Annotated in this window: 55 protein-coding genes and 1 tRNA gene (2 of these 56 cut by a window edge); 45 read left to right on the forward strand and 11 right to left on the reverse strand. The window is 40.7% G+C overall.

Going from position 1 to position 57671, the window contains the following annotated elements; translation table 11 throughout:
* On the reverse strand, positions 1-583 hold the beginning of the coding sequence (locus BN6556_RS12665) for a M14 family metallopeptidase (RefSeq protein WP_066192004.1). Its footprint begins 608 nt before the window's first position; the window shows 583 of its 1191 coding nt (coding positions 1-583); it begins with the start codon at positions 581-583; its stop codon lies off the left edge, out of view.
* Between the two features lie 170 nt (positions 584-753).
* The gene (locus BN6556_RS12670; protein ID WP_066192006.1) at positions 754-1353 is read right to left on the reverse strand and encodes a TetR/AcrR family transcriptional regulator; all 600 of its coding nucleotides are present in this window, start codon (positions 1351-1353) and stop codon (positions 754-756) included.
* Positions 1354-1643: 290 nt separating this feature from the next.
* On the opposite strand from BN6556_RS12670, the gene BN6556_RS12675 reads away from it, so the two are divergent.
* The 9 genes from BN6556_RS12675 to zupT all read left to right on the forward strand — a co-directional run bounded on the left by BN6556_RS12675 (position 1644) and on the right by zupT (position 11499).
* A complete protein-coding gene (locus tag BN6556_RS12675) occupies positions 1644-2570 on the forward strand; it encodes an AEC family transporter (RefSeq protein WP_066192010.1) in 927 nt (308 codons plus the stop codon).
* Positions 2571-2585: 15 nt separating this feature from the next.
* Positions 2586-3857 carry a nickel pincer cofactor-dependent isomerase, group 22 gene (locus BN6556_RS12680; RefSeq protein ID WP_066192012.1) on the forward strand — a complete coding sequence of 424 codons (1272 nt, stop codon included), beginning with the start codon at positions 2586-2588 and terminating at the stop codon, positions 3855-3857.
* Positions 3858-3889: 32 nt separating this feature from the next.
* Positions 3890-4660: a glucose 1-dehydrogenase gene (locus BN6556_RS12685; RefSeq protein WP_066192015.1), complete on the forward strand. Its 771-nt coding sequence runs from the start codon at positions 3890-3892 to the stop codon at positions 4658-4660.
* Positions 4661-4679: 19 nt separating this feature from the next.
* Positions 4680-5516, forward strand: coding sequence for an ATP-dependent sacrificial sulfur transferase LarE (gene larE, locus BN6556_RS12690; protein WP_066192017.1), 837 nt, complete (start codon positions 4680-4682; stop codon positions 5514-5516).
* 72 nt (positions 5517-5588) lie between these two features.
* Positions 5589-7052: a gluconokinase gene (locus tag BN6556_RS12695; protein WP_066192019.1), complete on the forward strand. Its 1464-nt coding sequence runs from the start codon at positions 5589-5591 to the stop codon at positions 7050-7052.
* A gap of 21 nt (positions 7053-7073) precedes the next feature.
* On the forward strand, positions 7074-7814 hold the full coding sequence (gene larB, locus BN6556_RS12700; RefSeq protein ID WP_066192021.1) for a nickel pincer cofactor biosynthesis protein LarB: 741 nt from the start codon (positions 7074-7076) through the stop codon (positions 7812-7814).
* Positions 7815-8250: 436 nt separating this feature from the next.
* Positions 8251-8733: a PH domain-containing protein gene (locus BN6556_RS12705; protein ID WP_066192023.1), complete on the forward strand. Its 483-nt coding sequence runs from the start codon at positions 8251-8253 to the stop codon at positions 8731-8733.
* Positions 8723-10189, forward strand: coding sequence for a PH domain-containing protein (locus tag BN6556_RS12710; protein ID WP_078060092.1), 1467 nt, complete (start codon positions 8723-8725; stop codon positions 10187-10189). The genes BN6556_RS12705 and BN6556_RS12710 overlap by 11 nt, the downstream gene beginning before the upstream one ends.
* Positions 10190-10689: 500 nt before the next feature.
* Positions 10690-11499 (forward strand): zinc transporter ZupT, encoded by an 810-nt coding sequence (gene zupT, locus BN6556_RS12715; RefSeq protein WP_078060093.1) that lies wholly within the window; start codon positions 10690-10692, stop codon positions 11497-11499.
* 18 nt (positions 11500-11517) lie between these two features.
* Here the strand turns inward: zupT and BN6556_RS21960 are convergent, their stop codons facing one another.
* On the reverse strand, positions 11518-11652 hold the full coding sequence (locus tag BN6556_RS21960) for a lmo0937 family membrane protein (RefSeq protein WP_130859673.1): 135 nt from the start codon (positions 11650-11652) through the stop codon (positions 11518-11520).
* 146 nt (positions 11653-11798) lie between these two features.
* Here BN6556_RS21960 and BN6556_RS12720 point away from each other — a divergent pair.
* The 4 genes from BN6556_RS12720 (at position 11799) to BN6556_RS12735 (ending at position 15601) form a co-directional block, all read left to right on the forward strand.
* Positions 11799-11872 (forward strand) — tRNA-Gly (locus BN6556_RS12720).
* 190 nt (positions 11873-12062) lie between these two features.
* Positions 12063-13763: an ABC-ATPase domain-containing protein gene (locus BN6556_RS12725; protein ID WP_066192027.1), complete on the forward strand. Its 1701-nt coding sequence runs from the start codon at positions 12063-12065 to the stop codon at positions 13761-13763.
* 52 nt (positions 13764-13815) lie between these two features.
* Positions 13816-14943, forward strand: a complete 1128-nt coding sequence (gene queG, locus BN6556_RS12730) for a tRNA epoxyqueuosine(34) reductase QueG (RefSeq protein WP_066192029.1) — start codon at positions 13816-13818, stop codon at positions 14941-14943.
* Positions 14944-15076: 133 nt separating this feature from the next.
* Complete coding sequence (locus BN6556_RS12735) at positions 15077-15601, forward strand: methylated-DNA--[protein]-cysteine S-methyltransferase (protein WP_078060218.1); 525 nt, start codon at positions 15077-15079, stop codon at positions 15599-15601.
* A gap of 174 nt (positions 15602-15775) precedes the next feature.
* On the opposite strand, the gene BN6556_RS22135 is transcribed toward BN6556_RS12735, so the two are convergent.
* Positions 15776-15928: a hypothetical protein gene (locus BN6556_RS22135; RefSeq protein WP_161485705.1), complete on the reverse strand. Its 153-nt coding sequence runs from the start codon at positions 15926-15928 to the stop codon at positions 15776-15778.
* Between the two features lie 186 nt (positions 15929-16114).
* Here BN6556_RS22135 and BN6556_RS12740 point away from each other — a divergent pair, with 186 nt between their 5' ends.
* Together BN6556_RS12740 and trmL are read left to right on the forward strand one after the other, a co-directional pair.
* On the forward strand, positions 16115-16939 hold the full coding sequence (locus BN6556_RS12740) for an amidase domain-containing protein (protein ID WP_235817526.1): 825 nt from the start codon (positions 16115-16117) through the stop codon (positions 16937-16939).
* A 71-nt stretch (positions 16940-17010) separates the two neighbouring features.
* Positions 17011-17484: a tRNA (uridine(34)/cytosine(34)/5-carboxymethylaminomethyluridine(34)-2'-O)-methyltransferase TrmL gene (trmL, locus tag BN6556_RS12745; RefSeq protein WP_066192030.1), complete on the forward strand. Its 474-nt coding sequence runs from the start codon at positions 17011-17013 to the stop codon at positions 17482-17484.
* 49 nt (positions 17485-17533) lie between these two features.
* Here the strand turns inward: trmL and BN6556_RS12750 are convergent, their stop codons facing one another.
* The gene (locus tag BN6556_RS12750; protein ID WP_066192032.1) at positions 17534-18256 is read right to left on the reverse strand and encodes a metallophosphoesterase family protein; all 723 of its coding nucleotides are present in this window, start codon (positions 18254-18256) and stop codon (positions 17534-17536) included.
* Positions 18257-18374: 118 nt separating this feature from the next.
* Between BN6556_RS12750 and BN6556_RS12755 the strand changes: the two genes are divergently transcribed.
* Complete coding sequence (locus tag BN6556_RS12755) at positions 18375-18809, forward strand: DUF5392 family protein (RefSeq protein WP_066192034.1); 435 nt, start codon at positions 18375-18377, stop codon at positions 18807-18809.
* A 507-nt stretch (positions 18810-19316) separates the two neighbouring features.
* The gene (locus BN6556_RS12760; protein ID WP_066192035.1) at positions 19317-19982 is read left to right on the forward strand and encodes a response regulator; all 666 of its coding nucleotides are present in this window, start codon (positions 19317-19319) and stop codon (positions 19980-19982) included.
* Here BN6556_RS12760 and BN6556_RS12765 read toward each other — a convergent pair.
* On the reverse strand, positions 19979-20752 hold the full coding sequence (locus BN6556_RS12765; RefSeq protein WP_066192037.1) for a helix-turn-helix transcriptional regulator: 774 nt from the start codon (positions 20750-20752) through the stop codon (positions 19979-19981). The genes BN6556_RS12760 and BN6556_RS12765 overlap by 4 nt on opposite strands.
* Positions 20753-21436: 684 nt before the next feature.
* Between BN6556_RS12765 and BN6556_RS12770 the strand changes: the two genes are divergently transcribed.
* The 22 genes from BN6556_RS12770 to BN6556_RS12870 all read left to right on the forward strand — a co-directional run bounded on the left by BN6556_RS12770 (position 21437) and on the right by BN6556_RS12870 (position 42947).
* Complete coding sequence (locus BN6556_RS12770) at positions 21437-22147, forward strand: ThuA domain-containing protein (RefSeq protein ID WP_066192039.1); 711 nt, start codon at positions 21437-21439, stop codon at positions 22145-22147.
* 24 nt (positions 22148-22171) lie between these two features.
* Complete coding sequence (locus BN6556_RS12775) at positions 22172-23200, forward strand: Gfo/Idh/MocA family protein (protein WP_066192041.1); 1029 nt, start codon at positions 22172-22174, stop codon at positions 23198-23200.
* A gap of 15 nt (positions 23201-23215) precedes the next feature.
* A complete protein-coding gene (locus BN6556_RS12780) occupies positions 23216-24184 on the forward strand; it encodes a sugar phosphate isomerase/epimerase family protein (protein ID WP_066192043.1) in 969 nt (322 codons plus the stop codon).
* A gap of 19 nt (positions 24185-24203) precedes the next feature.
* The gene (locus BN6556_RS12785; protein WP_066192135.1) at positions 24204-25244 is read left to right on the forward strand and encodes a Gfo/Idh/MocA family protein; all 1041 of its coding nucleotides are present in this window, start codon (positions 24204-24206) and stop codon (positions 25242-25244) included.
* A 119-nt stretch (positions 25245-25363) separates the two neighbouring features.
* Positions 25364-26128 (forward strand): sugar phosphate isomerase/epimerase family protein, encoded by a 765-nt coding sequence (locus BN6556_RS12790; protein WP_066192138.1) that lies wholly within the window; start codon positions 25364-25366, stop codon positions 26126-26128.
* Positions 26129-26482: 354 nt separating this feature from the next.
* Positions 26483-26974, forward strand: coding sequence for a PTS sugar transporter subunit IIA (locus BN6556_RS12795; protein ID WP_066192140.1), 492 nt, complete (start codon positions 26483-26485; stop codon positions 26972-26974).
* 81 nt (positions 26975-27055) lie between these two features.
* On the forward strand, positions 27056-28060 hold the full coding sequence (locus tag BN6556_RS12800) for a zinc-dependent alcohol dehydrogenase family protein (RefSeq protein ID WP_066192142.1): 1005 nt from the start codon (positions 27056-27058) through the stop codon (positions 28058-28060).
* A gap of 12 nt (positions 28061-28072) precedes the next feature.
* Entirely contained in the window at positions 28073-28558 is a 486-nt protein-coding gene (locus BN6556_RS12805; protein ID WP_066192144.1) for a hypothetical protein, read from the forward strand.
* Positions 28559-29030: 472 nt separating this feature from the next.
* Positions 29031-30323, forward strand: coding sequence for an ABC transporter substrate-binding protein (locus BN6556_RS12810; protein WP_066192146.1), 1293 nt, complete (start codon positions 29031-29033; stop codon positions 30321-30323).
* Positions 30324-30382: 59 nt separating this feature from the next.
* Positions 30383-31315 (forward strand): carbohydrate ABC transporter permease, encoded by a 933-nt coding sequence (locus BN6556_RS12815; RefSeq protein WP_078060094.1) that lies wholly within the window; start codon positions 30383-30385, stop codon positions 31313-31315.
* 18 nt (positions 31316-31333) lie between these two features.
* On the forward strand, positions 31334-32167 hold the full coding sequence (locus tag BN6556_RS12820; protein WP_066192149.1) for a carbohydrate ABC transporter permease: 834 nt from the start codon (positions 31334-31336) through the stop codon (positions 32165-32167).
* A gap of 18 nt (positions 32168-32185) precedes the next feature.
* Entirely contained in the window at positions 32186-33064 is an 879-nt protein-coding gene (locus tag BN6556_RS12825) for a sugar phosphate isomerase/epimerase family protein (protein WP_066192151.1), read from the forward strand.
* 34 nt (positions 33065-33098) lie between these two features.
* Positions 33099-34181: a Gfo/Idh/MocA family protein gene (locus BN6556_RS12830; RefSeq protein WP_066192153.1), complete on the forward strand. Its 1083-nt coding sequence runs from the start codon at positions 33099-33101 to the stop codon at positions 34179-34181.
* 77 nt (positions 34182-34258) lie between these two features.
* A complete protein-coding gene (locus BN6556_RS12835; protein ID WP_066192155.1) occupies positions 34259-35344 on the forward strand; it encodes a Gfo/Idh/MocA family protein in 1086 nt (361 codons plus the stop codon).
* A 23-nt stretch (positions 35345-35367) separates the two neighbouring features.
* Entirely contained in the window at positions 35368-36075 is a 708-nt protein-coding gene (locus tag BN6556_RS12840) for a YesL family protein (RefSeq protein ID WP_066192157.1), read from the forward strand.
* Between the two features lie 64 nt (positions 36076-36139).
* Positions 36140-36250, forward strand: coding sequence for a type II toxin-antitoxin system prevent-host-death family antitoxin (locus tag BN6556_RS22845; RefSeq protein ID WP_078060095.1), 111 nt, complete (start codon positions 36140-36142; stop codon positions 36248-36250).
* Positions 36251-36729: 479 nt separating this feature from the next.
* A complete protein-coding gene (locus BN6556_RS12845) occupies positions 36730-37851 on the forward strand; it encodes a GntR family transcriptional regulator (RefSeq protein WP_066192159.1) in 1122 nt (373 codons plus the stop codon).
* A gap of 247 nt (positions 37852-38098) precedes the next feature.
* Positions 38099-39127 carry a substrate-binding domain-containing protein gene (locus BN6556_RS12850; protein ID WP_066192161.1) on the forward strand — a complete coding sequence of 343 codons (1029 nt, stop codon included), beginning with the start codon at positions 38099-38101 and terminating at the stop codon, positions 39125-39127.
* Between the two features lie 86 nt (positions 39128-39213).
* Complete coding sequence (locus tag BN6556_RS12855; protein WP_066192163.1) at positions 39214-40482, forward strand: extracellular solute-binding protein; 1269 nt, start codon at positions 39214-39216, stop codon at positions 40480-40482.
* Positions 40483-40539: 57 nt separating this feature from the next.
* Complete coding sequence (locus tag BN6556_RS12860) at positions 40540-41460, forward strand: carbohydrate ABC transporter permease (protein WP_235817528.1); 921 nt, start codon at positions 40540-40542, stop codon at positions 41458-41460.
* A 17-nt stretch (positions 41461-41477) separates the two neighbouring features.
* Positions 41478-42311, forward strand: a complete 834-nt coding sequence (locus BN6556_RS12865; protein WP_078060097.1) for a carbohydrate ABC transporter permease — start codon at positions 41478-41480, stop codon at positions 42309-42311.
* Between the two features lie 27 nt (positions 42312-42338).
* On the forward strand, positions 42339-42947 hold the full coding sequence (locus BN6556_RS12870) for a DUF624 domain-containing protein (RefSeq protein ID WP_161485706.1): 609 nt from the start codon (positions 42339-42341) through the stop codon (positions 42945-42947).
* Positions 42948-43945: 998 nt separating this feature from the next.
* Here BN6556_RS12870 and BN6556_RS12875 read toward each other — a convergent pair.
* The 5 genes from BN6556_RS12875 to ppc form a co-directional block, all read right to left on the reverse strand.
* On the reverse strand, positions 43946-44902 hold the full coding sequence (locus tag BN6556_RS12875; RefSeq protein WP_066192167.1) for a ribose-phosphate diphosphokinase: 957 nt from the start codon (positions 44900-44902) through the stop codon (positions 43946-43948).
* Between the two features lie 85 nt (positions 44903-44987).
* Entirely contained in the window at positions 44988-46115 is a 1128-nt protein-coding gene (locus BN6556_RS12880; RefSeq protein WP_066192168.1) for a glycerate kinase, read from the reverse strand.
* Between the two features lie 185 nt (positions 46116-46300).
* Complete coding sequence (locus BN6556_RS12885; RefSeq protein ID WP_066192169.1) at positions 46301-46579, reverse strand: spore morphogenesis/germination protein YwcE; 279 nt, start codon at positions 46577-46579, stop codon at positions 46301-46303.
* Positions 46580-47409: 830 nt separating this feature from the next.
* Positions 47410-47880, reverse strand: a complete 471-nt coding sequence (gene tnpA / locus BN6556_RS12890; RefSeq protein ID WP_036573920.1) for an IS200/IS605 family transposase — start codon at positions 47878-47880, stop codon at positions 47410-47412.
* A gap of 179 nt (positions 47881-48059) precedes the next feature.
* Entirely contained in the window at positions 48060-50810 is a 2751-nt protein-coding gene (gene ppc / locus BN6556_RS12895) for a phosphoenolpyruvate carboxylase (RefSeq protein WP_066192171.1), read from the reverse strand.
* A 475-nt stretch (positions 50811-51285) separates the two neighbouring features.
* Here ppc and BN6556_RS12900 point away from each other — a divergent pair, with 475 nt between their 5' ends.
* The 6 genes from BN6556_RS12900 to dhaL form a co-directional block, all read left to right on the forward strand.
* Positions 51286-51822, forward strand: coding sequence for a glycerol-3-phosphate responsive antiterminator (locus tag BN6556_RS12900; protein ID WP_066192173.1), 537 nt, complete (start codon positions 51286-51288; stop codon positions 51820-51822).
* Between the two features lie 203 nt (positions 51823-52025).
* Positions 52026-52832: an MIP/aquaporin family protein gene (locus BN6556_RS12905; protein WP_066192175.1), complete on the forward strand. Its 807-nt coding sequence runs from the start codon at positions 52026-52028 to the stop codon at positions 52830-52832.
* Positions 52833-52893: 61 nt separating this feature from the next.
* Positions 52894-54384 carry a glycerol kinase GlpK gene (gene glpK, locus BN6556_RS12910; RefSeq protein ID WP_066192177.1) on the forward strand — a complete coding sequence of 497 codons (1491 nt, stop codon included), beginning with the start codon at positions 52894-52896 and terminating at the stop codon, positions 54382-54384.
* A gap of 64 nt (positions 54385-54448) precedes the next feature.
* Entirely contained in the window at positions 54449-56098 is a 1650-nt protein-coding gene (locus tag BN6556_RS12915) for a glycerol-3-phosphate dehydrogenase/oxidase (RefSeq protein WP_066196369.1), read from the forward strand.
* Positions 56099-56583: 485 nt separating this feature from the next.
* Positions 56584-57573, forward strand: coding sequence for a dihydroxyacetone kinase subunit DhaK (dhaK, locus tag BN6556_RS12920; RefSeq protein ID WP_066192179.1), 990 nt, complete (start codon positions 56584-56586; stop codon positions 57571-57573).
* Between the two features lie 19 nt (positions 57574-57592).
* Positions 57593-57671 carry the 5' end (the start) of a dihydroxyacetone kinase subunit DhaL gene (dhaL, locus tag BN6556_RS12925; protein ID WP_066192182.1) on the forward strand. Its footprint extends 542 nt past the window's final position, so the window shows 79 of its 621 coding nt (coding positions 1-79); the start codon lies at positions 57593-57595; the stop codon falls past the right edge of the window.

Consider the following 57671-nt stretch of genomic DNA (forward strand, 5'->3'; position numbering starts at 1 on the left):
ATAAGTCGAGACCTTTAAGTGGTAGTCGGTTGGTTAATGCAAGCAGGTATTGGTTGATGAACTGCATGATAATAGAAGTAGTAATCCATTCATTGGCATGAAAAGAACCATTGATATGTTTTTTCTGAGATCCCCAACCAATCTGCAGTTCGATCATTTCCTTGTCTAACACACTATGACCAATAATTTTTTTTTGCAAAAAAGGATAAACGGTCAATAAACGGTCTATATCCCGTCGAAATTTTACAAAGGAGTATTGATCTGTATCCGTAATGAGCATGTGTCTTACTCTAACGGGCAGTAAAATCAATTCTCCTTGTTGTAAGGGCTGGGATATCGTCGTTTGGTTAAGCAGTAATATTTGATCAAGCGGGAGTTGGCGCTGTTGGGAAAGGGTCCAGCAAGTATCGCCAGCTTGAATGGTATAAGGGACTGTTGTGTAACCAGGGATGTGCAGTACTTGTCCGGTAGCTAGTGAATCATCGGATAGAGTAGGATTAGAGGCAGCGATTAGTGGTAAGGGCAAGTCAAATAATTGACTGTAATACGAAAACGTATCATGATGACGTACGGTAATCTCCATAACCAATAACCTCCACTTCTTTATTCATAATTAAATATATGAAGGAATGGCAGGTTTCATGAGATAAACAACTCTGGTTGTCAGATTCCCACTTCAAAAAAGATGCATGGGAGATCAACAGCCAGTAACGGGCCGCTTGGTTTAACTAACCGGAATGAAGTTGCACTTTATTATAAAGCTACGGTATGATGACCATTATTGAGCAATTGTAAATCTTGTGAAAAATTATAAACAGCAGCCTCTAATGGAAGAATTTGCGTATGGGCCTCAATAAAATTATGAATCATCGTCGCAGAAATCACCCGAAGTAAGTGCGAGAAGTAGGTTTTATTTTCAAAAGGTGCTGGTGCCACTTCTAGCTGCAAATGAAAAATGACTTCCGTATCAATAGTAAACACCGACGTGATCGCCTGATGTATGTGACCGTTTAGATTTAACAGAGCTTGTGTTAAAAGGGAGAAATGTTCTCGCTCTTTCAGCAGCCAGGAAAACAAATACTGGCTTGATTGAAAGATATCGCCTCGTTCTTCTCTTAATATTTTCATTAATTGATCAGCTACTTCGGTGATTTGCTGGTCGAACATATAAAAATAGGCATCGGCTAAATCAGAAAAATATTGATAAAAACTTCCACGAGGTATTTCGGCAGTCGCTATTATTCGAGCAATGGACGCATTAATGAGCGGATGTTGTGAAAATTCTTTATGCAATGCCTGAACTAGCTTGCGTTTTTTTTCATCAGGTAAATTAAAAAAAGTGTCTTTCGGCATGTTGTGTCACCTCTTTATTTTAGGTACTAGTAAAGGATGTTCAAATGATGTATCGAGTTTCCGCTAATGTCCTGTGGATGTGTGCAAGTCAGCACACCTGTATCTGGGAAAAAAAGATTAATTTGTTCATGTACTAGTAAGTATTATATCGGTAGAATTTATAAAGATTAAATACAATCTCCATAAAAAAATCAGCAATTTCTTTTTATTCCAGTTGAACCTTATTTCATTTGCTGGCAAAATGTGATAAACTATAATAACAACGTTGTTAAACGGAGGTGGCTAACTACTTGACAGAGTTTTTCTTTATTTTTAAAGATGTTATCTTGCCTGTTTTTATATTATTAGCTATTGGCTTTGTTTTACACATGAAATTTCAATTAGATTTAGCTACCTTGGCCAAACTAAATATTTATTTTTTGGTGCCAGGTTTTATCTTTGTCCGATTGTATGAAACATCGTTTGATGGCAAGCTATTCTTTTATGTGTTTGCTTTTTTTGTATTATTGGTGCTATTGCTTTATCTAGCTGCCTTGTTATTAGCAAAGCTTTTACATATTAGCGGAGGCAGAAAAACAACTTTTACCAACAGTGCGATTTTTTTTAATTCAGGTAACTATGGTGTGCCAGTTAATGACCTGGTTTTTCGCGGAGATCCTTATGCCATGTCTATTCAAGTGATTGTTTTAACCTTACAGAATATTTTTCTATTTTCCTATGGTATTTTCTCGTTAAGGGCAGCTCAGGATGGCAAATGGAAGGCGATTTTAGGTTATTTTCGTATGCCAGTTTTATACGCAATGCTTGCCGGCGTATTACTTAATATTGGTAATATCCCGATTCCAGCTTCCATCTGGACGTCAGCAAGTTATATTGCTGACGCAATGGTAGCGCTTGCCTTGATCACATTAGGAGCACAAGTGGCTCGATTAAAGTTTAAGAAGGTCTTGACCAGTGTTTACGTCAGTATTGGTTTGCGTCTTATCGGGGGACCGTTACTTGCCTTCGTGATTATTGCTTATGTCTTTCGGCTAGATGGAATATTAGCACAAGCCCTATTGATTGCCTCTGCTATGCCAACATCTGTAAACAGTGCCGTGATTGCAGAGGAGTACAACAGTCATCCCGATTTGGCGGCACAAACTGTGCTTTATTCTACGATTGTTAGTATGATAACAGTGACGGCAACGGTATATATTGCACAAATCATATTTTAAGAGAGGTGACAGTTCATGGGTATTTTACAGGAGTTAGTTGGGGATATCCCTATTCCACAAGTGGCAAAGGTAAAACAGTATTTTGATAATCAGCAAATAGATGATTTTACAACCGCATTATCCGATCGTTTATATGTAAAAAAGATAGAAAATCAAGTGCAACCAGGAATGGAAATTGCGGTAGCGGTAGGCAGCAGAGGGTTGGATAAACTGGTGGAAATGACAAAGCTTACGATTGATTTCCTTAAAGATCAAGGTGCGAAGCCATTCATCGTACCGTGTATGGGAAGTCACGGAGGAGCAACCGGTCCAGGACAAAAGGCGGTTTTGGAACATCTCGGTATCAGAGAAGAGGTAGTTGGTGCGGAGATCCGTTCTTCTATGGAAGTAGTAAAGATTGATGAATTGGAAAATGGCTTACCGATCTATGTGGATAAATTAGCATCTGAGGCAGATGGTATCGTTGTAATTAATCGTGTGAAACCACATACGGCTTTCCGGGGTCCATTTGAAAGCGGCATTATGAAAATGATTAGTATCGGGTTAGGAAAGCAAAAAGGAGCAGAAGCTTGTCATCAATTAGGTTTTAAGCATATGGCGGAGCATGTCCCAGCAATGGGAAAGATCATTCTGGATAAAATGCCGATCCTGTTTGCTGTTGCTACGGTGGAGAACGCTTTTGATAAGGTAGCGGTTCTGGATGTTCTCTTGCCAGAGGAGATTGAAGACAAAGAACCTGTGCTGCAAGAACAAGCGAAACAATCATTGCCACAAATCATGTTTGACAAAATCGATGTATTGATTATTGATGAAATCGGTAAAAACATTAGTGGTGATGGGATGGACCCAAATATTACTGGAAGATATCCCACTCCATATGCTTATGGCGGACCTGATGTAACGAAGATGGTGGTGCTTGATTTAACCGAAGAAACCGAAGGCAATGCCAATGGGGTAGGAACTGCCGATTTTACGACGCAACGTTTGGTAGATAAGATGGATCGTGAAGCAACTTATGCCAATGGTTTAACTTCTACTGTAGTAGGTCCTACACATATTTCAACTGCCATGCCAAACGATAAAACGGCGGTACAGGCAGCTATTAAGACATGTAATATCTTACATTTTGAAAAAGCAAGAGTCGTTCGTATTAAGAACACCTTGGAAATCGGGGAAATTGAAGTATCAGAGACCATGTTAGATGATGTAGAACAGCACCAAGGCATAGAGAAGCAAACGGATTTCTACACATGGGAATTTGATGAAAAAGGAAATTTCATAAATTAATCAGACGAAATACATTTTTGGAGGGTGATCATATGCATTCATTATTTGATTTATCAGGGAAAGTAGCAGTAATATTAGGAGGAAACAGTACCTTGGGCAGCTCCATGGCGAAAGGTCTAGCAGATCATGGTGCCAAAGTGGCCATCGTCGGCCGCAATATCAAGACAGCCGAAGAAGTGGCGACAGAAATCGCACAAAGTGGGGGAGACGCGAAGGCCTTTCAAGCCGATGTCAGCGATTTAACAACGATTGACCAAGTCATCGATGAGATTGAGACATGGTCAGGTGGTTGGGACATTTTATTAAATGCACCTGGAACAAACAGCACGACACCGTATCTCGAACTAGAAACCGAAGAATGGGATCAGATTATGGGTGTGAATCTAAAAGGGGTTGTTTTTGCCACTCAAGCCTTTGCTAAAAAAATGATCGACCAAGGGCGTCAGGGAAGTATTATTAATATTTCATCGGTTTCGTCGACCACCCCTTTATCAAAAGTTTTTACTTATTCGGCCTCCAAGGCCGCGATAAACAATGTGACACAATATCTGGCGAGGGAATTTGCTCCGCATAACATTAGAGTAAACGCGATTATCCCAGGCTTTTTCCCAGCGGAACAAAATCGCAAAATCTTAAGTGAAGAACGTATTCAGTCGATTATGGGTCATACCCCGTTGAATCGCTTCGGCAATCCAGAAGAATTACAAGGGGCTGCGGTATACCTTGCCTCCGATAAGGCAAGTGGTTATGTGACGGGCGAATTATTACGAGTAGATGGCGGATTTGGCAGCATGACAATTTAGAGGATAAAGGAGAGATAATATGCTAGAGCAAAAGTATCAATCCTTGGTTGCTATTCTCCAAGACATGAAAAAAGTGGTCGTAGCCTTCTCAGGCGGGGTAGACAGCACCTTTTTACTAAAAATGGCGGTCGATACACTTGGCAAGGAACAGGTCTTAGCAGTGACTGCTGATTCTGAGACATATCCTACTAGCGAACGGATAGAAGCTCAATCATTAGCGGAAAGAATAGGTGCTAATCATCAAGTGATTGAGACAAGTGAATTAGCCATCCCGGGTTATACCGAAAATGATAAAAACCGTTGTTATTTTTGCAAGAACAGTTTATTCGATCATTTGGTCCCCATTATGAAGGAACGAGGATTTGCCAATATTGTGTATGGTGTCATTGCCGATGATATGAGCGAATATCGCCCAGGTATGCGGGCGGCCAAAGAACAAGGAGTTCGAGGTCCGCTCCAAGAGGCAGATTTATATAAAGAAGAGATTCGCGAACTATCGAAGCAAATGGATTTACCGACATGGGATAAACCATCGTTTGCTTGTCTATCCTCTAGAATTGCTTACGGTGAAACCATTACCAAGGAAAAATTAACGAAGGTGGAAAAATCGGAAGCCTTTTTAAAGACTGTTGGGGTTAGACAAGTCAGGGTGCGTACACATGAAAATATTGCGAGAATTGAAGTAGAGCCTCAAGACATGGATAAGATCGTGAAGAATTATACTAGAATAACAGAAAAACTGCAGGAATATGGTTATCAATTTGTTACAATGGATTTAGCAGGATATAAAAGCGGCAGTATGAATAAGGAATTGTCCCATAAAAAACAAGAGGCCATTCTCACGGTGTATAACTAATGGCGAAACAACTGGAACATCCTCTTTTAAGGGGATTCCAGTTGTTGTGTGATGGGGAAGAAGGAGGATTGTATGGAAGAGCTAGTTATTGGTTTAGATATTGGTACAACAAGTGTGAAGGCCGTTGCCTTTGATTTACAAGGAAAAGTAAAGGCGGAGGCAGAGCAATTAATTGATACCTACTACCCGGCGTCTCATTTTGTTGAGCAGAACCCTCAGCAGATTGAGGCGTCTACGAGGGATGTCTTACGACAAGTTTTTCGGGATACCACATCATTCAACGTGGTATCCGTGGGGATATCATGCGCCATGCATTCCTTAATCTGTGTGGATCCATCGGGAAATCCCCTCTCTGATATGCTGATTTGGTCAGATGGCCGAAGCAGTGATCTGGTGCAATCAATGGACGCTAACTTAAAAAAAGAGTTGTATCGGAAAACAGGTACCCCGATCCATCCGATGTCTCCTTTGTTAAAGCTGATGTGGATGAAGGAACAGAGTTACCCAGCCTATCATCAGGCTGCTTATTTTATGTCGATGAAGGAATACCTTTTATTTCAATGGACGAACCAACGTGTAATTGACTACTCGATGGCCTCAGCAACAGGTCTGATGAATATAAAAACGTTAGAGTGGGATGAACAAGTCCTTACATTAGCTGGTGTGGAGAAAACACAATTGGCTGCTATTGTAGAGCCGACAACGGTGATAGAACCGCTCAAGCAAGAAGTAACGGCAGATATTGAATGGCCGGAAGGTATCCCGCTTGTGATAGGTGCGGCCGATGGGCAGTTAGCCAACTTGGGGGATGGAGCTATTCAGCCAGGTGAAGCAGCCGTAACCGTTGGAACCAGTGGTGCGATACGACAATTGATTAATGGACAACACGTCAACGAAAACGGTGAAACGTTCAGCTATGCTTTCACTAAAGATAGCTCCATTATCGGCGGGGCAACAAATAATGGTGGAATTGCTTTACAATGGCTAAAAGATATATTGGAGTTTAAGGGTAGTCATGAGGAATTTTTAGCTGGTGCAGAAACGGTGGAACCTGGCGCTGATGGGCTTTTATTCCTGCCTTATATTAATGGCGAACGTGCACCGGTATGGAATCAACAGGCACGCGGGAATTTCTATGGTTTGAATATGATACATAAACGCCCTCAACTTGTCCGAGCGGTTTTGGAAGGAATTGTATTCAATCTATACCAGATCTCGCAATCAGTGGAAGAGGTTGTGGGGCGTCCAACAGCCATATCGATTAATGGCGGCCTATCCAAATCACCATTGTGGGTGCAAATCTTTGCTGATGTTTTTGGTCAGCCTGTACAAGTGGCGGATACGCATCACGGTGCCGCATGGGGAGCTAGCTGGACGGCGCTTGTTGGAGTTGGCAAGGTGGAATCTTTTGAACAAATTAAAGAAAATATACCGGCCAAACAAACGATTGAGCCTAACCTGGACAATCATCGGGCCTATCAAGCGATTGCCTATAAGTACCGCGCACTAGCCAAGGCAATTGAGCCATTTTTTTAATATAAGGACGAGGGTGAGACGATGCTCGGAGACATTTTACAACAAGTAGCAAATGGAACGATAACGCCAGAAGAGGCAGAACAACGACTAGAGAACTTTGAGGATCTTGGGTTTGCCAAGCTTGATCATCACCGAAAAAAACGTCAAGGATTTCCGGAAGTTATCTTTGGTGAAGGGAAAACGGCTAGTCAATTAATTAATATTTCCCGGGCAATGGTGGCTAAACAGGAAAATATCTTGATTACCAGAGTGGAAGAAAAAAAGGCACAACAAGTAAATGAATCATTACCTTTGTTTGATTATGACCAAGTGAGCAGGACCCTAATCATGCGAAATGACAATAGCTTGCCAGTCACGCAAGGATATATAGCGATCGTTTGTGCTGGAACATCCGATTTGCCAGTCGCGGAAGAGGCGGCCAGGACTGCAGAGGCATTTGGAGCTGAGGTAAGGCGCTTTTATGATGTGGGAGTAGCGGGAATACATCGTTTATTTGCCCATATAGAAGAGATCCAGCAAGCTACGGTCTCCATAGTCGTTGCAGGTATGGAAGGTGCCTTACCCAGCGTGGTAGGCGGCTTGGTAGCACATCCAGTTATCGCTGTGCCGACCAGCGTTGGTTATGGGGCCAATTTTCAAGGGTTGTCTGCTTTATTAACGATGCTCAATTCGTGTGCAGCCGGCATCAGTGTTGTCAATATTGATAATGGTTTTGGCGGTGCCTATAATGCCGTCATGATACACAGAATAGCGAATCAATAGTGTCTTATTCATGAGGAATAGACACTATTTTTGTAAAAAAATGTTGCGACAGTCTAACAAAAAATACTATAGCGTATGGATTCTTATGGATTGAGAAACGAGAATCGCGCTCTCCAGTCCGCGAGCTCACTCTGATGGACCGGTATAGAAAATGCGCCTTCCAGTCCTTAAGAACAAATTCTTGTGGGCCTTGGAACAGGCATTGCTCTTTTAAGCCAATAGACAAACTTTTATATTTTAAATAAATCACTTTTCAGGAATAAGCATAGTGTCAAACATAGCCAAATGATTAAAATCGGTCCATGTATAAGAATTCTATTCCTCGCCATTTTCTTGTTGTTAATTATGGCTTGTATCTGCCATAATGTAAATGGACATGATAGTGAAACCTTTTGGTAAACAACAACGTATAAAAATGGAGAAGGAGTGAAAAGAGATGAGAGAACAACCGAACGTGAGAATCGCCAGAGATGCCATCAAGGCCTGGCAGCTTACAGCGCATTTATTTGCAGTGATCGCACTATTAATTACGATTGCGTACTTTGTCTTAGTATATTTTATAGATGATCTGCCGCTATGGATTGGTTTTGCCGTTGCAGGGGTATCTTTATTGGAATGGGTCTTGACGGCGCAGGTCATTCCTAGACTAAGATGGCGGAGATGGCGCTATCAGATTTATGATCAAGAAATCTACATACAACATGGTATATTAATCGTGACGAGGACGATCGTGCCAATGATCCGCGTACAGCATGTGGACACACAGCAGGGACCGATTTTAAAGAAATACAAATTAGCTACACTAGAAATATCGACGGCGGCAACCACGCATCAAATACCTGCTTTACTAGAATCGGAGGCCTCTGATTTACGAGATCAAATCTCCGAATTAGCAAGGGTGGAACAAGATGATGTCTGAGCCAAAACGATTACATCCAGCAGCCGTCATATTTAATATTATCCAAGCGATTAAGCAGTCCGTCCTTGGTTTATTACCATTGGCTATTGTGATTATTAGTAATGGTGCCCTAATATATCTAGTTATTGGCGCCGTCGTATTGCTAGCCCTAGGTATCTTATTCAGTGTCTTATCTTGGATGCGGTTCACGTATCGGGTCGAAGATGACCAGCTGCTGATTGAAAAAGGGATATTGATCCGTAAGAATCGGACGATATCGAAGCATCGTATCCAGTCGATTGATTTAACACAAAATATCATTCATCGCATCTTTGGCCTGACCAAGGTGCAAATAGAGACTGCTGGGAATGATCCATCCACAGATGCAGCCTTATCTGCTGTTTCGATGGAGGATGGTAAAAGAGTCCATGATCAACTAAAATATAAAAAACAAGAAGCAGAAGGGTCAGAGGACGAGGCGGACCAGGCTAGCCAAGAAGAAGTGGAGAAAGAACAACCCGTCAAAGACTATCCACAGCAGAAGATAACCTTAAAAACATTGTTAGTTGCAGGCTCAACTTCTGCTGGGTTTGGGATTGTTCTTGGTATTTTTGGTCTTGCCTTTTCTCAAGTAGAAAGCCTGATTCCTGATCATGTCTACAATGATGCCGCTAACTGGGTGATCTCCTTAGGGATGCAGTTAATGATTATTTTCGCGGTGATAACGATTTTTGTGCTCTGGTTGTTAAGTATTCTACAGACCGTGCTTAAATATTGGAACTTTACAATTACTCGTTATGACAAAGAATTATTTATTACAAGAGGGTTATTGGAGAAGAAACAGTCAACTATTCCGTTGAACAGAATCCAGGCAGTTGGCTTCAAGGAGTCTATCATTCATCAGCCACTAGGGTTTGTGACGGTCTATGTAGAGATTGCAAGTGGGGAAGCAACGCAAAATCAAGAGATGTATACCGTTATTTTTCCTTTAATTAGAAAAAGTCAGATTACGGAGTTCTTAGCCGCTTTACTGCCAGAATATCACTATTCGGATGAAAAAATGACGCGACTTCCGAAAAAAGCATTACCTTATTATTTGTTTAGATCGGCGATTATCCCATTAATTGCAACGGTAGTGGTAGGTATTTTCTTTTTGAAATTCATTTGGATTCCGGCGATATTTTTCGTTTTAGCTTGCTTATTGGGTGTCGCTATACACCGTACTTGTGGATATCACATAGATAATAGGCAGATAATGGTGCAAAACCGAACTATAGGTAAGGACACGGTTCTTATTCAGCAAAGAAGAATTCAAGCATTTCAACGAAAACAGCATATTCTGCACCGTAAACAAGCCTTGGCTACTATTGATATGGCGGTCTTGAACAAAATATCAGGCAGGCATGTGGTTGTAAAGGAAATGAATGTCGAAAATAGTAACGCAATAGCAGATTGGTACTCGTACCGCAAAGAATAAGGTCTGAAGTCACTTTTGACTCCAGACCTTTTTGGTAAGAGAGCATATAATCTTTGGTATAATAGGACTTGGGATGATTCTGACCTTGAATGAATGGTGGTACCGATAAGATAGATTATCGGCAGTTCATTAATTACTTTGAGTGCCCGGTTTTTCTTATAAGTTAAGAAAGCACAGATTCCCAGGTACAATAGGATTTGGATCCATTTTGAGCTCGAATTAATCGGAATACTGATAAGATGGATGAGGAGAAGGAGCCGTACTATCTCCTCTATGTAGTATGTATTTGGAAGCGCTCTGGAGATAGAAGGCAAATATTCTCCTCGTGTTTGCCTGTACAAAGTTGAATTATTCGAAAAGTAGCTGCCTTTATTTATTCATCAATATATTGACGTTTCATGCTCTAAAGGGTAAAATTTTGCCTAGGGTAAACTTTTGGCGCTAAGCAACATACTATAGAGAACAGAATGTAACAGTGACTAGATGAGGTGAGCAAACAAGTGGTACTCGACGGAAGTCTATTATTTGCATTTAGTTTAACATTAATGGCAGGCCTTGCAACAGGGGTTGGCAGTTTACTAGCCTTTTTCACCTCTAATACCAATACCAAATTTTTATCTTGGGCGCTTGGCTTTTCAGCAGGGGTTATGATTTATGTATCGATGATTGAAATATTTGTGAAGGCCCAGGATTCGCTTGTTGGCGAACTAGGATCTACTACAGGTCAATGGGTGACAGTAGTAAGTTTTTTTGCCGGCATGGTCGTTATTGCTCTTATTGATAAATTCATTCCCAAACAAGGTAATCCACACGAATTGAAGAAAGTAGAAGAGATGCAAAAAAACCCTAACGGAGATGGAGAATTATTGAAAATGGGTACGTTTACTGCTTTGGCGATCGCCATTCATAATTTTCCGGAGGGGATCGCTACCTTTACCGCTGCCTTACAGGATCCAGTATTAGGAATTCCCATTGCAACGGCTATAGCGATCCATAATATTCCAGAAGGCATTGCTGTATCGGTTCCCATTTATTTTTCAACCGGTGATAAAAAGAAGGCCTTTCGTTTGTCCTTTTTATCTGGGTTATCGGAGCCTGTTGGTGCTATTGTTGCCTTTCTCTTTTTAATGCCTTTTCTTAATGACATGATCTTCGGTATTATTTTTGCGGCTGTGGCAGGCATTATGGTGTTTATATCATTGGATGAATTATTACCTGCCGCCAAAAAATATGATCAAACACATACCTCTATCTATGGTTTGATGCTGGGGATGGGCGTAATGGCTCTTAGTCTATTATTGTTTATCTAAACATGTGCTTTAACTGACTCAACGGCGAATCATTTTGACAATGAATACAATTAAGGCAATAATTAATAAGATGTGAATGAACCCACCTGCAATTTTAAAGACAAAGCCGAGTAGCCAAATTAATATCAAAATTCCAATAATTGTCCAAATCAATGCATTCACCTCTTTCCTTTGTTAGCATTAAAATACCCAATATCTAAAATTTTAAACTTTTTTGACAATATCTATTGCAAGGAAGGGGGCTGCTTGTTATAATAATGGACGTGGGTTTGATAAGGAACCTCTTACATATTACATATGCGGGTGTAGTTTAGTGGTAAAACCCCAGCCTTCCAAGCTGATGTCGAGGGTTCGATTCCCTTCACCCGCTCCATACATAGGTGTGAACGTAGTGTTTTGTTTTTAATAAAGCATTACGTTTTTTTCTGTGTTTTTTAATATATTCCCTCAGCTTAAAAAAGTACAATATCTCCACTGCTTCCTCGACTATAACGCTTGCGTCAACCTCTATTAGCTTGTATCCTATGAAATGACGATACTGAAAAGAGGAGTTTTATATTATTATGAGAAAACTACAACAACTCTTACGCAATATGGACGGAAAAAGCTATAAGGCATATAAACAATTACAAGGCAGCTATTCATTTGAACGGTACGAGCTGTTTATGGACTATATTCAGGGAGACCCATTTGCTGCTCCCTCTAAAATCAGAATTCGTATTGGGGAAGCGCAACGTCCGATCAAGAAAACATGGCGCAATAACAAACAACAAAATATTTACGTAGCAGATCGCATAGCACGATCGGTTGCCAAGGCTATCCAGCAGCAGTCTAGCCAAGCAAGAGGATCTGGTAAGAGTGGCCTCGTTCAGATTGATCAACCAGGTCAGGAAATTTTGGAACGAACAGCGGTTCAGATACGCCAAGAGGAGCTAGTTATTTGTTTATCGATCGGACTGCCTGCAAATGGACGGCGCATTAACGGTAAAGAAGCAGAAAAACTGATCTTTACGATTATTCCAGCACTTTTGAAACAGTCGATATTTACGATAACCGATCAGGAATTAGAACGAAGTGCAGAACTTGCCGATCAGCATGTGGCAATCCGCGAGAAAATGGAAGCGAATGATTGGCTTGCTTTTATTGCGGACGGAGCCATCTTGCCAAGGGAAAGCGGTATTAGTAATCGGCCGATGAAGCAAGCCGTTCCCTTTCAAAGCCCGACAGAAAACCAAGTAACGATTGACCTCCCCCATCGTGAGCAGCCTCTAACAGGAATGGTCATGAAAAAAGGGATAAATGTGATTGTCGGGGGAGGCTATCATGGGAAAAGTACGTTACTGCAGGCACTGGAAAGAGGTGTGTATCATCATATTCATGGAGATGGACGTGAGTATGTCCTAACTGATCCGGCCGCTGTTAAAATCCGGGCAGAGGATGGACGTCAGGTTACTTCGGTAAATATATCTCCATTTATTAATGATCTGCCCCATGGCCAAGATACGGTGCGATTTACGACAGAAAACGCAAGTGGTAGTACCTCGCAGGCAACCAATGTCATCGAGGCAGTGGAAGCAGGTGCCCATGCCTTACTTATCGATGAGGATACAAGTGCAACCAATTTCATGATCCGTGACGCGCGCATGCAGGAGCTAGTACATCAAGAGAAAGAGCCGATCACGCCATTTATTGACCGTATTAAGCAGTTGCGTGATCAATTACGGGTATCAACAGTCTTGGTAATGGGCGGATCGGGTGACTATTTCGATGTGGCAGACGAGGTCTGGATGATGGACCAATACCGCATGGTGAATGTAACCAATAAAGCACAAGAGATTGTCGCCAATTATCCGATTTCGCGTCAGCCTATCAGTGACTCTCCGCTAACCGAAATAGGAGAGCGCGTCTTTTTAGCAGATAGTTTCCAATTGTATAAAGGGAGAAAAAAGAAAGTACAAGCAAAGGATCAATCGACTATTTTGCTTGGTACAACCACCGTGCAGCTACAAAATGTAGAACAAATCGTTGACAGTTCACAAACAAGGGCGATAGCAGAAATATTACGGTATTTAGAGGCAAAACAAATCTTAAGACAAAAACGATCATTACCTGCTTTATTAAATGAAATTGAAGAAACGATGAACAAGGAAGGACTGGCGGCGTTTAGTCCTTTTCCACAGCAACACCCAGGTGATTTGGCACGACCGAGACGATTTGAGATTGCCGCCTGTCTGAATAGGTTGCGCACAGCAAAGGTGCAATAAGTCGAGCAAGCTATCAGGAAAGTTTGTGCTAGGACAGAAAGGAGAGAGTGCCGTGGCATATCAACAATTGAAAGAAGAGCTGATCCAATACAGCAAAGAAATAGGCATCGATCAGATTGGCTTTGCTAGCGCAAGCGCCTTTTCCGAATTAAAGTCCAGGTTACAAGCACAAGAAGAGGCAGGCTACTTGTCAGGATTTGAAAAAGGTACCATCAGAGAGCGAACCGAACCAGACAGATTACTGCCCGAAGCAGAATCAATTATTGCGATTGCATTGGCTTATCCAACCAAACTAAAACATGATGTAAAAAGTGTAAAAGGGGATCGGCGCGGGATGTTTTGTCGTGCCTCATGGGGAACGGATTACCATATCGTGTTGGAAGAAAAGCTCGCTAAGCTGTCCGCTTTTTTGCAGGAAAGAGTTTCTGGTTTTGTGCAGCGATCGATGGTGGATACTGGCGAATTATCTGATCGTGCTGTAGCTGAAAGGGCAGGCATAGGCTTTAGCGCCAAGAACACTTTTATTATTTCACCGGAATTTGGCTCGTATATTTATTTGGGTGAAATGATCACCAATATCCCTTTTTCACCTGACGAGCAAATGGTCGAAGGCTGTGGTAGCTGTACCAAATGTCTAGACGCTTGTCCAACCGGCGCCTTGGTAGAGCCGGGGCGTCTCAATGCTCAGCAGTGTTTAGCTTTCTTGACGCAAACGAAAGGTTATCTGCCTGATGAACACAGGGATAAGCTGGGGAATTTTATTTATGGTTATGAAACCTGTCAAGTTGTCTGCCCTTATAACAAAGGAGTGGACTTCCATCATCACGAAGCGTTCGAACCAGATCCCGATTTGGTCAAACCACGTTTACTTGAGTTATTATCTATCTCTAATCGTCAATTCAAGGATAAATTTGGTAAAATGGCAGGTTCGTGGCGAGGTAAAAAACCGCTACAACGCAATGCTATCCTTGCTCTCGCCCATTATAAGGAAACAGAGGCGGTGCCCGAATTGATTCGCTTGATGAAAGACGATCCCAGACCAGTGATTAGAGGCACAGCGGCCTGGGCGCTTGGTAAAATAGGGGAAGTGTCCGGTGTAGAAGCAGTGAAAACAGCGATGACAATAGAAGAAGACACTGAAGTATTAGCAGAAATGAAGAAAGGTTTATCACAGCGCTAACCGCCCTACACAGATCAAGTAGGTGGTTAAACATCCTGATATGTTTCGCCAGCCATCAGTAAGGGATGAAGAAAACTCTAGCTTCACTTTAATAATGTTTCAGAAACTAAAAAAAATGAAGGCGGGGACAATTATGAGTCAGATCTATTATGCCACCTATTCGTCAACAATTGGACCATTAGTATTGCTGCGTTATCAAGGGAAGCTGATTTATGTAAAATATGGAACGATGGAAACGGTAAAAGAACGTTTGACAAAATGGTCTGAGAAGCATCAATTACCCACGACTTTCCAAGAATCAACGGCAGAACTGGAGCCGGTTATTACACAGTTGGATGAATATTTCCAGCAAAAACGTACGACTTTTTCGATCGATTATCGTTTCTATGGCACGACTTTTCAAAAAAAGGTATGGCAGGCATTAGCGTCAAGGGTTGCTTATGGTGCGACTTGTTCTTATCAGGATATCGCTGATTATATTGCTGCACCGAAAGCTGTAAGGGCAGTAGGTGGGGCGAACAACAAGAATCCGATATCGATCATTGTTCCATGCCATCGCGTCATTGGTAAAAATGGTAAGCTGGTAGGTTACGGCGGTGGACTGGATAAAAAAGAATATTTATTGGCCTTGGAACAAGCCGATACAGAAAACAGGTAGACCGTATGTGGCCTACCTGTTTTTATTTATCACTACGCTAAGTGTCCGTAAATTTTCTCGCTGTAAAAGCGCAAAATTGAAATGGTTATGGAAACCAACGGCCACTATATATCCTGATAAGTCTTGCTTTATCGCAGCGCTAACCTTTCATAACCCCACTACTTTTTTGGGTAATTAATTTTCACCTTCAGCAGGATTATCGTCTTGATCAGGGGCTTCTTCTAGGGGCGGTGGTGTTCCGTCATCTTGGTTTCGAACATCCATACAACCCGTTAAACTGCCAATGGCTATGGTAGATATACTTAACATCGCTAACCATCTTTTCATAGGATTAACCTCCTAAATTATACTCTCCTATTCCATACTCTAATCATACATGTTTTAATCACGATAAGCGAGCTAAAACCCCATCCACTTTTACTGGTTCATAACTCATCTTATCTAGTCATATTTATACGATAGTATGGAATAAATTATGGGTAGGGATAAAAAATTTTTGAAGGAGATGAGATAGTGTCGGAATGGAACTTGGTATATCAGTATTGGCAATCCATGTGGGCACACCATTTGCACACCATTTATTCACTTCAGCAACAACGACAAAAACGGTTGAAACAAGTTGATTTATTTGCAAAACAACGACAAGAAAGCAGAAAGAATGGGCAGCAGCAAATCGGCTATCAATTACATACGAAGCTGCTGATCGAAGATAAAGGAACTTATTATCATGAAGAAATCGTACAAGACCGCACCGCCTACTTAGAGAATGGTCATGTAATAGCTGAACAGCCCAATCCAATTAATAAAGGAACAGGGCAGCGGGAGATAGAGGTGACAAGCGATTTTACTCGTTTTTATTATGATCGCAGAGCGGCCGTTCAATATGCAGAACGGTGGTGGAATGGGGCGAATCCAGCCTATCCTTTTTTTGAAGAGGATGATTGTACCAATTATATATCACAATGTCTGAGAGCTGGCGGTATCCCGATGACGGGCATGCCCAATCGTTCGAAAGGATGGTGGTACCAAGATTATCAATGGAGTTACAGCTGGTCTGTTGCCCATTCTTTTCGTTGGTATCTAAGCGGGGCAGTTGCTGGGTGGAATGGAGGTGAGGTCAGTCAAGCGAGCGACCTCTGGCCAGGGGATGTCATTTGTTATGACTTTCAAGGGGATGGCAGGTGGGACCATAATACAATCGTAGTGGCAAAGGATAGCAACAATCAACCGTTAGTGAATGCGCACACCAATAACAGCAGAAATCGATATTGGACCTATGAAGATTCAGCAGCTTGGACACCAGCATGTGAGTATCGTTTTTTTCGAATTAGCGATTGACCATACGTGCAAAAGCCAGCGAGTATGATATAATATGATAGGTTAACAAGCGATAGTTGAGGTGAAGCAGATTGGCAGTACATATCGTATTATATCAACCAGAGATACCAGCTAATACGGGGAATATCGCCAGAACGTGCCTGGCAACCAACGTCCACCTGCATTTAATTCGACCACTCGGGTTTTCAACGGACGATAAAATGTTGCGTCGGGCTGGGCTGGATTATTGGCATGATGTGAAAATAAATTATTATGATTCATTAGAGGAAGTATATCAGACTTATCCAGCTGGTAGTTTTTATTATATTGAAAACTTTGGCTCGCATTATTATTCGGATTTTGATTTTAGTAACGCAGAAGGGCAATGGTTCTTTGTATTTGGACGAGAGACAACGGGGATACCAAAAGAATTGCTGGAAGGTAAGGAAGATCATTGTTTGCGTATTCAGATGACGGATAAGGTTCGCTCCTTAAACCTGTCTAATACAGCTGCCATTGTTATTTATGATGTATTAAAACAGCAAGGATTTCCTGGTCTGCATTAAATACGAGAAGCATCCCTCGCCAGTGAGGGATGCTTTTTTACAAAGCGTATCATGTATTGTGTCCTGTCCGTAAAATTGTCTGCATGGCTTCTATATTGGGATAATCACCTGCTTCATATTGTTGGCATACCTTTTCGATGTCATAAGCTACCCGAATATGGCTGGTTTGTAGCTGGTTATCTGTTATATCTGCTACTACATAAGACGCCTTGGTTATACCATCAAAAGGCAATCCAACACTACCAAGGTTCATAATGGTTTTCCCCTCAATAACCCGCTGATAAGCCTTGTGGATATGACCATATACATATAAATCTGCATCTTCATTAGTGGTCAGGCTGTCGATTAATTCATGGTCAGAAAAATGCGGAAGCACCACATCAAATAAGCTATTCGGTGTGGCATGAAAGGCGTGTATTTTTGTACCTTCCGTTGTAAGAATTAGCTCTGTTGGCAGATTACTTAGATAGTTAATGTCATCTTCGCTCAATTGTTTACGGGTCCACTGCTGTTCTTCCTGCATGATCGGAAGCGCTTTTTGCGGAACTTCCCCTTCACGAACCCCTCGAACTACCCACTCGTCCGCATTTCCTTTAATGACATCCGTTTGAAGGGAACGAATCAGTTGAATCGATTTGGCAGGATCCGGACCACGAAAGGCAAGGTCCCCTAATACAACGATTCGGTCCACTTGTTTTTGCTCTATATCTTGAAGTACTGTTTCTAACGCCACTGCATTCCCATGAATATCTGATAAAAATGCTATTCTCATGTTATCCCTCCTATCTCTATCATAAAATATTAAAACGGCGGAAGGCAAAGGTTTTGACGCGGGAAACAGTGGAGACATATAATAGTAAGGTAATCAATTTTATCATTGGAGGGGTAGCATGTTCTCCTATTTTGCGAAAGACTTACCTGTTTTTATGAAGAAAGAACTAGAAGGTTTGTTTGAAAAGTTAACGCCATTGCTTAAAAAGAATGCTAAATATAAAATGTTTGCTTTGCCACTTTTATTTTTTTCAGTCATTAACCTTATTCTGTGGTTGATGATGGATGGTTTAGCATATGGTTTCTTGATTGTTTACGCCTTGATTGCGGCGATAGGTGTTGCCTTATACAAGGAGTCTCGTCACATTAAGAAACAAATTAGAACGATTGAACAGGAACATATGGTAGATCGGATTCAAACAAGTGATGTCATCAATGACTATCAGAAGAAGGATTATATTTCCATAATAAAATCTCAACCTCGATTAAGCTTGCAGACATTTCTGCAATTTTTAACGGAAGAGAATGATCGAAAAAATAGAATGACAGGTTAATGAACGAACGCTATCATCATAGAGCATAGTTAGTGGTGTTATCATGCGTTCATCATAGAAAAACCGGAAGAAGAGCTAACGAATTACCGCCTCCTCTTCCGGTTTTTTTTAAATGACAACTTGTGCGTGCTTGATGTAAACACCTGTCATAGCTATTATTTATTGGTGAATAGTCCAACATTTTATCAAAGCGATTCATATCATTTGAGTGAGTTTGTCACCAGTCAATTTCTCACTTTTTATGTTTATATTCAAAGGTTGTTAAAATGGACCAAAAAAGTGCAAGGCAACACAAAATTTCAATGTGTCCTTTGTAATGGATTTTTCGAACGGAACTCTTTAAGATCAACGCTTAGCGATCACATCATGTATGTGGCTTTCGAAATGAAAGATTATTCAAAAAATTGTACAAATCAATAATTAGGCTTTTTTTACAAGTTTTTATTGTTTATGTAGTTCAAAAGATATATAATTTACTTATACCTTTTGATAAAGGAAGTGTATAAAATGGCATATACAGTTATTGTTGGAGAAGCGCAAACGTTATTCAGGGAAATGATCACAAGCTTTGTCGAAGAGATGGAAGAATTTGAAGTGATTGCTAAATTCGGGGATGGGCAGCAGGTATTAGATTTTATCGAACAGGAACAATCCGAACCATCTTTGGTATTATTGAGCTCACAATTACCGAATTTGCAAGGGTGGGAATGTGTCAAAAGGATCAAGCAGGTGTATCCTGACGCAAAGGCAGTTATATTGTCTACACATGATGATGACTCAACTTTTGAAGCGGCATTGATGGTAGGAGCAGATGGGTATATTTTAAAAGATACAAGCTTAGATCGATTTAAGGAAGCCCTTCGCTTTGTAATTGCCGGAGATTTTATTGCACCACAAACCTTCATTCGTTATTTCTCCAGCCGGTTAAGTGTACTTCGGCAAATGGAACGGGAACAATCCTTTGCCTATATCGAGGATAGGCTTCCTATACAGTCAGATATGACACAACGCGAGAAAAACATCATCCAGCTGATACAAAAGGGCTGGATCAATAAAAAAATTGCCGAAAAACTCAAGGTAAGTGAGGGAACAGTGAAAAAGAGTCTATCCCAGATTTATCAGAAGCTCGGCATAAAAAGCAGGGTAGAATTAATTGAGCTTCTCACGGATTAAAGCTCAAATATCCGCTGGCGATATGTCTTTGGTGAGACATGGTAAGCCTGTTTAAAGACACGATGGAAATAAGAATAGGAGCCAAAGCCACAATTTTGTGCAATATTTTCTAAGGTCATTGTGGTGTACTTCATTTGATTGATGGCGGTTGCGATACGAATGGATTGGGCATATTCAATGATCGTTTGATTGACATATTCTTTAAAAAGATGCACACACCTAGAACTGCTCAAGTTACAATAGTCAGCAATTTGTGCAATCTTGAATCCCTGTTTGGTTGCATTTTCTTCGATATAACGCATCATCTTCGTCACAATATAGGGTCGAGAGATATCGTCTGTCTTCTTATCCAGTGATCTTTCTAACGAGACAAGCAATGCATTGAGTAAATGGTAAGTAAGCTCACTATTTCTCTCTTTTTCGGGTCTTCTTTCTTCAATGATAAGATGCTGCCACAGGTCCAGACTTGAATCATCTGTAGCGATTTTGCTGATAGTTGGACTATTTCGAAATCGCTCAGCCACTTCGTCCCCTTCACAATATAAATGAAAGTCGCCGCTTTGCTGTCCAGCTAAAACGTGTAATTCGTAAGCTTCACCCGGCTTGATTATTAATAAGTCCCCTTTTTCAATCATCTGCTCTTCCTTATCCACGGTGATCTGTGCCTGTCCTTCTATTTGTAAACGAAAAAGATAAGAGGCATAGCGTGATTGGTGATTAGTATGAAATAATTGATCGTGGTAGGAATAACCACAAAAGTCAATGCGCATGATAAACATTCCTTTCCTATAGCCGTGATTAGGTTCGCCATAAACTTATCGCCTGGCATACAACGTTCACTAGCAAAAACCTATCATTGATGATATTAAAAATCCCCTTGTTCTTGAATCGATAAGAATCTAACGGACAAAAAAACGGAGAATCGTGAAATACTGTCCGTAAGAATGAATCTCACGGACAAAAAACCGGAGAATCGCAAAATACTGTCCGTAAGAACGAATCTAACGGACAAAAAACCGGAGAATCGTGAAATACTGTCCGTAAGAATGAATCTCACGGACAAAAAATCGCCGAATCGTGAAATACTGTCCGTAAGAATGGATCTCACGGACAAAAAACCGCTGAATCACAAAATTCTGTCCGTAAGCAACCACAGGCAGACCTTCTGATATTCTCTTAATAAAAGCTTCCTATCAAATAAGCAATTTATAGCTAACTTGCAGAGGATGTTCAAAATCTCTCAATAAGAAAATGTGTCTACCGTTAATCTTATTTTATAGCAAAATTGTTCATGTTTTGATTATATCACTTATGTTCAAATATGCGAATATCCTATATGATAAAAAATAGATTATTTTGCTAATGAAAGGGATAACATTTTTAAAATGGGTTTAATTCTGTTAAAATGCTTATTCAAGACGTTACGCAAATAAGATAACTAAGGAGGAAAAACAATGAAAGTATTAGTATGGAATGAATATCGACATGAACAGAACAACGAAGAAGTAGCCAACATTTATCCAGAAGGAATTCATGGTGCTATTAAAGCTTTCTTGGAAACGGATGATATCGAAGTTGAAACGGCTACCTTAGATGAGCCTAATCATGGAATAACCGAAGAGCGATTGGCAGAGACAGATGTCTTAGTTTGGTGGGGCCATATGGCACATCACGAGGTAGCAGATGAAATTGTAGAAAAAGTACATCAGCGTGTATTAGAGGGAATGGGTTTAATTGTTCTTCACTCTGGGCACTTTTCAAAAATATTCAAAAAATTGATGGGAACTGGCTGTGACTTGAAATGGCGTGAAGCGAATGATACAGAGCGTTTGTGGGTTATCAACCCCTCTCATCCGATTGCTGAGGGAATTGGTGAATATATCGAAATCGAAAATGAGGAAATGTATGGTGAACATTTCGATATCCCAGCGCCAGATGAGCTTGTATTTCTCAGCTGGTTTACTGGTGGAGAAGTATTCCGTTCAGGGTGTACATATCGCAGAGGACATGGGAAGATCTTCTATTTCCGTCCAGGACATGAATCTTATCCAACCTATTATCATGAAGATGTTCAGCGTGTGATTCAAAATGCTGTTCGTTGGGCGAAACCAACAACTAGAACATTCTCTAGCTATGGAAATGCACAACCAATAGAAAAACTTTAATAGATGAAGAGGAGAGGAACAAGCATGAGTAACTTAAAAGTAGCCGTAATTGGCGCAGGGAGTATTGCAGTACACCGGCATTTACCAGAATATCAGTCACGTCAGGGGGTAGATATTGTAGCAGTCTGTGATATTTTAGAAAAGCGAGCACAAGAAGTGGCGGCAGAGTATGGCGCAAAGGCCTATACAGATTATAAAGAAGCAATTACAGACTCTGGTGCTGATCTAGTAAGTGTTTGTCTGCCAAACTATTTACACGCACCGGTTTCCATTTTTGCCTTGGAGCAAGGGAAACACGTACTTTGTGAAAAACCAATGGCTACATCCGATGAAGAAGCCCAACAGATGATTGAAGCAAGTAATAAGTCTGGTAAAAAATTGATGATTGGTCATAATCAGCGATTCGTAGCAAGTCATGAGAAGGCTCGTGAATTGATTGCGAATGGAGATCTTGGCAAGATTTACAGTTTCCGTACCACATTTGGTCATGGCGGCCCAGAAGGCTGGAGTGTAGATGGTGCAGAAAGTTGGTTCTTCCGTAAAAAAGAGGCATTTATTGGTGCGCTGGGAGATTTAGGTGTACACAAAGCAGATGTGATTCGCTATATCTTAGGAGAAGAGATGAAGGAAGTAGCAGCTATGGTGGAATCATCTGCAAAAGAGAATAGCGATGTAGATGATCAAGCTGTGAGTGTACTACGCAGTGAGAATGGTATTATTGGCACCCTTACAGCAAGCTGGGCTTATAAAGGGGGAGAAAATAACGCTACTGTAATTTATGGCGAAAAAGGCAATTTACGTTTAGAAGATGATCCCACTTACAGTTTAATTGCGACCTATACAGACGGTACGCGTGTGAACTATGAACTGGGTCAGATTCAAACCAATGACGGTGGGGGTCAAACGTCCACAGGTGTCATCGATCATTTTGTCGATAGCGTCTTAAATGATACCAAGCCATTAATCGATGGAGAAGAAGGATACAAGTCATTGAAAATTATCTTAGCAGCACTGGAAGCAAATGAAACAAAACAAAATGTGACCATTTCCTAAAGGAGGCCGTTATTTATGAAATTAGGTGTATTTACTGTATTATTTGCAGATAAGAATTTTGAAGATATGTTAGACCATGTAAAAGAAAGCGGCTTAGAAGCTGTTGAAATTGGAACCAGCGGGTACCCTGGGGGCGCTCATTGTGATCTTGATGCATTATTAAACGATGAAGCTAAACGACATGCTTATATGAAGGCTGTATCGGATCGTGGTTTGACCGTTAGCGCCTTTAGCTGTCACGGGAACCCTTTAACACCAGAGAAATCCTTTGCCAAAGAATCAGACGAAGGATTACGCAAAACCATCGAACTAGCTGGTTTAACCGGTGTACCTGTTGTCAATTGTTTCTCTGGTACGCCAGGTGATCAGGAAAACGCCAAGGCTCCAAATTGGCCGACTGCCCCGTGGCCAACAGATTATGCGGATGTCTTGGAATGGCAATGGGAAGAAAAACTAGTGCCGTATTGGAAAGAAATTGCTGAATTAGCAGAAAAGAATAATGTGAAGATTGGGATTGAACTGCATGCAGGTTTCTTAGTACACACTCCTTATACCATGTTAAAACTGCGTGAGAAAACGAGTCCGGCAATTGGTGCTAATTTGGATCCAAGTCATCTCTGGTTCCAGGGGATTGATCCGGTAGCGGCGATCAAAATTTTAGGTGCAGAAGACGCAATTCACCATTTCCATGCAAAAGATACTTATATAGATCAAGATAATGTGAATATGTATGGCCTTACCGACATGCAGCCATATAGTAATATTCAAACAAGGGCATGGAATTTTCGATCGGTAGGTTGTGGGCACAGTTTAGAAGAATGGTCAGATATGATGAGTGCGCTACGAATTGCTGGTTATGATTATGTGGTCAGTATTGAGCATGAAGACCCAATCATGTCAATTAATGAAGGATTTGCAAGAGCCGTAACGAATTTAAAATCTGTTATAATCTCGGAGTCGCCAACAGAGATGTGGTGGGCGTAAGGAAAGGAAGCGTTTATTGATGTCCAAATTAAGAATTGGTTTAATTGGCGCAGGGGGGATTGCAACATCAGTTCACATCCCTGCCTACGAAGCTATTGCAGATAAGGTGGAGATAGTCGCCATCGCGGATGTTGCCTATGATCGAGCAAAACTGATCGCAGAGCGACATCAAATTCCTGCAGTATTCGATAATTATGAAACCATGTTAACAGAAACAGAGATAGACGCTGTGAGTGTCTGTGTTCCAAATAAATTTCATAAGGCAGCCGTGATTAATGCCTTAACAGCTGGTTGTCATGTATTATGCGAAAAGCCGCCAGCCATGAACCAAGAGGAAGCTAAAGAAATGGAAGATACCGCAAGACGTGCGGGCAAACTATTGATGTATGGTTTTCATTACCGCTTTCAATCGGAAACGCAAGCGGCCAAACGTTTTATTGATGCAGGGGAGTTAGGTGACATTTACTCTGGACGTGTGCAAGCGATCAGACGTCGAGGCATTCCAGGCTGGGGAGTCTTTACCAATAAAGAACTTCAAGGTGGCGGACCACTTATTGACATCGGTGTTCACATGCTTGATACAGCCCTATACTTAATGGGATACCCTGAGCCGGCTGTTGTCTTAGGAAAGACACACCAGCAAATAGGTACCAAAAAAGGTGTAGGACTAATGGGTGACTGGGACTACCAAAACTATTCAGTAGAAGATATGGCAATTGGAATGATCACCTTTAACAATGGAGCTTCCTTGGTGCTGGAATCTGCTTTTGCGGCGAATGTTGAGAAGCAGGATACTATGCAAGTTTCCTTAATGGGGAATAAAGGTGGAGCGGACATCTTCCCGTTAAAAATGTATCAGGAGAAACATGATACATTAGTAGATGTTACGCCTGCTTATTTACCAGAGGTTCATGCGCATCAAGTGGAGATACATTCCTTTGTGGCACAATGTCTTAGCGGAAATGTGACCGACCATTACGCCAAACAAGGTACCAATATCCAAAAGATAATCGACGGATTATACCAATCCGCTGAAACTGGAAAGGCTGTATATTTATAAGTACAGCTTTGAGGATAAGATGTAAACAAAATGATCTGATTGACAGGCAGCAGGGGCTTATTCAAGAAGAATAAGCATGCTTGTTGCTGTCAACAGGTAACAAAAAGGAGACGAAATGAATGGGTAAAATTGCGATTCAATTATATTCGGTACGTGAACACACGGCAAATGATTTTTTAGGCACCTTATCCAAACTAGGAAAAATGGGCTATGAAGCCGTCCAATTTGCTGGCTTTTTTGATACCCCAGCAGAAAAACTAAAGCAAGTAATGGATGAAGCTGAATTGGTGGCAGCGGGAAGTCATATGCCATTTGATAGTTTGACTGGTGATCAATTAGAAGATTCTTTAGCATACAATCGCACAATTGGCAATGATTTAATTATTTGTCCGATGTTACCTGAAGAATACAGAAAAGATGAGGGCGCTTATTATCGTGCTGCGGAAGAATTAAATGAAATCGGTCGCAAGTGTAAGGAAGCTGGTTTTACATTTGCCTATCATAATCATGATATGGAATTCTTTGATTTAGGGAATGGCAAACGCGGCTTCGACATTATTTTTGAAGAAACCGATCATGAATATGTCAAAATGGAGCTGGATTGCTACTGGGCAACGCATGCAGGGGTAGATCCATTACAAACGATTAAGGCATATGACGATATCGCGGTTTCCCTACATATTAAGGATATGACTGTCGAAAATGGCGAAAAGCGCAGTATCGAGATTGGCAGAGGCTCTTTAGATATTAAAACGCTTTGGGAGACCGGAGAAGCTGTTGGTGTTGAATGGTATGTTATTGAACAGGAGAAATTTGATGGAGACCCATTAGATAGTGCGCAAGAAAATGTTGTGAAACTAAAGGAATTAATCGGAAGTAATTGATGTTTTTGGTCCCCCCTTTTAGGTAGTAAAAGGGGGATATCTTATGGAATGAATATCCCGACCTTCTCTTTTCAATAAAAGAACTTCTAATGTACAAAGCATAGATAAACATTTCCCGTTAGATTGATTATATGGGTAACATCGAGTCACATTATCCCATTGCGTTTCCTGAAACTATTTGTCAGCTTATTAAACTAGATAGGATAGAAAAGCTGGTAAAATCCGTTCACAGGGCTCGTTAATGGTATAATCCCATCCCTTTCTGTTATGCTAAGAGAGAAGGCTTCTTATGGTTTTATCCACAAAAAATAGGGTATGAAAACAAATAAGAGGTGAGGAATTGGAGGGATTTGTATGTTAGGGAATTTATTCAAAAAGAAAGAAACAAATATGGAAGTCGTATCACCAATGACAGGGGACGTCGTTACTCTAGAAGACGTTCCTGATCAAGTTTTTTCACAGAAAATGATGGGAGAAGGAATCGCTATTGCCCCAGTTAATGGAGAGGTTGTAGCCCCTATTGATGGAGAAGTTGTCGATGTTTTCAGAACGAAACATGCCATTAGTTTGCATGCTAATAATGGGGCAGAAATATTAATTCACATGGGTTTAGAAACGGTTGAATTGGATGGCAAGGGTTTTGAAATCCATGTAACGAATGGACAAAAGGTAAAAAAAGGTGACGATTTGGCCAGCTTTGATTTGGAAAGTGTGACGACAGATGGTTATAAAACCATTACACCGCTGATTGTCTTGAACAGTAAAGAATTTGAACTCACCGATTATGTGTCTGAACAACAAGTTCAAGCAGGTCAAACCCCACTCTTTCAATTAGATAAACAATAAATAGAAGTGCAGACGTCCGTAGATGGACGTTTGCACTGATCTCATGTCAAAAGTGTAAAAATAACAAAGGGGATGAGACAAATGAGTAATTCGGCCGTGTTGACGGGCTTAAAACAGCTTGAGGTATCGTCTCAGACAACGCCTGAGGTGGCACTTGATGAGGTGATCATTCGAGTGAAAAACTGTGGTGTTTGTGGAACCGATTTACATATATATCATGGTTATCCTGGAAGTGCAGAAGTAGTTCCGCCAAGGGTTTTAGGGCACGAGTTGGCAGGTGAGATTGTTGAGGTTGGAGAAGCGGTAAAAGACTTACAGGTAGGTGACCGCATTTCCGTTGATCCTAATATCTATTGTCATACGTGTGAGTTCTGTAGAAAAGGTTTACCAAATCTTTGTGAAAATCTGCAAGCAATCGGGGTGACCAGAGATGGTGGTATGGCGGAATATTGTGCCGTACCAGCTGCGAACTGCTATCCTATTCCTGATCAGATGACATTTGAAGAAGCAGCATTAGTGGAACCACTTGGCTGTGTACTTCATGGTTACAAAAAATTAACCATCCGTCCAACTGACCATATCTTGATTATTGGTGGAGGTTTTATTGGTCAACTATTTCTTCAACTAGTAAAACAACAGGGAACAGCTAAAATTACCGTCAGCGAACCAATGACGGATAAGCATGATAAGTTAAAGCAATTGGGAGCAACCGACACCATTAGTCCAGATGCCGTATCTGATGCTGCGCCAGCGGATATTGTTATCGAGTGTGTTGGGAGAAAGGATAGTGTAGAAACAGCGATTCAACAAGCAAAAAAAGGTGGACAGGTTTTGTTGTTCGGTGTCGCTTCTCCCGAACTAAAGGCAGAAATTGCACCATTTGAGATTTTTTCTAAGGAATTAAGGATATTTGGTTCTTTTGTAAATCCTTATACACATGAAGACGCCATTCAATTGATCGCAAATAAGCAGGTACAGGTAGAGGGGCTTATTAGTCATCGATTGAAATTAGACGAAGTGCCAGAGTTGTTGCATGATTATGCAAGTTTCCATGTTAGCAAAGCAGTTATAAACTTGGAACAGTAACGAGGCTATTTTATGTTAGTGACGATTGTACTGTTATTGATTTACGCTCTGTCATTTGTATTGATATACCAAATAACAAAGCAAGACAAGGAAGAAGGAATGTCAGTTGTTATCGTTGCCACGACATTACTTGCCCTGATACCAACGGCTGTTATTGCCTTGATAGGTTTTGTGATCTTTGGGTCTACTAGTTTGATCAACCAGTTGTTTTCTTTAGAGATTCCGACTAGTCAATTGATTATGTTAGCGATCGGTATATTGGTCTATTTATTTACGTTGGATAGTATTATAGAAATATTTATTAAGTATATCTTTCGGAAGCCATTGTTGGTTCATTTGATGATGGGTGTGATACGGATTGGATTATTCTACATAGTTAGCGGGATGGTTGGTTTGCCAGATCACATGTCACTTATTTTGGCGGTGGGTGTTTCGGTGATTGTACTATTGTTTGAACGCCTATATGAAATACAAGAAAAAAATAAAGAGAAAGAATAGATGAAAAGCAAGGAAGAGAGTATCATATCTCATCCTTGCTTTTTTTTGTAAGATCAGACAATATAACATTCACGATTTTGTTACATTTATAAGTTCAACTTATATCGTAATAAAGGAACGAGCGGGGTTTTCCTGGTTGTTCTTACAAGATCAAACAATGGGTATGTTTACTTTTATTCAATAAAGATATATTTGATATATTTTTATGTTCAAAAATCGGGAAATGAAAGTAAAATAGAATAAAACATTGATATAAAGGTGTAATGAAGGTATGTCTATTTGATATAATAACATATAAATAAGTTATTGACATAGAAATTAAAATATGTATAATTGATGACAACGGTTACATATGATATATAGTATATAGTTATATCATTTAAGTGGCTGTTTATTTGGCACTTAAAGAAGGGGGGAGGCAGGTTATCGTTTGGTAGGTCCAGGAATTTGATGAAACCAAGGGGGTATAACATTGCGACACTCTATACATGGAAAAATGTTGGTTGTTTTAAGCTGTTTCATTGTCATTATCTTAGTTGCTTGTTCTTCAGATGAGGAAAGTGGTGGAAGTGGGGGAGACGCTAATACCGTAGAGTTCTGGCACCCGATGACTGATACGTCTGGAGAGGCGGTAGAGAAGGTTATTGAAGAGTTTGAAAAGCAAAATTCTGATATTAAAATCGACGCAACCTATGTAGCGAACCAGGGAGAGGGGCAGAATGAAAAGCTGCTCACAGCTATTGCGGGCGGTAACCCTCCTGACGTAGCCTATTTTGATCGATTTGAAGTAGCGGCATGGGCGGCGCAGGGTTCTTTGGAGCCATTGACAGAGTTAGCCGAACAAGATGGTATAAGTCAAGACAACTATTACGATTTTGCATGGGAAGAAGCCAATTATGAGGACGATTTGTATGCGATTCCAACCACGACCGATTCACGATTGCTTTTCTATAATAAAGATCATTTTGAGGAAGTTGGATTAGATCCAGACAGCCCGCCAAGCACAATCGAGGAGTTAGAAGAGGCGGCTGAAAAATTAACGATCAAGGAAGGGAATCGTTTTGAAAGAATCGGTTTTATTCCTTGGTACGGTCAAGGTTGGTTCTACGGCTGGGGCTGGTCATTTGGCGGAGACTTCTACGATCCAGAAACTGGTGAGGTAACGGCAGATGATCCGAAGAACGTCGAAGCATTAGAATGGATGACGGAATTTGGTCAAGAGTACGGTGTGGAAGATATTGCAGGCTTTACCGATTCTCAGGGGAGCGGAGCGATGGATCCATTTGTATCAGGTCAGCTTAGCATGAAAATAGATGGGAATTTTGGTGTAGCTTCACTGGAAAAATTCGCTCCTGATTTGAATTATGGGGTAGCTCCAATTCCGACACCTACAGGTGATAACTTCACCACATGGTCTGGCGGTTGGTCTGTAGTGATGCCAAAGGGAGCGGAAAATCAGGAAGCGGCTTGGGAATTCTTAAAGTTTTTTGGTAGTGAAGAAGGACAAAGAATTTTTAGTGAAACAAGTAGAGATTTTTCTGTTATAGAATCCGTGAATGACTCCTTAGAATATACCGATGACCCAATTTTTGCTGAATTTATCAATATACTTCCAGAATCTAATTCTCGTCCTGTTATGACGGAAGGTTCGCTATATTGGAATTCGCTTGCTGATGCGGTTGAAGCAGCAACTAGAGGCAATGGTACACCGCAAGAGAATTTAGAAAAAGTAACCCAGCAAGTAACGGACGCTTTGGGAGAATAAAATCGTAAAGGAGAAGTTCATCCTTCTCCTTTACCCTTTACATGAAGGAGGTAATACCCATGAAGAATAAAGCGCAGATGGAGGCATCGCTTGGATCGATAAAGAAAAAATCAAAATGGCAAGGCTCATCATTAAATGGTTGGTTATTTGCTTCGCCTTGGGTGATTGGTTTAATCCTGTTTTATGCATTCCCGTTATTCTCTTCTATTTATTTTAGCTTCACTACATACAGCATATTGAGTCCGGGTGAGTTCGTTGGCTTAGGTAATTACAAACAATTATTTAGTGACGGATTATTCTGGCGATCGATTTATAATACCGTCTATTTTGCGGTTTTATTTGTACCTCTGAGTATTATTATCGGGGTAGCGCTGGCAATGCTGTTAAACATGCGGGTGAAAGGAATGGCAGTGTATCGTACCATTTTCTTTCTACCTACATTGGTTCCTCATGTAGCGTTAGCGGTCTTGTGGATGTGGCTGTTAAATCCAGGTTTTGGACTCGTGAATGGGGTGTTGGACGCGATTGGCATTACGGGACCGAACTGGTTAGGCAGTGTGACCTGGTCCAAACCATCGCTTATTTTAATGTCGTTATGGGCAATTGGTCAGCCGGTGATTATTTACCTCGCAGGTCTTGGCGATATTCCGCAAGAATTATATGAGGCAGCCGATGTCGATGGAGCAAGCTGGCTGCAGAAGACGTTCAAGGTAACCTTGCCGTTACTTACCCCGGTTATCTTCTTTAACTTGGTGATGGGAGCGATTGGTGCCTTCCAGCAATTCACTTTACCTTATACGATGACACAAGGACAAGGGACACCAGATAACTCCCTGACCTTCTATGTCATGTATCTGTACGACAATGCCTTTAAATATTTTAAGATGGGGTATGCGTCTGCGATGGCTTGGATTCTGTTTATTGTCATTATGCTCTTAACGGCAGCTATATTTATCTCATCCAAGCGATGGGTGCATTACCAAGGTAAATAAAAAGGGAGGTAGTAGAACATGCAACCAAAAGTCAGGCAAAACGTGTTAAGAACATCTGCTCATGTAGGTCTAGTCGTTGCTTCTGTATTTTTCTTGGTACCGTTTTTGTGGATGGTATCTACTTCTTTGAAGCCGGTAACACAAATATTCACGTATCCACCGGAGTTTATCCCGAATCCTTTTCAATGGAGTAATTATCTCGAAGCGACCGAGTATATCCCATTCTTTAGTTATTTGTCAAATACTGCGGTGATTACCGTGTTCAGTACAATTGGGGTGATCATTTCTTGTCCGTTAGTCGCTTATAGCTTTGCGAAATTAGAATGGAAAGGACGCAATACGATGTTTATCATCACGATTGCCGTCATGATGATTCCTATGCAAGTGACGATGATTCCGCTCTTTCTCTTATTTAATAAAATCGGCTGGGTAGGCACACCATTACCACTAATTGTGCCAGCATTTTTTGGGGTGCCATTCTCGATATTCCTCATGCGGCAATTTTTTATGGGGTTACCGAATACCTTGCGTGATGCGGCGAAGATTGACGGAGCAAGTGAGTTTCGAATTTATTGGCAGATTATGTTGCCACTTGCCAAGCCGGCTGTATTAGCGGTAGGGTTATTTCAATTTATGAATGTTTGGACGGATTTTATTGGTCCCTTACTATACCTGACCGATGAATCGCAGTATACACTGTCGCTGGGGCTGCAGCAATTCCAAAGTCAGAAGGGTACCGAATGGGGCTTAATGATGGCCGTCTCGACGATGATGACTTTACCTATTATTGTGTTATTTTTCTTTATGCAACGTACCTTTATCCAAGGGATTACGTTTAGTGGGATTAAATAATTAAGGAGATGATAGACAATGGATTTTCCAATTGGTATGCGCCTATCGCCGAAGCTTGCAGCAAAAGGACTGGAATATGTCGCTGATTGGGCGGCGAATCAAGGTATGGACGTGATCGATGTTCCGGAGTGGAATCAAACCACCAAAACAATATTTGATAAGTATGGACTCCAGGTAGGATCGATTGATGGTCGAGGAGCAGTTGGTAATACCAAGCTATTAAGTCTGGATGCGGAAAAAAGAAAACAAGCCGTTTCCGATATAATGGAACAGATGTCAGAGGTGGGTGCATTAGGTGGTAAGGTGCTCTTTATGTGCTTAATACCTGAAGATAATCAAACACCGAAAAAACAGAGCTTTGCCTTATGGAAAGAAACCTTTCCAGATATTATCCATCATGCAGAAAAAGAAGATGTCTATATTGCATTAGAAGGGTATCCTGGACCCGCACCGTACTATCCAACAATTGGTTGCACGCCTGAAATGCTAAGAGCGATGTTTCAAGCAATACCTTCCAAACATTTTGGATTAAATTTTGACCCTTCTCACCTTGTTCGATTAGGAATTGATTATATGCGGGTCTTGACGGAGTTCGGAGATCATATTACCTATTGCCACGGCAAGGATACCGAGTTACTGAGAGAGGAATGGTATGAATATGGTGGATTGCCTGCTGTATTTGGGCCCGCATTCGATTTTTCTGAAGGGTCATGGCGCTACACCATTCCAGGTCATGGAGAAGTGAACTGGAGTAAAGTAGCTTCCGGCCTTGAGAAAATAGGCTATAAAGGACCGATTAGTATTGAATTAGAAGATCATAGGTATTGGGGCTCGCTAGAATTAGAAAAACAAGGTATGATAAAAGCAAGGGAACATTTAGTAAACTATTTTAAATGATCCTTTGTATATGAAAATGAGGAGGCTTACATGCATGAAAAGAACAGTTAAAGTGGGGATTGTAGGTTGTGGAGGTATTGCTAATGGCAAGCATATGCCTAGTTTGAGCAAATTGAAACATGTGGAGATGGCTGCATTCTGCGATATCGAAGCAGACCGTGCAGAGAAAGCGGCTCAGGAATATGGAGTGGACGGAGCGAAGGTATACCAAAACTATCAGGATATGCTGCAAGATACGAGTATAGAAGTGATTCATGTTTGTACACCAAATCACGTTCATGCGGAGATTACCGTGGCTGCATTGGAAGCGGATAAGCATGTGATGTGTGAAAAGCCAATGGCCAAGACAACCGAAGAGGCTCAAGAAATGGTCGATGCAGCCAAAAGGACAGGTAAGAAACTGACGATTGGCTATAACAACCGTTTTCGTCAAGATAGTCAATACTTACATAAAGTATGTGAACAAGGGGATCTTGGTGAAGTTTATTTTGCAAAAGCTCATGCAATTAGAAGAAGAGCAGTACCGACTTGGGGTGTGTTTTTAGATGAAGAAAAACAAGGTGGCGGCCCATTAATTGATATTGGAACACATGCCTTAGACCTTACCCTTTGGATGATGGATAATTATAAACCGAAAGTGGTGATGGGTTCTTCTTATCATAAGCTAGGTAAGAAAAAGGATGCAGCGAATGCTTGGGGTCCCTGGGATCCAGAAGAATTTACTGTGGAAGATTCTGCTTTTGGTTTTATCACGATGGAAAATGGCGCGACGATCGTATTGGAATCTAGCTGGGCCTTAAACTCTTTAGAAGTAGATGAGGCAAAATGTTCCTTAAGTGGTACAGAAGGCGGGGCCGATATGAAGGACGGTTTGCGATTAAATGGCGAGAACTTTGGGAAATTATATGAAACCAAGGTGGAACTCAATTCTGGCGGTGTTGCTTTTTACGATGGAAAGGCGGAGACAGATGCCGATTTAGAGGCAAGACTATGGATTGATAATATCATAGAGGATACTGAACCGGTCGTAAAACCAGAAGAAGCCATTGTTGTCACGCAAATTTTGGAAGCAATCTATGAATCGGCAAAAACCGGTAAAGCGGTTTATTTATCATAATTATAGTTGCTCCTAAGCGTCTACTGGATATGATTAGTGAATTTTTAACATTAGATTAGAATTAAAGGGGTTATGACATGAGTGATAAAGCAAAAATTGGAATTATCGGGAGCGGTGGCATTGCTGCCGCTCATGCAAAGGCTTATCTTAGCTTTTCAGATGTGGAAATCGTAGCGGTTGCCGATATCATTCCTGGTAAAGCAGAAGGTTTCATTGAACAATTAGGCATAAAAGGGGCAACTAGTTGTGATAGTGTCGAAGAATTGCTTGCCCTAGACTTAGAAGCAGTTAGTGTTTGTACGCCGAATGTTGCTCATCATGCGACATCTGTGGCAGCTTTAGAGGCTGGGAAACATGTTTTAGTGGAAAAACCACTTGCAGTGACCTTGGACCAGGGTGTGGAAATGGTTAGGACAGCCAAAGCAAACGATAGAATCCTAAGTGTAGGCTTCCAACCTAGATATGATCCAAATATGAAAGCGATAAAAGACTTGATTAACTCTGGTAAGTTAGGGGATGTCTATTATATGCAAGCTGGTGGCGGACGGCGCCGCGGAATGCCTGGAGGAACATTTATTAATAAGGAGTTGGCCGGTGCAGGGGCGATGGCGGATATTGGGTGTTACTCCTTAGATCTTGTCTTAAATGCACTAAATTATCCGAAGCCGCTGACGGTTTCGGCATTTACTTCCAATCTGTTCGGTACCAACCCTACTCATCATCCAGAGGCAGATAAGTTTGAGGTAGAAGATTTTGGTGTGGCCATGGTTCGTTTAGAGGGTGGTAAAGTACTAAACTTCAAGATATCTTGGGCGATGCACATGGATTCGCTAGGTCCTACCTTATTTTTAGGTACAGAGGCAGGCTTGAAATTAACGCCAGCTGGTACCGGACCGTGGAGTGGTGTTTGGGATGGTGGAATCGGTTCGATCGCACTGTTCCATGATTTAGATCATCACCATGTCGAGACCAGTATACCGGTTCAACAGCATACGCTGGATATTTTTACCGAGAAGGTGCGAGATTTTGTAACAGCCGTAAAAGAAGGGAAACCTGCTCCTATACCTGCCGAAGAAATTTTGATCAATCAGGCGATCATTGATGGGATATTGCGTTCAGCCGAGTTAGGAAGGGAAGTAGAGATATCCATACCGGAAATCTAATCATTAACTAAAGGAGTGCTTGTATGGAACTGGATGGTCTAACAGGAAAGGTGCATAAGGTAACCGAGTGGTTAATGGCAATCGTAGTCACCAATTTATTGTGGTTCCTGTTTAATCTGCCAATCGCTTATCTAGGTTTTATGCTGCTAATCGTTGATAATATGCAAGAGATCATTGCCTTGGTGGTATATATTGGGGTATTAACGCCGATTATGTTTTTTCCAGCTACGACTGCTATGTTTGCTGTCTTGCGTTATAAAATACTGTTTCCAGATGAGGACATCGGAATTTTCAAATTATTTTGGAAACATTGGAAGCAGCATTACATTCAAAGTCTGCTTGGTGGAGCTGTTTTGACGTTTGTATGGCTTATTTTAGTCATTGATGGTTACTTTTTTGTAAACCGAGTGCATGAAAACTTTCTCTATCTTTTTATTGTCATTGGTTTTTTTATGTTGGTGATGACCTTGCATTTCTTTTCTGTGACCGTCCATGTGCATACCCAGCTCTTTCAAGGGATGAAAAACGCCTTGATTATAAGCTTGGTTAATCCATTGCTAACCCTTATTCTTGGTCTAGCTAGTCTGGTTATTGTGTACAGCAGCTTTCATGTCAGCACTTTCTTGATTCCTTTTTTCTTAGGTTCACTGATTGCGTATATCTCCTTTTTCGGCTTTCATCGTTTCTTTACCAAAATAATAGATCAACGCTCCCTATCTGCAAAAGGTTAACTGGTGTATTGCTGGTTAACCTTTTTTCGAGTGGCACTTAAATGTTCCTGTATTAATCCAACTAATGCAAGATAAAACCTTTACCAATTTGATTAAACAAGTTAATGATGATCATACACCAATTGAAATCACAAGTGCAAAAAATGGTGATGACGCTGTTCTGGTCAGTAAATGAAGAGACATCAGTGTATCTTACTATTACAGACGTCTAATGGTTTATAGTGTGGATGAAGAACAGAAGGAAATAATTATTTTGTCCGTATATTCACCATACGAAAGAGGACTATAATAAAGAAATACTGAAAAGAGCAGTTGCTATGATGAAGAAATTGTAGCAACTGCTTTTTTTATATTGGAAGCAACATTTCTACTGACAGTTTCTTTAAGCAACCTATATAAGTTGAACTTATAAATGTAACAAAAACGTGTGACAAGCAAGTCTTTGCTTGCTCATATTATTTCCTGATAATACCTTGTTTGATCCATTCGTGTGCATAGTCAGACGTACGTAGACCGAAATTTGGACCGCTTCTTTCACCTGCTGTTTGTTTTTTCTAGTGGAAAATGTCGAAATTTTTCATTAGGCTTCGATTTTTTTGATATAATAGTATATTAATGCAGTAAAAGTACATCGTGGATCTTGAGGTGATATTAATGGGAGCATTGTATGAACAAGTATATGAATCACTAAAGCAAGATATCCTTTCTTTAAAGTACAACATTGGCGAAAAGATACCATCGGAGCAAGAGATAGCAGACGCCTTTTCCGTCAGTCGAATAACGAGTAAAAGAGCACTGGAAAAGCTGGTTCAGGAAGGATTTGTTAAGCGGCAGCGGGGGAAGGGCACCTTTGTGCTGAAGACAAACGAGTCTGCTGTAAGGAGTGAAAAAGAGAATAACTCCAAGCCAGTGTTTGGTTTAATCGTACCTAATTTTGACACTAGCTTTGGAATAGGGATCATAGAAGGTATTGAAGAAGCTGCTCATGGTGAATGTTTGATTATGCTCAAACGCTCACTAGGAATACCAGAACGAGAAGAGGATGCGATCAAAGAGCTGTTGGAATACGGGGTAGATGGGCTTATCGTTTTTCCAGCTAAATCTCAGTATTACAGCTCTGAAATTTTGAAAATGATTGTGAATAAATTCCCATTCGTTTTAATCGATCGCAGCTTCCATGGAATTGCGGCACCATCTGTCACAACCGATAATTTTCATGCAGCGAAGAAAGGAATTAACTATTTATTTGATTTAGGGCATGAACAGATTGGGATATTGATTCCTGAAGATTATGAAATAACTACGATCAAGGAACGGTTAAATGGGATTGTTAGTGCCTTTGCAGAGAATAAAGTAAGTGTGAATCGGGCTTATTGGTGTGATACAATTAAGCGAATCTCAGCTACAGAGAAAAGAGATATTGCATTAATGAAGCAGTATCTAGAGGAAAACCCAGATTTGACGGCGCTGATGGCTTTGGAATATAAGATCGCAGTATTAGCCAAAATTGCCGTAGAACAGTTAGGGAAAAAGGTGCCAGAGAATATTTCGATTTTATCATTTGATAGTCCAACCGTAACGAGTAGTCAGTGGCGTTTTACCCATTTGAAACAAAATGAAAGTGAGATTGGCAGACGCGCCTTGCAAATGCTACTGTATATGCAGGAACATGGGCTTGGCTCCGACAAAGAACAAGTGAAGGCAACGTTCCAGGAGGGGAATTCTACTCGATCATTGATTGATACCTCTATTTCCGATGTAGATTTGGAAAAATAATATAAGGGCGGGAGGCTTCCCGCTTTTGTTTTATGCTGCAAATTTATTCCCCTTCATTTTGAGAATAATGGATATCATGGAACGTGTTGTTTATGACACCTTACTTAGTCATGAAACCACCAATTAACCAATAAGTAATTATCTTCCTGTAATAAGAAAAAAATAACCATTCCAATTAATGATTATAACATCTATAATAATGTTTGACTATAAAGAATAACAAAACTAACAAAAAAGGATGAAGGATATGGCTTCAAAAATCACTGTGCAAATGATTGCAGATGCAGCCGGTTATTCTAAGTATGTGGTTTCTAAAACTTTAAATAAGCAACCGGGCGTCAAAGAAAGTACTAGAAATAAGATACTATTTGTTGCGGAACAACTAGGATATTTTAATAATAATCAAGAGAAGAGGGCAGTCACAGCTAGAAACGATGGGTTTGTATTAGTGGTTATGCCAGATCAGCGCTATCAAAATGCAAAGTCTAATTACTGGGGCAAGGTATTTGATGGTATTCTCAGTACATTGGAACAATTGAATTATGGATCTGTTGTTATTTCTAGTAAAGACCATTTGGTGGATAAGATAAAGGGGGATTCATTATTTGGAATAATAACGGTTGGATACATACCTACTGATATGCTGTTGAGTTTAAGTAATCTGTATCCAGTGCCGTTTGTGATGGTGGATCATGAGGATGACATCATTCAGGCGGATCGCATTTTTGTTGATAATTTTCAAGGGATGTATAAATTGACTAAACATGTGCAGATGTTGGGCCATAAGCAAATCTGTTTTATAGGGGATAATGGTTTCGCGCCGAGCTTCTATGACAGATGGTTAGGTTTTAAAGAAGCGTTGGAGGAGCAAGGGATCTTCCATTCTAATCAACGGAATCTTTTAGAGTTGGATTACAATAGTAATGGAATTGAGCAAGAGTTCTTACATCACATCAACCGTTGGGAAGAAGAAAGAAATATACCGACAGCCCTCATGTGCGCAAATGATGAAATGGCTACTAAAATATCGAAGGTTGTAATAGATAAGGGTCTAAGTATTCCTAGTGATATCTCAGTAACAGGATTCGATAACATTGACTATAAGATGAAAAATATACCACCGCTTACCACTGTTCAAGTGCTGAAAGAAGCAATCGGTCAACGAGCAGTTAGTGAATTAATGTGGCGTTTAGAAAATCGTTTTTTTCCAAATGAACGTGTTCAGATCGCTTGTGAGCTTCTTATCAGAAAATCGACAGCAAAACCGAAAAAATAAAACGTTTACACTTCATGATTTTTGTGATAACATCTTTCTTGTAATAACAAATAAAATAACAAGAATAACAAGAAAGGGTGTTAGCATTGAGAAACAAAGTCTTTTTGCTATTAGCTGTATTTGTGCTGCTATTGGCTGTGTTAGTAGCATGTAATAGTAACGAAAGTTCTTCTGAAAGTAATGAAAGCGCTTCAGAATTAACGATGTGGGCATGGCCAGGCTTTGGTTTAGAAGAACTGGCGGCGGAATATGAAGAAGAAACAGGTATAACGATTACGATTCAAGAAGCAGAATATGGAGATGTTCATCAAAATTTAATAACAGCCCTTGCTTCTGGCTCTGGTGCCCCTGATATTTCAGCCGTGGATCAGGGATACCTTGACCAAATGAAGCAAAATCAGGATCAATTTAATAATTTATTTGATTTTGGAGGAGAAGAATTAGAAGGTGTTTATTTAGATGCAAAGTGGGCACAAGCAACTAACGTAGAAGAGGATTTTCTGTTAGGCGTGCCAACAGATGTTGGTCCGATGGTAATGGCTTATCGAGAAGATATATTTGAAGAAGCGGGTTTACCAACTGATCCAGATGAGGTGGCAGCGGCGATTGATTCTTGGGATGCATATGTAGAGGCAGGCAGACAAGTACGAGAAAATACCGACGCTTATATGATTAACCGAACAACGGATTTATATTTAGCTATTTTAGATCAAGCAGAGACGCAGTATTTTACAACAGATGAGGAGTTTATTGGGGATGAAAGCGAGCAGAGCTTGAAAGCCTGGGAGATTGCTTCAGATGCTACTGATATTTCGATGAATATAGAAAGAAGTACTCCTGAGTGGGGAACAGCGCTAGGTAATGGGGAAATTGCCACTGTATTGCTGCCACCATGGATGCTGCAAAATGTAAAAAATGCGGCACCGGATACTGCTGGACAATGGAATATTACCTTTATGCCAGAGGGATCAGGCAACTTCGGTGGTTCATTCTTAACCGTTCCAAAGCAAAGTGAGCACCCACAAGATGCTTATGATTTTGCTAAATGGATCATGGCACCGGAGCAACAATTAAGAATATTTGAGAATGGTGGTCCGTTCCCTTCTACACCAGGGGTATATGATGAGCCAGCTATTCAAAACCTGGAAGATGATTTTGTAAACAGTGATCAATTAGGTGTGTTATATGCGGAAGCGGCTGAAGAAATAGTAGCAGGGTACAAGGGTGTAATGCATGACCCAATTAGTGAGTTATTTCAAGATGCACTGATATCCATTGAAGATGGAAGTGTTTCCGAAGAAGAAGCTTGGAACCAGGCGCTCGAGGAAGCAGAACGCCAGCTAGGTCGTCAATAATTTTTTACTTAGGATAGGGGAGTTACTAGCTTCTCTATCCCTAAATGGAAGGAGGCAATGGTAATGCAAACAGAACAAAGCTTATCGAAACCGATCAAAAAGTATCATCAAAAAATGAGTGAATTAAAATCTGGATATTTGTTTATATCGCCATTTTTTGTTTTGTTTGGTATCTTTGGTGTTTTTCCACTTGTGTTTACGTTATATATATCTTTTCATAAGTGGGATATTTTAGGGACAACGGAGTTTATTGGTCTAACAAACTATATTGGTTTAATTGTAAACGACCCGTTATTTTGGAAATCGGTAGGTAATACCTTTAGTATTTGGGCATTATCCACCATTCCTCAATTAATCATGGCACTGTTCATTGCTTTTTTCTTAAATCAAACATTTTTGAAGTATAAGTCCTTTTTTCGGTTAGCGATCTTTATGCCTAACGTCACTTCTGTCGTAGCAGTAGCCTTGGTTTTCTCCGTGATTTTTGGATCGCAATATGGTTTAGTCAATTATTTATTATCCGTTTTAGGGCTTGATGCGATTAATTGGAGTGGATCATATTTTGGTACACATATTGCGATTGCAGTGATGGTGATGTGGCGCTGGATAGGTTATAATGCCATTATTTATTTAGCGGGGCTTCAAGGAATTCCTAAGGATTTATATGAAGCTGCCACTATTGATGGGGCGAGTAAACTACAACAATTACTACATATAACGGTACCGCTTTTACGCCCAATTATCATCTTTACGGTCGTACAGTCGACCATCGGTGGTATGCAGTTATTTGCAGAACCGTTATTGTTTGGAGAAGGTTCGCAATCTCAGGGGCTAACGATGACTCTCTATTTATATCAAGAAGCATTTAACCGTTTTTCATTTGGTTATGCTGCTGCTATTGCTTGGATGTTATTTTTTATCATCATTATCTTTTCTTTAGTCAATCTTTATCTAACAAGAAAAATTAGTACAACGTAAGAAGGAGGGGAAACCAAGTGAGTCAAGTGGGCGAAAAGAAACTATCACAAATAGTAATGTACACATTTATGTTTGTTTGTTCGATATTGTCAATTTTTCCTTTTTATTGGATGTTTGTCGTCGGTTCCAATACTACTTCTGCCATCAATCATTTTCCGCCAGCTATTATCCCAGGATCAAATTTTTTTGATAATACGCTAGCAGTATTTGATAAGATTCCTTTTTTACAGGTGCTTTGGAATTCGGTGTTTATTTCGGTAGTGGTCACGGTTTCTGTGTTGTTTTTCTGTTCCTTAGCTGGTTTTGCCTTCTCAAAACTGAACTTCAAAGGCAGAGATGGTTTTTTTATTTTCGTGATTGCTACGATGATGATCCCACCACAGTTAAGTTTAATCCCGAATTTTATGATCATGACCAATTTGGGATGGGTAGATGACTTAAAAGCCGTTATTGTTCCAGCTGCCGTGAATGCGTTTGGGGTATTTTGGATGAGGCAATATATATCATCAGCCGTACCTTATGAATTAATCGAAGCAGGCAGGATAGATGGGTGCAGCAATTTTCGGATTTTTCTCAATATCGTCTTACCTGCTGTACGACCAGGATTGGCAACACTAGGTATCTTTACATTTATGGCTACTTGGAACGATTTTCTTTGGCCTTTGGTCGTGTTAAAAGATAGTAGTGTACAAACCTTACAAATCGCATTAAGAACTTTGAATGATGTATATAATACCGATTACTCTCTTATCTTGACCGGGACATTTTTAGCTACCTTGCCTATTTTATTAGTATTTCTTATCTTTAGCAGGCAATTTATTTCTGGATTAACAGAAGGGGCTATCAAATAATCTAATTGATTAGGACGGTATATGATCATGAATAGAACGTTTGTATTTTCAGATTGGCTATGGGAGCTATTACAATTACATCTGTTATGGTTATGGCATATCCTAAAAGGAGCAGTAGTTTTGGGGGTGTTTCCTGCTACAGCGGCACTATATGCGATTGTAAGACACTGGATGTTACATAGACCAACAGAGAAACTCAGTCACCTTTTTAAAACCTATGTTCAAGACAATTATTGGTTAGCCAATAAAATCGGTTACACATTACTTTTTTTGACCGTTATGATGATGCTTAATTTCTTATATGTTCCCCTTTATAGTGAAGTGTTTCGGTTGATAATGTATGCATTGTTGACCTTATTCTCCATTATTTTATTGATTGAGTGGATCTATTTTATTCCGGTGATTATTCATTGGGAGGGGATGGGTCGAAGCTATTTTGTGCTGATATTTCAATTCGGTGTTCAATCATTGAGCGCGTTTCTCTTGCAATTATTATTTGCTGGTATTTTTCTATGGATTGTTTATCTTTTTCCGGCGTTGTTGCTATTGTTTGGTATGATTCCCATAGCATTTCTGCAAATGGCGGTGATCAATCATTTATATGAGCGATTACAGAGTAATTCTAATCATTCATAGAAGGATCATTTAGTAAGAAAAACCGGGCAAAATTCGCCCGGTTCTTTACTGCTACCCAAAGCTAGATATGAACTGCCGATAAGATGGTTTATGTTAAGTAGACCACTTTTGTGGGCAGTTGACTTTGACCGTTTTTTTGTGCTAGGCGAACGCTCCGGGAATATGCTGCGCTTTTACCCGCGGGGCATAAGTCAACAAGCGACTCGAGCAAAGACCACTCTCGCCGTGTTTCCTATACCGTGGGGCCGGCGTCAGCTAACTAAAAAGAAACCCGCTTTTTAGTGGATCTTCAGCACGTCCTGCGATGCACAGGACGTGCAAGTGCAGGCGTTGCAACAAATGGGCTTCGGTGGGGCGAGTAATCGCAGTCCCAGGACGTTGCGATTTTAGCCTGTAAACCATTTTCCAGTCTCCGCATATTCCCTCCGCTAGATAGACGTACAACAATGGTTGTTACTGCAAAAAGGAAGGCTTCTAAGTATATAGATAGTACGTTAACAAAAAGAAACAAACCGTCCACCGATTTTTCGGCATCGCGATAGATCCATGCTACGAAATAATCCTTCTATCTATAAGAATAATAACGAGCAAATCATTCTCTAAAAAGGTGTTGTGGCTAGCTTATTTTGCAGGATGATAGTGCCTCGATTCCTTCATCTAAGCAGTCCATTCGATTGTAGTAGTACTACTACTCAGCGGAGAAAATAAGTGGAGACTCCTGTGGGAAAGCGCAGTGTGAAGACCCCGCAGGAAGCGAACTTCGCTGACAAGGAGGCTGAGCGCAAGCCCACGGAACGCGGAACCTATTTTCGGAGCGCCATCTAGCAGAGACAAACACTCAACTTTACTACACGGAATAGATGGACTTGTTACTTAACATCATCCATCTTATCGGTATCGCGATTCGTTCCAGATCAAAAACATTTCAAGTCCTATTATACCAAGGATTATACTTTGCTTATAAATAAAAGACCGAGCATTGACCCGGTCTTTTTACACTAGATGGTACGATACAAGGAACTGATCGATTGCTGTTCGTAGAGGCGAACAATAGCTTCAGCCAAAACAGGTGCAACCGTCAATTGGGTAATGCGGTCGATCTTCTTATCTTCAGAAAGAGGGATCGTATTCGTTACAATTAATTCCTTTAATACAGAATCCGTTATTCTGCCAATTGCATCATCAGAAAGTACGGGATGCGTCGTACAGGCATAAATTGCTTTTGTCCCGTTATTCTTTAATGCCTGTGCACTTGTGGTAATGCGATAGGCTGTGTCAATAATGTCATCAATGATAATCGCCGTCTTATCTTCTACTTCTCCCACTACATCGATATTAGCGGCATGATCACGAGGGCCACGACGGTCAATAATCGCTATGGGGGCCTTAAGACGGTCTGCCAATTGGCGAGCGCGTGATACACTGCTATGGTCAGGAGCAACGACGACAACATCCTCCAATTGTTTGGTTTCTAAGTAACTGCCGATCAGCGGGATAGCTGTAATCGGATCAACAGGAATATCAAAAAAGCCTTGTGCTTGAGGGGCGTGTAAATCAACGGATATAATTTTCGTTGCCCCAGCTTGTTCGATTAAATCGGCAAGTAGCTTAGCCGTAATAGGTTCCCGTGCACGAGATTTGCGGTCTTGCCTTGCGTATCCAAAATAAGGGATAACCACGTTGATAGAGCGAGCGGAAGCCCTTTTTAAAGCATCCACCATAATCAACAGCTCCATCACATGATCTTCTACTGGTTGATAGGTGGATTGGATAACAAATACATCACAACCTCGGATGCTTTCTTCAATATTGATTTGCATTTCTCCATCACTAAATCTTTTCACCGAAGTTTTCCCCAAATCAATACCAATATGTTGTACGATTTCCTCGGCTAAGGGTATGTTTGAATTTAATGCAAGTACTTTTAATTTAGTGTTTTGATATCTATCACGCAAGCAAAAGACCTCCTATATGTTATTGAAAATGTTTCAAGTAATTTACTTTATTCTTATTATCGCAAAAAGTGGTGAAAGACTCAAGTTATCTTTGCTTAAAAAAGTGTTGAATGAAAGTGAAAATTTGCTTGGTCTGTTCCCTCAATAATTCTCTTGTTTGTGACATGCATTCTTCTAATGAAAGAGGTCGGTTGACAATGGAAAAACAACCATAAAAGTGCTGTCGCAATTTTTCAGATGGAACAATGGCACCAGATAATAGAATTACCGGTTTTTGATATTGATTGGCTAGTTCTGCCACATATCCAGGAGCTTTACCATATAAGGTTTGTTCATCACTTTGCCCTTCACCTGTAATAATAAAGTCTGCTTCCTTGATATGCTGCTCCAAATCGATTGCTTCTGCAATTAATTTAGCACCAGAGGACAAGTGACCATTTAAGGTAAGAAAGGCAAAACCTAATCCCCCAGCTGCGCCAGCACCGGCAGTATCTCTCCAATGACCATGAAGCTGTTCTTCTAACAACGATGCAAAGCGATTTAGGGCCTGATCATACTGTTTGATTTGTTCAGGGGTAGCGCCTTTTTGCGGTCCGTAAATCAAACTAGCTCCGTGCTGACCGCATAATGGATTGTCTACATCACATGCAATCTGAAAATCGGCTTGAAAGACACGTTTATCAATGCCAGATGTATCAAGACGGTCCATTTCCAGCAGGTCCTGCCCATACTTATCTAAAACATTGCCGGCAGTATCAAATGCTTTTAAACCTAACGCCTGCAGCATGCCTAAACCTCCATCATTAGTGGCACTGCCCCCTAGTCCAACGATAAACTGTGTACAACCTTGATCAAGGGCTGCGGAAATCGCCTGCCCAATGCCAAATGAAGTTGTCCAGTCAGGATTTCTTTTGTGTTCAGGGACCTGATAAAGTCCAGCATGCATAGCCGTTTCAATCACAGCGGTCTGCTTATCGATAATTGCATAACTCGTCTCGATTACTTCTCCTAATGGACCAGCTGTCATTAATTTCATACGTCTTGCCTGTTTAGCAGATAAAATAGCCTCAATTGTACCCTCACCGCCGTCCGCCATTGGTTTGGTGATAACGTGAGAGTCGGAAATTTCCTCTATGGCCATTTGTATATTTTCGGCCACTCCTGCGGCAGATAGACTGCCCTTAAATGAATCGGGTGCAACAACGACTTTCATCTTTTATTTCCTCCAGTATGTAATTGATAACTTGATTATAGTAAAGTTATCGTTTTCGAACAAGTGAAGTATGTTTCTACATGATTCGATTAGTCTAAGACTTAACAGATCTTTAGTGATCGATGGATGCGCGCCTGGTCCATAAAAAAACGCACTTAAATAAGTGCGTTTTTTAGCAGGAAGCATTAATTTTCGCCAATAAGGGTTCGACGGATGTTTTTGGATTTTCGAAGTTCCAATAGAATGATGGTGAAGGCGATATGACCATAGATAAGGTTCGCGAAAAACAGCCCCCATAGATACATTTCACCTGATCCGATTCCAACCGTAATATATTTAATAAACGTAAACCAAGCTCCAATTACAAACGGTATTTGCCCTATTGCCGTCTTTTTCCATTTATCAGCCCATAATAAAAAAGGTGTAAAGCTAAATATAAACAAGAAAATCAAAAGAATATCCATTGATTATCACCTCATTAAGTAGTCTTTGTAAGTGTTTACAGTTGTATTATAACACACTCGTTCATTTTTTTGTAACAATTAATTCGAATTTTGGACACAAATTAGATAAAAAATGTTCATAATATTCGATGAAATACAAGAATAGGCATAAATATAGGCTTGAATGTTATATCATTCAAGCCTTGATTGTATTTCACAAATCCAACTACTATATTGGGAAAATCAAAAAATCCCGCCTTTATTCCCTGGTTATCTCATCATACTGCGTAAATGGATCAAGAGCATCTATCAGAAATTATTTCATTCAACTTATAGAGGATGTTCAAAAAGACCAACAAAAATGACGCAGCGAATTTCTGCGTTGGCAATATAGGATCTTCTACTAAGGTCGCCCACGTCCTGTGGGCAACGTAGAAATCAACACATCCTGCGTGAGTCCGTTCCTCACGTATGAAAAGCATACGTTCCGGTACCGGGAGGCTGCACCGCCTTGAACTTTCGACGTACAGGACGTACTAGTGTCGGCGTTGCAACAAATGGGTTCGGTGGGGCGAGTAATCGCAGTCCCAGGACGCCTGAGGTTTTAGCCAACGAGGTCCTTTTTATCGGCATTTTTGAACACGCACTTATATAATCAAAAGAAAATGTTGACTACCGATATGCGAGCAAAGACTTGCTTGTCACGCGTTTTTCTTATAAATCAAAACCACCAGTGTGAACTGGTGGTTTGCTCTGCGGCTGAAAGCCTATGTTACCGGCCTCGGCCTAAAAGGCCCACTGAATGGTTTCCCTTTTGCACCACACTCACTCACTGATTCTAAAAGAATCTCTTATTTCTTCTTATTTTTCTCTCCAGTGAACGGATCAAATTCTTCAAATAATGTTAACTGATCACTCATGTAATCCTCTTTAAGCTGATTTCTAATATATTCTTGAATTTGATTTTTATTTCTGCCCACTGTATCTACAAAGTAGCCTCGACACCAAAATTTACGATTACCATATCTGTACTTTAAATTAGCGTGTCGATCGAATATCATTAAACTACTTTTGCCCTTTAGGTAGCCCATGAATTGAGATACACTTAGTTTTGGTGGAATACTTACTAACATATGAATGTGATCTTTACATGCATTTGCCTCGTGTATCTCAACCCCTTTCCTTTCACAAAGCTCTCTTACTATTTCTCCGATGCTTTTTTTATATTTCCCATAAATAATTTGTCTTCTATATTTTGGAGCAAAAACGATATGGAACTTACATCTCCACTGCGTATGTGCTAAACTATTCTTGTCCTGCATTGGACATGCCTCCTTCTTTGATGAGATTTGGTGGTCGGGAAACCAACCTTATCTTATCATGAAGAGAGGCTTTTTTGCCCCCACGCTTGAAGCTCTATGGAACCCCCGGCATAGCCAGGGGTTTTCAAAGACCATAAAAAAACCTTTTCCCCAGTTAAGGAGGGGAAAAGGATGAAATATCAACCTGTGTTACGAAGTCCAGCGGCAACACCATTGATGGTCAATAATGCCTCCGATAATAATTCTTGATATTTCTCGCTGTCTTCATCGATATCTCGCAATTTAGACACGAGCTGTACTTGCATGAAGTTTAACGGATCAATTAATGGATTACGAGCACGCACCGAATCTTTAATATTCTGGCGGTTATCCAATAGTTCTTCTTGATTTGTTATTTTAAGGACAATATCTTTTGTCACTTGGTACTCTTCTTTGATAGCTCCAAAAATACGCGAACTAATCTCTTTATCTTTCATCATATTGGCATACTCTTGCGCTGTTTGAATATCTGCTTTGGTTAGAGCCATTTGCAGATTGTTGATCGTTGCATGGAAAAAAGGCCAGTGCTTATACATTTCCTGTAGTAACTCTAAGTTGTTGGTTTCGTCAAGGTATTGCTTCAGTCCTGTTCCAGTCGCATACCAAGCAGGAAGTAACTGGCGACTCTGTGTCCATGCAAATACCCATGGAATGGCACGAAGGTCTTCGAAACGATCACTGCCTTTACGTTTCATAGGTCTTGAACCGATGTTTAGGTCTCCTAACTCATGTAGCGGTGTTGCTTGGTTGAAGTACTGGATAAACCCTGGATCTTCAAATACCAATGCTTGATATTTCTTTAAGGCATAGTCAGAAATAAGATTCATCGCCGTTACTTCTTCAGAAGATGGCTGCATGGTCGAATGATCTTCATTCAGCCCCATAATACCAGTGAGTAAAGTAGCTGTTGCCTGTTCTAAGCTTCGATAGGCAATGTCTTCTAATAGATAACGTGATGATAAGACTTCCCCTTGTTCGGTAATTTTCACACCGTCCCCTAGAGTGACAGCAGGCTGTGATAATAAACTAGAATATAATGGACCACCACCACGTCCTAGTGAACCGCCTCGGCCATGGAAGTACTTCAATTTCACATGGTAGCTTGCTGCGATATCATGGATTTCTTGCTGTGCTTGGAATAGCTCCCAGTTAGCAGTAATGTTTCCACCGTCTTTACTGCTGTCAGAATAGCCAAGCATGATTTCCTGTAGATCACCACGAGCTTCTAGATGTTTACGATATAGTGGAATATCAAACAATTTTTTGATCATTTCAGGTCCGTTTTTCAAGTCGTCAATTGTTTCTAACAAAGGAGCGACATGGATTCGGCTGGTAACATGGCCATTTGGATACACGCGATATAGACCGGCTTCTTTCGCTAATACTAGCACCTCTAGTAAATCACTGACATTGTCAGTCATACTGATTAAGTATACCTCAATTGCTCGCAGACCAAAGGTATCTTGCGCCCTTTTAATCATGCGGAATGTATCGATTACCTCCGAGGTGTCCGCAGTAAACTCATCATAAATCGAAATCATTGGACGAGGGTTCTCTAAAACAGAGACTAACGTGTCCACTTTTTCTTCTTCACTCAATGACGGATAGTCGGATGTAATATTTACTTTCTTGAAAATTTCAGAGAGCGCTGATTCATGCTCACCGCTATGATTACGAACATCAAGTGAAGCCAAATGGAAGCCGAATAAATCCACCTGTCGAATCACCTTACGTAATAGTTTGATAGGATTATCAACGGGATGATGGAGTTTCATGCTTTCCTGGATTAATTGTAAATCGGCTAATAGCTCTTCTGAATTGGCGTAACCCTTACGATCATCTTGTTCCGTATATTGAAGTTTTTTCTGCATAAGTGATAATTTCACTCGATAGACTTCATCTTCTTTATACCAGCCGTTGAAGCCTAGTTCGCGACGATCTTTTTCAATCGAATTTAATAATGCTTCACTTACCGTAATTTCAGAACTGGAATGACTAAGTCTGTTTTTTAACGTATCAATGGCCTTTTCATATTTGCTTAAAACCAACTCACGATGTTTTTTTAATGTATCAAAGGTGGTCGTTGCTTTGACATTTGGGTTGCCATCACGGTCGCCGCCAATCCAAGAACCAAAACGCAAAAATGAAGGAATTTTCCAACGTTGCTGATATTTTTCATATAGTAAATCTTCCAAGTCGTCATGTATCTTTGGTAAAACATCAAATAATACACGATCAAAGAAGTATAAACCATTAGAAACTTCTTTCATTACAGAAGGTTTATTCTGTCTAATTTCTTGAGTTTGCCACAAAATGGTTATTTCATTGGCGATTCGTTCTTTTATCATTTTTTTATCGTATCTTGTATAAGAATAGTCCCATTGTGTTAATAGTCGAGCAATCCGTTTATGAAGTTGCAGAATGGTTCTTCTCGTTGCCTCGGTAGGGTGGGCGGTCATAATCAATTCTAACGATAATTTGCCCAGTAATTCAGTAATTTGATCTGGTGAAACATCGTTATCGATTAATGTATTAACTCCTGCCTCTAATGATCCAGGTTGAACTACTGTTTCGTCTTGTGCTTGGTATTCACGACGTCTTCTTGTACGAAAATTTTGCTCTGCTATATTCATTAGGTGCAGATGAATGGAGAAGGCGTGGATAACACTTTGTCGTAAACCAGGCTCTAGTTCACTGATTTTCTGTTTAATGAGCTCCTGATTGTCTGCCCCTTCTTCTTCTCTTGATTCCCGTGAAAGCAGACGAATTTCTTTTACAGTATTTAATAAAGTATCACCACCCACACTGTGCAAGACTTTATCTAAAATTTGTGTTAAGAAATCTACATCTTGCCATAAGGTGATGGTGGATTTCTGTTCTGTCGTTGTCATATTGCTTCACTTCCCTTCGAAATTTTCGGATTTGTTTTTCGATAAGCTATGTTGGAGGGTGAGTTCATTACCTATCACACCTGTCCAAATATGTGGCTGGAATTGATAGAGGATGACCTTGAATGAATGTTACTTTTTGCCTTTTTGGCACTCATACAAAATACGACATGAAATAAGCACACGTTCTATCATAACATGAAATTGCACAAATGAATAATTTTTTCAATTTTCATACTAATCTACTATTCCGAAAATCCTTCTCATGGCAGGGATTACGCACTCTTTTGTTTATTTAGAGAGGGTGTCTCAATCAATGGAACAAGTCCCACTCATTTATGATTTCTTAACCTCAACTATGTCTGTATACAGTCTTGTCTCTAAGATAGCTGTCTTCTTATGAAAGTTATATTTTGCAATAATCAGTAGCGCATGGTAAATATAGGAGGGGGGTTACTAGAGAAAGGGACGTGGAGAGATGGAATTAAGAGGTGTACTACCAGCCGTAAGGAAGATGAAGGACTTTGAGAAGGTGATAAAAAGCGAACATCCGTTGTTAATCGTGTTAGAAACACGGATTGATCAGCTGTCAAAGATTGTACAGCTTGCCAAACAACATGATAAGTTGGTTTTCGTCCATGCTGATATGATTAATGGGTTAAAAGTGGATCAATATGGTATGGAGTACCTGATTCATCATATAAACATCGATGGTATTATTTCAACGAGAGCCAGTGTGATTGCCTTGGCGAAGCAATACCAAATATATGCCATTCAGCGGTTATTTGCTATTGATAGTTCCGCCATCGAAAAAAATCTGGAATTAATTCACAAGGCTAAACCTGATTATATTGAGGTGTTGCCGGGGATTATTCCCTCTATCGTTAGTGATATCGCCAACCAAATAGATGTCCCTGTTATTGCAGGAGGATTAATTAAAACCAACGAAGAAGTTCAAGCGGCACTGAGTCATGGAGCGGTTGCTATTACGACCTCCAAAGCAGCTTTATGGTGATTGTTGGTTGACAGCGTTTTTATCATATAGTATCTTGTACAATAACAAGTTAATTGATGTGTCGGAGACAAGGAGTCCACACAAACTATATCGTGCTTTCCTAGGAATTAGTGCGATGTAGTTTGTGTGGGCTTTTTTGTTCAGGCGCAAGGGGTGCATCCGTCTCTTGTTAAATTTGTATATTGGTATAAGGGGTGGACAATATGTCTGAATTTTTAGCTGAATTAATTGGAACGATGATTCTGATTATTTTTGGTGGGGGTGTGATAGGAGGAGTCGTCTTAAAAAAATCGAAAGCAGAAGGAGCTGGCTGGGTATTGATTACCTTAGGCTGGGGATTGGCTGTAACAATGGGAATTTATGCAGTTGGCAATGTATCAGGGGCACATATTAATCCAGCGGTGACGCTAGGATTTGCTTCTATTGGTGAATTCCCATGGTCAAAAGTGCCTATGTATATTGCTGCTCAGCTGATCGGTGCGATTATCGGAGCGGTGATTGTCTTTTTTCAATATTTACCTCATTGGAAGGAAACCGAAGATAAAGCAGCCAAATTGTCGGTATTTGCCACAGATCCGGCGATTAAAAGCCTGCCATCCAATCTAGTCAGTGAAATAATTGGAACCTTTGTATTGGTTATGGGATTATTATTTATAGGGGCCAATGAATTTACAGAAGGTTTAAACCCTGCGATTGCTGGTTTATTAATTGTGGCGATTGGGATGTCGCTAGGGGGAACAACTGGTTATGCGATTAATCCAGCTAGAGATTTAGGACCAAGGATTGCCCATGCTCTATTACCGATCAGTGGAAAAGGCGATTCCAATTGGAGTTACGCTGCGATTCCCGTAATTGGTCCAAGCATTGGGGGCATTTATGGCGCGATGTTTTATCATGCGATGTTTACTGGAAATAGGACACTATGGTTTTGGATAATGTCTATTGTGGTAGCCATAATACTAGGGGTAGCTTTATTTATGGAATTAAAGAAAGAGAATCATTCGAACTAGGTTTCATCATCCACCAATCAATAGGTGGTTTTAAAATAAACAGGGATAGGGAGGCTTCAACATGGAGACGTATATTTTATCAATTGATCAAGGGACAACAAGTTCAAGGGCAATCATTTTTAACAAAAAAGGTGAAATTGTCGAAACAAGTCAGCGCGAGTTCGAACAATTTTTTCAAAAGTCGGGCTGGGTAGAACACGATGCCAATGAAATCTGGACATCGGTACTGGCTTGTATTACTGATGTACTGCGGAAGGCAGATATAGAGGCAAACCAAATCGAGGCGATCGGTATTACTAATCAGCGTGAAACGGCCGTGGTTTGGGATAAAGAGACAGGTAAGCCGATATATAAAGCGATTGTTTGGCAATCACGTCAGACAGAAGATATTTGTCGTGAATTACGAGAAGCTGGCTATCAAGATACTTTCCGCAGCAAAACGGGCTTATTGGTTGATGCCTATTTTTCTGGTACGAAGGTTAAATGGATCTTGGACAATGTAGAAGGGGCAAGAGAGAAGGCAGATCAGGGTAAATTATTGTTTGGTACGATTGATACATGGCTGATTTATAAGTTTACCAATGGAGAGGCACACGTAACCGACTATTCTAATGCCTCTAGAACGCTGATGTATAATATTTATGAATTAAAATGGGATGACGAATTACTGGATATTCTTGGTGTGCCGAAGAGCATGCTGCCAGAAGTGAAGGCCTCTTCCGAAGTATATGGAGAAACGAAGGGTTATCATTTCTTTGGTTATAATGTGCCAATTGCGGGTGCAGCAGGTGACCAGCAAGCTGCCTTGTTCGGTCAGGCATGTTTTGAGAAAGGAATGGTAAAAAATACTTACGGCACAGGTTGTTTTATGCTGATGCATACGGGAGAGGAGCCAGTACGGTCTGATCATGGCCTGTTGACGACGCTTGCTTGTGGCGTGGATGGTAAAGTGGAATATGCCCTGGAAGGCAGTATCTTTGTGGCTGGTTCTGCGATTCAATGGCTGCGTGACGGACTACGTATGTTTAAAGATGCCAAAGACTCTGAAAAATATGCTGCTAGAGTAGAATCCGCGGAAGGCGTATACTTAGTACCAGCATTTGTTGGTTTGGGAACCCCACACTGGGATAGTGATGCCAGAGGAGCGGTATTTGGCCTTACTCGTGGTACAACCAAAGAACATTTTATCCGTGCGACATTAGAATCCATCGCCTTTCAGACCAATGATGTATTAGGAGCTATGATTGAGGACTCGGGCATGGAGGTGAAATCGCTACGAGTAGATGGCGGTGCGGTTGCCAATGACTTTCTCATGCAGTTTCAAAGCGATCTGTTAGCTGTTCCGGTACAGCGTCCAGAAGTAATTGAAACAACGGCCTTAGGGGCAGCCTATCTAGCTGGTTTAGCGGTAGGTTATTGGGATAGTAGAGATAAAATAAGTGAGCAATGGCAGATTGATAAAGAGTTTACCAATGAAATGGACGAAGAACAACGTCAGGCCTTAAATGATGGCTGGCAGAAAGCGGTGGAAGCTACCAGAGTATTTAAATAAAGCGAGACTTATCAGAGTGTTTAGAGCTGTGATGAATCAGAAGAAAATAAAGGGGCGAATCATGATGAATTTTTCTAGCAAAAATCGGGAATATTTATACCAGGAAATGAAACAACAGCCATTAGATCTAATCGTAATCGGCGGTGGAATTACCGGAGCAGGCATCGCTTTGGACGCCGTGCTTCGAGGTTTGAAAGTGGCGGTTGTAGAAATGCAAGACTTCGCCGCAGGTACCTCCAGCAGGTCTACCAAGCTGGTACACGGTGGCTTACGTTACCTCAAACAGTTTGAGGTAAAGATGGTAGCAGAAGTAGGGAAGGAAAGAGCGATTGTTTATGAGAATGGCCCACATGTGACGATACCAGAATGGATGATGCTGCCATTTTATCAAGGTGGAACGTTTGGACCGCTATCAACTAATGTTGGGTTGAGGGTTTATGACTTTTTGGCAGGTGTGAAGAAGGATGAGCGTCGTCAAATGCTTTCGAGAGAGGAAGCATTAATCCGTGAGCCATTATTAAAAAAAGAGGCATTAAAAGGGGCAGGATATTATGTCGAGTATCGTACCGATGACGCCAGATTGACCTTGGAGGTAATGAAGAAGGCTGTGGAAAAAGGGGCATTGGCTCTTAACTACGCGAAGGTTACCCAGCTGAACTATCAGGAAGGTCAGATAACAGGGGTAGAAGTAGAAGATCAATTGACAAAAGAGATACACGAACTCTCAGCAAAATATATCGTTAATGCAGCAGGACCTTGGGTAGATACACTTAGAGAAAAGGATCAATCCAAACAAGGGAAAACGCTGCATTTAACGAAAGGTATTCACCTTGTTTTTGATCAAACACGCTTCCCGTTGCAACAAGCGATCTATTTTGATGCGCCGGATGGACGTATGATATTTGCCATTCCTAGGGAAGGGAAGGCTTATGTCGGAACAACGGATACTACGTATGAAGGAGATATTGCCCATCCGACAATGACCGAAGCGGATCGAGATTATGTATTGAAGGCAATTGATTATATGTTCCCTAGCCTGGAGATAAATGCTGAAGATGTAGAATCCAGCTGGGCAGGACTGCGGCCATTAATTCATGAAGAAGGCAAGGATCCATCAGAGATATCACGAAAAGATGAGATTTTTGAATCGGAGTCTGGACTTATTTCCATCGCTGGTGGAAAATTAACAGGTTATCGAAAAATGGCCGAAGATACGATTAATGTAGTTCGGGATAAAATGATTCAGGCAGAACGCAAGGTGTTCTATCCAACTGATACAAAGCATGTACCAATTTCTGGTGGTGATGTGGATGGTTCAAAAGGATTTATTGCCTATAAGACGGAGCAGATTCAAAACGGTTTAGAGCTAGGCTTGTTAACGGAAGAAGCTGGAGAAATAGTGCAACGTTATGGCTCCAATGTTCCTCTAGTTTATGATTATTACAGTAAGGCATTGGAGAATCAGGCGAAAGATCCTATCGTCAAAGCTATGCTGCATTATGGTATCGAGCATGAAGCCGTTTGTACACCGACTGATTTTTTCGTGCGTCGTACCGGTGCGCTGTTCTTTCATATCAATTGGGTTCAGCAGCATAAAGAGGCTGTTATAGAAGAAATGAAACAGGTGTTAAATTGGACACAGGCGCAAACGGAAGCGCACCGCCAAGAATTAGAACAACTTTTATATGAAGCTATTCATCCTACAAAGTCGTGAGAACCATCCCACGGCTTTCTAAGGGTGTAAATACGAGATGATGAATATGACGATATTTCTTAGGTTTTTATGGACTGAGGAGTGGGATTTGTCTTCTCCAGACCGCGAGATTGATTCTTATGGATCCAGGAACGGGATTTGTCTTCTCCAGACCGCGAGATTGATTCTTATGGATCCAGGAACGGGATTTGTTTTCTCCAGTCCGTAAGATTCGATCTTATGGACCCAGGAACGCGATTTACGCTCCTCAGTCCGTAAGATCACCAATAACAAGAGCAATCTACAAACAAACTATATAAGTTGAATGAAATCATTTCTCATCATACCGCGTAAATGGATCAAACTAAGTATTATCAGGAAATATGGCGATCCAAGACTTGCTTGTCACACGTTTTGGTTACATTTATAAGTTCAACTTATATAGAAGATGATTTACTATGATAAATGGCTAGATATGCTAAAATAGTAAAGAAGAGGTGATAAGCATGAAAAAGGTGGTTAACAATCCAGAACAAGTCGTGGAAGAAATGGTGGATGGTTTGGTGAAAGCGCAACACCAGAATCTAAGAAGAATTCCTGGTACGACAGTGATCGTGAATCAAGACGCTCCAATTACAGACAAGGTAGGATTAGTCAGTGGAGGCGGTAGCGGGCATGAACCGGCCCATGCAGGCTATGTTGGAAAAGGGATGCTTGACGCAGCTGTGGTTGGAGAGGTATTTACATCACCAACTCCCGATCAAGTGTTAGAGGGGATAAAAGCGGTAGATAGCGGAGCTGGTGTATTATTAATCATCAAGAATTATACCGGTGATGTGATGAATTTTGAAATGGCAGCAGAGCTTGCCGAGGCAGAAGGAATACAAGTAGAAAAGGTGATTGTGAATGATGACGTAGCTGTAGAAGATAGCACGTCAACAACTGGACGTCGCGGAGTTGCTGGTACTGTTTTTGTCCATAAAGTAGCTGGGGCAATTGCCGATTCTGGTGCTAGTCTAGCAGACGTAAAGGCAGCAACCGAGAAGGTCGTTGACCATGTTCGTTCGATGGGAGTGGCGTTAACACCCTGTACCGTACCAGCTTCTGGTAATCCTAGTTTCACTTTAGCAGATGATGAGATGGAAATAGGCATTGGCATTCATGGAGAACCAGGCATTGAGCGTGTCCAATTGCAGCCGGCCGACAAGATTGCAGAGACATTATTGGAAAAAATATTGGCAGATAAAGATTATATTGGTCAAGAAGTAGCTATAATGGTTAATGGAATGGGAGCAACTCCTGAAATGGAATTGTTTATTGTCTATCGTCAGGTGGAAAAGATATTAGAAGATAAGGGTATTAGAATCCATGCTGCTTGGGTAGGGGAATACATGACATCCTTAGAAATGGCAGGCTTCTCCATTACATTATTGCAGGTAGATGAGGAGTTAAAGAACGCATTGGCTGCTCCCACAGCGGCAAAAGCATTTGATTAAATCATAAAGGAGAGCTTTGATGATCATATTAAACGTAGACCAAACCAAGCAATGGATGGTAGAAATCCATCAAAGAATGGATGAGCATAAGGAGCAAC

It is taken from the genome of Gracilibacillus timonensis (assembly GCF_900086715.1).
Taxonomy (GTDB): Bacteria; Bacillota; Bacilli; order Bacillales; family Amphibacillaceae; genus Gracilibacillus; species Gracilibacillus timonensis.

Coding starts and splice junctions, on each gene's coding strand:
- BN6556_RS12845 (WP_066192159.1), top strand. CDS start 36,730: ATGGGAGCATTGTATGAACAAGTATATGAATCACTAAAGCAAGATATC.
- BN6556_RS12870 (WP_161485706.1), top strand. CDS start 42,339: ATGAATAGAACGTTTGTATTTTCAGATTGGCTATGGGAGCTATTACAA.
- BN6556_RS12705 (WP_066192023.1), top strand. CDS start 8,251: ATGAGAGAACAACCGAACGTGAGAATCGCCAGAGATGCCATCAAGGCC.
- BN6556_RS12900 (WP_066192173.1), top strand. CDS start 51,286: ATGGAATTAAGAGGTGTACTACCAGCCGTAAGGAAGATGAAGGACTTT.
- dhaK (WP_066192179.1), top strand. CDS start 56,584: ATGAAAAAGGTGGTTAACAATCCAGAACAAGTCGTGGAAGAAATGGTG.
- BN6556_RS12825 (WP_066192151.1), top strand. CDS start 32,186: ATGGATTTTCCAATTGGTATGCGCCTATCGCCGAAGCTTGCAGCAAAA.
- BN6556_RS12710 (WP_078060092.1), top strand. CDS start 8,723: ATGATGTCTGAGCCAAAACGATTACATCCAGCAGCCGTCATATTTAAT.
- glpK (WP_066192177.1), top strand. CDS start 52,894: ATGGAGACGTATATTTTATCAATTGATCAAGGGACAACAAGTTCAAGG.
- BN6556_RS12770 (WP_066192039.1), top strand. CDS start 21,437: ATGAAAGTATTAGTATGGAATGAATATCGACATGAACAGAACAACGAA.
- BN6556_RS22845 (WP_078060095.1), top strand. CDS start 36,140: ATGCAAGATAAAACCTTTACCAATTTGATTAAACAAGTTAATGATGAT.
- BN6556_RS12835 (WP_066192155.1), top strand. CDS start 34,259: ATGAGTGATAAAGCAAAAATTGGAATTATCGGGAGCGGTGGCATTGCT.
- BN6556_RS12795 (WP_066192140.1), top strand. CDS start 26,483: ATGTTAGGGAATTTATTCAAAAAGAAAGAAACAAATATGGAAGTCGTA.
- BN6556_RS12750 (WP_066192032.1), bottom strand. CDS start 18,256: ATGAGAATAGCATTTTTATCAGATATTCATGGGAATGCAGTGGCGTTA.
- BN6556_RS12915 (WP_066196369.1), top strand. CDS start 54,449: ATGAATTTTTCTAGCAAAAATCGGGAATATTTATACCAGGAAATGAAA.
- BN6556_RS12840 (WP_066192157.1), top strand. CDS start 35,368: ATGGAACTGGATGGTCTAACAGGAAAGGTGCATAAGGTAACCGAGTGG.
- BN6556_RS12790 (WP_066192138.1), top strand. CDS start 25,364: ATGGGTAAAATTGCGATTCAATTATATTCGGTACGTGAACACACGGCA.
- BN6556_RS12735 (WP_078060218.1), top strand. CDS start 15,077: ATGAGTCAGATCTATTATGCCACCTATTCGTCAACAATTGGACCATTA.
- BN6556_RS12775 (WP_066192041.1), top strand. CDS start 22,172: ATGAGTAACTTAAAAGTAGCCGTAATTGGCGCAGGGAGTATTGCAGTA.
- BN6556_RS12885 (WP_066192169.1), bottom strand. CDS start 46,579: ATGGATATTCTTTTGATTTTCTTGTTTATATTTAGCTTTACACCTTTT.
- BN6556_RS12685 (WP_066192015.1), top strand. CDS start 3,890: ATGCATTCATTATTTGATTTATCAGGGAAAGTAGCAGTAATATTAGGA.
- BN6556_RS12880 (WP_066192168.1), bottom strand. CDS start 46,115: ATGAAAGTCGTTGTTGCACCCGATTCATTTAAGGGCAGTCTATCTGCC.
- BN6556_RS12830 (WP_066192153.1), top strand. CDS start 33,099: ATGAAAAGAACAGTTAAAGTGGGGATTGTAGGTTGTGGAGGTATTGCT.
- BN6556_RS12755 (WP_066192034.1), top strand. CDS start 18,375: ATGTTCTCCTATTTTGCGAAAGACTTACCTGTTTTTATGAAGAAAGAA.
- larB (WP_066192021.1), top strand. CDS start 7,074: ATGCTCGGAGACATTTTACAACAAGTAGCAAATGGAACGATAACGCCA.
- BN6556_RS12860 (WP_235817528.1), top strand. CDS start 40,540: ATGGTAATGCAAACAGAACAAAGCTTATCGAAACCGATCAAAAAGTAT.
- BN6556_RS12820 (WP_066192149.1), top strand. CDS start 31,334: ATGCAACCAAAAGTCAGGCAAAACGTGTTAAGAACATCTGCTCATGTA.
- BN6556_RS12905 (WP_066192175.1), top strand. CDS start 52,026: ATGTCTGAATTTTTAGCTGAATTAATTGGAACGATGATTCTGATTATT.
- BN6556_RS12800 (WP_066192142.1), top strand. CDS start 27,056: ATGAGTAATTCGGCCGTGTTGACGGGCTTAAAACAGCTTGAGGTATCG.
- ppc (WP_066192171.1), bottom strand. CDS start 50,810: ATGACAACGACAGAACAGAAATCCACCATCACCTTATGGCAAGATGTA.
- BN6556_RS22135 (WP_161485705.1), bottom strand. CDS start 15,928: ATGAAAAGATGGTTAGCGATGTTAAGTATATCTACCATAGCCATTGGC.
- tnpA (WP_036573920.1), bottom strand. CDS start 47,880: ATGCAGGACAAGAATAGTTTAGCACATACGCAGTGGAGATGTAAGTTC.
- BN6556_RS12850 (WP_066192161.1), top strand. CDS start 38,099: ATGGCTTCAAAAATCACTGTGCAAATGATTGCAGATGCAGCCGGTTAT.
- BN6556_RS12680 (WP_066192012.1), top strand. CDS start 2,586: ATGGGTATTTTACAGGAGTTAGTTGGGGATATCCCTATTCCACAAGTG.
- BN6556_RS12815 (WP_078060094.1), top strand. CDS start 30,383: ATGAAGAATAAAGCGCAGATGGAGGCATCGCTTGGATCGATAAAGAAA.
- BN6556_RS12670 (WP_066192006.1), bottom strand. CDS start 1,353: ATGCCGAAAGACACTTTTTTTAATTTACCTGATGAAAAAAAACGCAAG.
- BN6556_RS12785 (WP_066192135.1), top strand. CDS start 24,204: ATGTCCAAATTAAGAATTGGTTTAATTGGCGCAGGGGGGATTGCAACA.
- BN6556_RS12765 (WP_066192037.1), bottom strand. CDS start 20,752: ATGCGCATTGACTTTTGTGGTTATTCCTACCACGATCAATTATTTCAT.
- BN6556_RS12805 (WP_066192144.1), top strand. CDS start 28,073: ATGTTAGTGACGATTGTACTGTTATTGATTTACGCTCTGTCATTTGTA.
- larE (WP_066192017.1), top strand. CDS start 4,680: ATGCTAGAGCAAAAGTATCAATCCTTGGTTGCTATTCTCCAAGACATG.
- BN6556_RS12695 (WP_066192019.1), top strand. CDS start 5,589: ATGGAAGAGCTAGTTATTGGTTTAGATATTGGTACAACAAGTGTGAAG.
- BN6556_RS12725 (WP_066192027.1), top strand. CDS start 12,063: ATGAGAAAACTACAACAACTCTTACGCAATATGGACGGAAAAAGCTAT.
- BN6556_RS12760 (WP_066192035.1), top strand. CDS start 19,317: ATGGCATATACAGTTATTGTTGGAGAAGCGCAAACGTTATTCAGGGAA.
- BN6556_RS12780 (WP_066192043.1), top strand. CDS start 23,216: ATGAAATTAGGTGTATTTACTGTATTATTTGCAGATAAGAATTTTGAA.